This window comes from Rhabdothermincola sediminis, assembly GCF_014805525.1.
Lineage (GTDB): Bacteria > Actinomycetota > Acidimicrobiia > Acidimicrobiales > Acidimicrobilacustridaceae > Rhabdothermincola > Rhabdothermincola sediminis.
Genome location: NZ_JACFSZ010000013.1, coordinates 1 through 57,671 on the forward strand (window position 1 = coordinate 1; position 57,671 = coordinate 57,671).

Annotated in this window: 44 protein-coding genes and 2 pseudogenes (1 of these 46 running past the window's edge); 10 read left to right on the top strand and 36 right to left on the bottom strand. The window is 70.7% G+C overall.

What is annotated here, in order from left to right:
* Window positions 1–261: 261 nt before the first annotated feature.
* The 3 genes and pseudogenes from HZF19_RS11385 to HZF19_RS11400 form a co-directional block, all read right to left on the bottom strand.
* Window positions 262–1,623 (bottom strand): dihydrolipoyl dehydrogenase family protein, encoded by a 1,362-nt coding sequence (locus tag HZF19_RS11385; protein ID WP_208028907.1) that lies wholly within the window; start codon window positions 1,621–1,623, stop codon window positions 262–264.
* Between the two features lie 28 nt (window positions 1,624–1,651).
* Window positions 1,652–1,965 (bottom strand): annotated as a pseudogene (locus HZF19_RS17445) (ABC transporter permease).
* A 13-nt stretch (window positions 1,966–1,978) separates the two neighbouring features.
* Window positions 1,979–2,347 carry an ABC transporter permease gene (locus HZF19_RS11400; protein ID WP_208028910.1) on the bottom strand — a complete coding sequence of 123 codons (369 nt, stop codon included), beginning with the start codon at window positions 2,345–2,347 and terminating at the stop codon, window positions 1,979–1,981.
* 130 nt (window positions 2,348–2,477) lie between these two features.
* Here HZF19_RS11400 and scpA point away from each other — a divergent pair, with 130 nt between their 5' ends.
* Both scpA and meaB read left to right on the top strand, forming a co-directional pair.
* Window positions 2,478–4,646 (top strand): methylmalonyl-CoA mutase, encoded by a 2,169-nt coding sequence (gene scpA, locus HZF19_RS11405; protein WP_208028911.1) that lies wholly within the window; start codon window positions 2,478–2,480, stop codon window positions 4,644–4,646.
* Window positions 4,643–5,629, top strand: a complete 987-nt coding sequence (meaB, locus tag HZF19_RS11410; protein WP_208028912.1) for a methylmalonyl Co-A mutase-associated GTPase MeaB — start codon at window positions 4,643–4,645, stop codon at window positions 5,627–5,629. Before scpA ends, meaB begins: the two co-directional genes overlap by 4 nt.
* A gap of 22 nt (window positions 5,630–5,651) precedes the next feature.
* On the opposite strand, the gene HZF19_RS11415 is transcribed toward meaB, so the two are convergent.
* From HZF19_RS11415 to HZF19_RS11440, 6 genes are all read right to left on the bottom strand, one after another.
* Window positions 5,652–7,325 carry a methyltransferase domain-containing protein gene (locus tag HZF19_RS11415; protein ID WP_208028913.1) on the bottom strand — a complete coding sequence of 558 codons (1,674 nt, stop codon included), beginning with the start codon at window positions 7,323–7,325 and terminating at the stop codon, window positions 5,652–5,654.
* Window positions 7,322–10,312 carry a rhamnosyltransferase WsaF family glycosyltransferase gene (locus HZF19_RS11420; protein ID WP_208028914.1) on the bottom strand — a complete coding sequence of 997 codons (2,991 nt, stop codon included), beginning with the start codon at window positions 10,310–10,312 and terminating at the stop codon, window positions 7,322–7,324. The genes HZF19_RS11415 and HZF19_RS11420 overlap by 4 nt, the downstream gene beginning before the upstream one ends.
* Window positions 10,309–11,571, bottom strand: a complete 1,263-nt coding sequence (locus HZF19_RS11425) for an ABC transporter ATP-binding protein (protein WP_208028915.1) — start codon at window positions 11,569–11,571, stop codon at window positions 10,309–10,311. Before HZF19_RS11425 ends, HZF19_RS11420 begins: the two co-directional genes overlap by 4 nt.
* Complete coding sequence (locus tag HZF19_RS11430; protein ID WP_208028916.1) at window positions 11,568–12,377, bottom strand: ABC transporter permease; 810 nt, start codon at window positions 12,375–12,377, stop codon at window positions 11,568–11,570. Before HZF19_RS11430 ends, HZF19_RS11425 begins: the two co-directional genes overlap by 4 nt.
* 140 nt (window positions 12,378–12,517) lie before the next feature.
* A complete protein-coding gene (locus HZF19_RS11435) occupies window positions 12,518–13,462 on the bottom strand; it encodes a glycosyltransferase family 2 protein (RefSeq protein ID WP_208028917.1) in 945 nt (314 codons plus the stop codon).
* Between the two features lie 9 nt (window positions 13,463–13,471).
* A complete protein-coding gene (locus tag HZF19_RS11440; protein ID WP_208028918.1) occupies window positions 13,472–14,794 on the bottom strand; it encodes a glycosyltransferase in 1,323 nt (440 codons plus the stop codon).
* Window positions 14,795–14,887: 93 nt separating this feature from the next.
* Here HZF19_RS11440 and HZF19_RS11445 point away from each other — a divergent pair, with 93 nt between their 5' ends.
* Window positions 14,888–16,522 carry a DUF2142 domain-containing protein gene (locus HZF19_RS11445; RefSeq protein ID WP_208028919.1) on the top strand — a complete coding sequence of 545 codons (1,635 nt, stop codon included), beginning with the start codon at window positions 14,888–14,890 and terminating at the stop codon, window positions 16,520–16,522.
* Here the strand turns inward: HZF19_RS11445 and HZF19_RS11450 are convergent.
* The 11 genes from HZF19_RS11450 to HZF19_RS11500 all read right to left on the bottom strand — a co-directional run bounded on the left by HZF19_RS11450 (window position 16,429) and on the right by HZF19_RS11500 (window position 29,970).
* On the bottom strand, window positions 16,429–17,817 hold the full coding sequence (locus HZF19_RS11450; RefSeq protein ID WP_208028920.1) for a glycosyltransferase family 2 protein: 1,389 nt from the start codon (window positions 17,815–17,817) through the stop codon (window positions 16,429–16,431). The two genes, HZF19_RS11445 and HZF19_RS11450, sit on opposite strands and share 94 nt — an antisense overlap.
* Window positions 17,818–17,821: 4 nt before the next feature.
* Complete coding sequence (gene rfbD / locus HZF19_RS11455; protein WP_208028921.1) at window positions 17,822–18,670, bottom strand: dTDP-4-dehydrorhamnose reductase; 849 nt, start codon at window positions 18,668–18,670, stop codon at window positions 17,822–17,824.
* Window position 18,671: 1 nt separating this feature from the next.
* Window positions 18,672–19,628: a dTDP-glucose 4,6-dehydratase gene (rfbB, locus tag HZF19_RS11460; RefSeq protein ID WP_208028922.1), complete on the bottom strand. Its 957-nt coding sequence runs from the start codon at window positions 19,626–19,628 to the stop codon at window positions 18,672–18,674.
* An 87-nt stretch (window positions 19,629–19,715) separates the two neighbouring features.
* Complete coding sequence (locus HZF19_RS11465) at window positions 19,716–20,282, bottom strand: dTDP-4-dehydrorhamnose 3,5-epimerase family protein (protein WP_208028923.1); 567 nt, start codon at window positions 20,280–20,282, stop codon at window positions 19,716–19,718.
* A gap of 64 nt (window positions 20,283–20,346) precedes the next feature.
* On the bottom strand, window positions 20,347–22,665 hold the full coding sequence (locus tag HZF19_RS11470; RefSeq protein ID WP_208028924.1) for a glycoside hydrolase family 25 protein: 2,319 nt from the start codon (window positions 22,663–22,665) through the stop codon (window positions 20,347–20,349).
* Window positions 22,666–22,817: 152 nt separating this feature from the next.
* Entirely contained in the window at window positions 22,818–23,924 is a 1,107-nt protein-coding gene (locus HZF19_RS11475; RefSeq protein WP_208028925.1) for a glucose-1-phosphate thymidylyltransferase, read from the bottom strand.
* Window positions 23,925–23,943: 19 nt separating this feature from the next.
* Window positions 23,944–25,842, bottom strand: a complete 1,899-nt coding sequence (locus HZF19_RS11480; protein WP_208028926.1) for a hypothetical protein — start codon at window positions 25,840–25,842, stop codon at window positions 23,944–23,946.
* Window positions 25,839–26,249, bottom strand: coding sequence for a hypothetical protein (locus tag HZF19_RS11485; RefSeq protein WP_208028927.1), 411 nt, complete (start codon window positions 26,247–26,249; stop codon window positions 25,839–25,841). The genes HZF19_RS11480 and HZF19_RS11485 overlap by 4 nt, the downstream gene beginning before the upstream one ends.
* 296 nt (window positions 26,250–26,545) lie before the next feature.
* Complete coding sequence (locus tag HZF19_RS11490) at window positions 26,546–27,799, bottom strand: lipopolysaccharide biosynthesis protein (RefSeq protein ID WP_208028928.1); 1,254 nt, start codon at window positions 27,797–27,799, stop codon at window positions 26,546–26,548.
* A gap of 106 nt (window positions 27,800–27,905) precedes the next feature.
* Window positions 27,906–29,069 carry a molybdopterin-synthase adenylyltransferase MoeB gene (gene moeB, locus HZF19_RS11495; RefSeq protein ID WP_208028929.1) on the bottom strand — a complete coding sequence of 388 codons (1,164 nt, stop codon included), beginning with the start codon at window positions 29,067–29,069 and terminating at the stop codon, window positions 27,906–27,908.
* A 109-nt stretch (window positions 29,070–29,178) separates the two neighbouring features.
* Window positions 29,179–29,970 (bottom strand): SIR2 family NAD-dependent protein deacylase, encoded by a 792-nt coding sequence (locus HZF19_RS11500; protein ID WP_208028930.1) that lies wholly within the window; start codon window positions 29,968–29,970, stop codon window positions 29,179–29,181.
* A gap of 107 nt (window positions 29,971–30,077) precedes the next feature.
* On the opposite strand from HZF19_RS11500, the gene HZF19_RS11505 reads away from it, so the two are divergent.
* A complete protein-coding gene (locus HZF19_RS11505) occupies window positions 30,078–30,740 on the top strand; it encodes a hypothetical protein (RefSeq protein WP_208028931.1) in 663 nt (220 codons plus the stop codon).
* Here the strand turns inward: HZF19_RS11505 and HZF19_RS11510 are convergent.
* Together HZF19_RS11510 and HZF19_RS11515 are read right to left on the bottom strand one after the other, a co-directional pair.
* Window positions 30,737–32,194: a leucyl aminopeptidase gene (locus HZF19_RS11510; protein WP_208028932.1), complete on the bottom strand. Its 1,458-nt coding sequence runs from the start codon at window positions 32,192–32,194 to the stop codon at window positions 30,737–30,739. The two genes, HZF19_RS11505 and HZF19_RS11510, sit on opposite strands and share 4 nt — an antisense overlap.
* Complete coding sequence (locus HZF19_RS11515; RefSeq protein ID WP_208028933.1) at window positions 32,194–32,763, bottom strand: cob(I)yrinic acid a,c-diamide adenosyltransferase; 570 nt, start codon at window positions 32,761–32,763, stop codon at window positions 32,194–32,196. Before HZF19_RS11515 ends, HZF19_RS11510 begins: the two co-directional genes overlap by 1 nt.
* Before the next feature lie 89 nt (window positions 32,764–32,852).
* Here HZF19_RS11515 and metH point away from each other — a divergent pair, with 89 nt between their 5' ends.
* Window positions 32,853–36,338, top strand: a complete 3,486-nt coding sequence (metH, locus tag HZF19_RS11520; protein ID WP_208028934.1) for a methionine synthase — start codon at window positions 32,853–32,855, stop codon at window positions 36,336–36,338.
* A 16-nt stretch (window positions 36,339–36,354) separates the two neighbouring features.
* Here the strand turns inward: metH and ligD are convergent, their stop codons facing one another.
* From ligD to lpdA, 8 genes and pseudogenes are all read right to left on the bottom strand, one after another.
* Window positions 36,355–37,257, bottom strand: a complete 903-nt coding sequence (gene ligD / locus HZF19_RS11525; RefSeq protein WP_208029005.1) for a non-homologous end-joining DNA ligase — start codon at window positions 37,255–37,257, stop codon at window positions 36,355–36,357.
* Between the two features lie 14 nt (window positions 37,258–37,271).
* Window positions 37,272–38,150: a non-homologous end joining protein Ku gene (ku, locus tag HZF19_RS11530; RefSeq protein ID WP_208028935.1), complete on the bottom strand. Its 879-nt coding sequence runs from the start codon at window positions 38,148–38,150 to the stop codon at window positions 37,272–37,274.
* Window positions 38,151–38,180: 30 nt separating this feature from the next.
* A complete protein-coding gene (locus HZF19_RS11535; RefSeq protein ID WP_208028936.1) occupies window positions 38,181–39,038 on the bottom strand; it encodes a hypothetical protein in 858 nt (285 codons plus the stop codon).
* Window positions 39,039–39,057: 19 nt separating this feature from the next.
* Entirely contained in the window at window positions 39,058–40,179 is a 1,122-nt protein-coding gene (locus tag HZF19_RS11540; RefSeq protein WP_208028937.1) for a M24 family metallopeptidase, read from the bottom strand.
* A 231-nt stretch (window positions 40,180–40,410) separates the two neighbouring features.
* Window positions 40,411–41,421 carry a lipoyl synthase gene (gene lipA, locus HZF19_RS17450; RefSeq protein WP_372443458.1) on the bottom strand — a complete coding sequence of 337 codons (1,011 nt, stop codon included), beginning with the start codon at window positions 41,419–41,421 and terminating at the stop codon, window positions 40,411–40,413.
* A gap of 81 nt (window positions 41,422–41,502) precedes the next feature.
* Window positions 41,503–42,210, bottom strand: a pseudogene (gene lipB, locus HZF19_RS17455) (lipoyl(octanoyl) transferase LipB); the annotation flags it as partial.
* Window positions 42,114–43,529, bottom strand: coding sequence for a dihydrolipoamide acetyltransferase family protein (locus HZF19_RS11550; RefSeq protein WP_208028938.1), 1,416 nt, complete (start codon window positions 43,527–43,529; stop codon window positions 42,114–42,116). The pseudogene lipB and the gene HZF19_RS11550, both read right to left, overlap by 97 nt.
* A gap of 29 nt (window positions 43,530–43,558) precedes the next feature.
* The gene (gene lpdA / locus HZF19_RS11555; RefSeq protein ID WP_208028939.1) at window positions 43,559–44,965 is read right to left on the bottom strand and encodes a dihydrolipoyl dehydrogenase; all 1,407 of its coding nucleotides are present in this window, start codon (window positions 44,963–44,965) and stop codon (window positions 43,559–43,561) included.
* A gap of 181 nt (window positions 44,966–45,146) precedes the next feature.
* On the opposite strand from lpdA, the gene HZF19_RS11560 reads away from it, so the two are divergent.
* Window positions 45,147–46,418 (top strand): nucleotide sugar dehydrogenase, encoded by a 1,272-nt coding sequence (locus HZF19_RS11560; RefSeq protein ID WP_208028940.1) that lies wholly within the window; start codon window positions 45,147–45,149, stop codon window positions 46,416–46,418.
* A gap of 72 nt (window positions 46,419–46,490) precedes the next feature.
* Here the strand turns inward: HZF19_RS11560 and HZF19_RS11565 are convergent, their stop codons facing one another.
* Window positions 46,491–46,730 carry a lipopolysaccharide assembly protein LapA domain-containing protein gene (locus tag HZF19_RS11565; RefSeq protein WP_208028941.1) on the bottom strand — a complete coding sequence of 80 codons (240 nt, stop codon included), beginning with the start codon at window positions 46,728–46,730 and terminating at the stop codon, window positions 46,491–46,493.
* 98 nt (window positions 46,731–46,828) lie between these two features.
* Here HZF19_RS11565 and HZF19_RS11570 point away from each other — a divergent pair, with 98 nt between their 5' ends.
* Window positions 46,829–47,749, top strand: coding sequence for a TIGR01777 family oxidoreductase (locus tag HZF19_RS11570; protein WP_208028942.1), 921 nt, complete (start codon window positions 46,829–46,831; stop codon window positions 47,747–47,749).
* On the top strand, window positions 47,746–48,204 hold the full coding sequence (locus HZF19_RS11575; RefSeq protein ID WP_208028943.1) for an SRPBCC family protein: 459 nt from the start codon (window positions 47,746–47,748) through the stop codon (window positions 48,202–48,204). The genes HZF19_RS11570 and HZF19_RS11575 overlap by 4 nt, the downstream gene beginning before the upstream one ends.
* Before the next feature lie 21 nt (window positions 48,205–48,225).
* Here HZF19_RS11575 and HZF19_RS11580 read toward each other — a convergent pair whose 3' ends face one another.
* From HZF19_RS11580 to HZF19_RS11595, 4 genes are all read right to left on the bottom strand, one after another.
* On the bottom strand, window positions 48,226–49,002 hold the full coding sequence (locus HZF19_RS11580) for an SDR family NAD(P)-dependent oxidoreductase (RefSeq protein WP_208028944.1): 777 nt from the start codon (window positions 49,000–49,002) through the stop codon (window positions 48,226–48,228).
* 160 nt (window positions 49,003–49,162) lie between these two features.
* Window positions 49,163–50,698, bottom strand: coding sequence for a hydantoinase B/oxoprolinase family protein (locus tag HZF19_RS11585; protein ID WP_208028945.1), 1,536 nt, complete (start codon window positions 50,696–50,698; stop codon window positions 49,163–49,165).
* Window positions 50,695–52,515, bottom strand: coding sequence for a hydantoinase/oxoprolinase family protein (locus HZF19_RS11590; RefSeq protein WP_208028946.1), 1,821 nt, complete (start codon window positions 52,513–52,515; stop codon window positions 50,695–50,697). Before HZF19_RS11590 ends, HZF19_RS11585 begins: the two co-directional genes overlap by 4 nt.
* Window positions 52,515–53,540, bottom strand: coding sequence for an SLOG family protein (locus HZF19_RS11595; protein ID WP_208028947.1), 1,026 nt, complete (start codon window positions 53,538–53,540; stop codon window positions 52,515–52,517). Before HZF19_RS11595 ends, HZF19_RS11590 begins: the two co-directional genes overlap by 1 nt.
* 105 nt (window positions 53,541–53,645) lie before the next feature.
* Between HZF19_RS11595 and aceE the strand changes: the two genes are divergently transcribed.
* Window positions 53,646–56,363: a pyruvate dehydrogenase (acetyl-transferring), homodimeric type gene (aceE, locus tag HZF19_RS11600; protein WP_208029007.1), complete on the top strand. Its 2,718-nt coding sequence runs from the start codon at window positions 53,646–53,648 to the stop codon at window positions 56,361–56,363.
* Window positions 56,364–56,421: 58 nt separating this feature from the next.
* On the top strand, window positions 56,422–57,003 hold the full coding sequence (locus HZF19_RS11605) for an HhH-GPD-type base excision DNA repair protein (protein WP_208028948.1): 582 nt from the start codon (window positions 56,422–56,424) through the stop codon (window positions 57,001–57,003).
* Between the two features lie 15 nt (window positions 57,004–57,018).
* Here the strand turns inward: HZF19_RS11605 and HZF19_RS11610 are convergent, their stop codons facing one another.
* On the bottom strand, window positions 57,019–57,671 hold the 3' portion of the coding sequence (locus HZF19_RS11610; protein ID WP_208028949.1) for an alpha/beta hydrolase. 115 nt of this gene lie beyond the right edge of the window; only the last 653 of its 768 coding nucleotides appear in the window; its start codon lies off the right edge, out of view; it ends in the stop codon at window positions 57,019–57,021.

Here is a 57,671-nt window from a genome sequence, read left to right on the forward strand (position 1 = left end):
ACCCACCATCCGGCACGCCTCGGACACGTTACCGAGCTCCTCAGCCAGCTCGAGCACACGCCGGCGCCGCTGATAGATGATCTCTGTCGGGGTCATGGTGATGGACTCCTCTGGGTCAGTGGAACGAACCACGGGTCCATCACCACCCCCACACCAACGAGGGCGGTGTCAACTCAACCCCCGGACAGGACGGACTAGACCGGGTCCGACCCCCGGCCGCCCGCTCGACCGCTCACCAGCGAGCGGTCGGGGTGCGATCGATCATTCAGCCGCGTCGGAGAGCGCCTCGGCGAGCGCCGGGTGCACCAGCAGGCTCTCGACGATGTCGGTGACCCGGAGCCCGGCGTTGACCGCCAGCGCGATCACCGAGATGAGCTCCGCGGCGTGCCGCCCCACGATCGAGCCGCCGAGGACCACCCCCGTCGCCGGGTCGGACACGATCTTCACGAAGCCCCGGGGGTCGTTGTCGATGAGCGCTTTGGCGTTCGCCGAGAAGGGCACCTTGGTGACCCGGATCTTGCGACCCTCGGCGAAGGCGTCGGCTTCGGCCAAGCCGACGTCCGCGATCTCCGGCTCGGTGAAGATGGCCGACGCCGCCTTCTCGTAGTCGAGGTGGCGGTGAGGGCCGACGTGCAGGCCCATGGCGTGCTCGGCGATCTTGCGACCCTGCATCGCCGCCACCGACGACAGGGGCAACTTCCCCGACAGGTCCCCCGCAACGTAGATGTGGGGAACGGTCGACTGGCAGTTGTGGTTCACCACCACGTAGCCGGACCGGTCGACCTTCACCCCCGCGGCGTCGAGGCCCAGTCCCTCCGAGTTGGGGATCGACCCGATGGCCAGGATCGCGTGCGATCCGCTCGCGGACCGCCCGTCGTCGCAGCGCACGGTCACCGACTCACCCGCGACCTCGACCCCGACCGCCCGAGCACCCTTGAGCAACCGCACCCCCCTTGCCAGGAAGTCCGCTTCGAGCGCAGCCGCCACCTCCGGGTCCTTCTGGGGGAGCACCTGCTGGCGGCTCACGATGAAGGTCACCTCGCTGCCCAGCGACGCGAACATGTGGACGAACTCCACCCCGGTGACCCCCGCGCCGATCACCACCAGGTGATCGGGCAGCTCCGGTGGCGGGTACGCGTCACGGGTGGTGAGGACCCGGTGGTGGTCGACGGCGGCCCAGTCGGGGATCCGCGGCCGGCTGCCGGTGGACAGCACGATCACGTCGGCCTCGAGGTGCTGGGCGCCCTCGTCCGTGTCCACGAGCACCTCGTGCGGGCTGGCGAGACGGCCCCGACCCCGCAGCAGCCGCACCCCCTGGCTCTCGAGCAGTTCCGTCACCGAAGCCTGCAACCGGGCCTCGATGGAGCCGATGCGCTCCTTCAGCGCATCGAAATCCAGTGCTGCGCTCACCTGGGTCAGGCCCATCCCCGGCGCCTCGTTGATGAGCCGCAAGGCGCCGCCGGTGGCGATCATCGCCTTGGAAGGGATGCAGTCCCACAGGTGCGCCGCGCCTCCCACGATGTCCTTCTCGACCAAGGTGACCTCGGCCCCGAGTCGAGCGGCGTGCGTGGCCGCCTGGTTCCCCGCGGGACCGCCACCGATGATCACGAAGCGCTTGGCCATGACACCCGAGGCTACCCACCGGCCCCGGTCACGACGGTGGCCGCGGAAGCTGGACCAAGCGGTGATCCGGGCTGGGGAGGCGGCGCGTGAGGCCCACGCCGGTCACCGTCACGCTGGTGGCGACGGATCCGAGGATCTGGTACATGATCGCCAGCTCCACCAGCACCGCGTCGAACGCATCGACCCCGGCGAGGATCAGCCCGGTCATCGCCCCAGGGAGGATCACCAGCCCGACCGCCTGGTGGACTCGATCTGTGGCACGAGGGCCGTCCGCAGCGCCTCCCGGACGTGCGGATGGGCGGCCCGGCGGGAGGAGTACCCCAGCGCCAGCCTCGCCTCCACCTCGGGGCGCTTGTCATGGCCGCCACGGGAACACGGCGGGGACCTCGGAGGCCCGCTGGCGCACGGTGAACGCGGCGAAGACGATCATCGCCGCCACCCAGGCGAACGCCCAGGCCAACGGTCGAGAGGGGTCCAGCACCAGGTGCAGCGCCCAGCCGACGAGCACCAGCTGGACCGACGACGGGACCTCCAAGCGGTTGCAGAGCCGCAGCAGGGTCGTCTTACCCGCGCCCGACGCACCGAGGACCACACTGATGCCCGCAGGGGCAGGCGGCACGTCACCCGATCGAGGATCCGGTGGCCTCCCTCGCCATCCATCGACGGTCACCGACTCGAAGGCGAGATCCTCGGGGTTCGGTACGCCGACGCGGCTCTCGCTCACGGGCGAAGCTTGCCATCGCTCGGTGGCGCCGATCAGCGCGCCGGACCCTCCCGGCGACGACCGTGGTGTGGAAGAGGGTGGCTCCGGCCGTTTTCCGGCGCGATTCGCCCAGCCCATAGCCTGAACGGCCGTGAGCGAGCGTGCAGAGCCACCCACCGACCGGACCCGCCCGTCACTCGACGACTGGGAGGCGTTGGCGGCCAAGGAGTTGAAGGCCGCCGACACCCGGTCGTTGCGCTGGCACACCCCCGAAGGCCTGGAGGTCAAGCCGCTCTACACCGCCGCGGACCTCGAGGGGATCGACTTCGTGGATTCCCTACCCGGCTTCGCTCCCTTCGTCCGGGGCGTGCGGGCCACCATGTACGCCAACCGGCCCTGGACCATCCGTCAGTACGCCGGGTTCTCCACCGCGGAGGAGTCCAACGCCTTCTACCGCCGGAACCTTGCCGCCGGCCAGATGGGCCTGTCCGTGGCATTCGACCTCGCCACCCACCGGGGCTACGACAGCGACCACCCTCGGGTGGTGGGCGACGTCGGCAAGGCGGGGGTGGCGATCGACTCCGTCGAGGACATGAAGATCCTCTTCGACGGCATCCCGCTCGACCGCATGTCGGTCTCGATGACCATGAACGGCGCGGTGATCCCGGTGCTGGCGATGTTCATCGTGGCCGGGGAGGAGCAGGGCGTCGATCAGGCGCAGCTCAGCGGCACCATCCAGAACGACATCCTCAAAGAGTTCATGGTGCGCAACACCTACATCTACCCCCCCGAGCCGAGCATGCGCATCGTCGCCGACATCATCGAGTACACGGCGCGCAACATGCCGCGGTTCAACTCCATCTCCATCTCCGGCTACCACATGCAGGAAGCCGGAGCCACCGCGGACCAGGAGCTGGCGTTCACCATCGCCGATGGCCTGGAGTACGTCCGCGCCGCGCTGGGCAAAGGGCTCGACGTCGACGAGTTCGCACCTCGCCTGAGCTTCTTCTTCGCCATCGGCATGAACTTCTTCATGGAGATCGCGAAGCTGCGTGCCGCTCGGCTGCTGTGGTACCGGGTGATGTCGCGCTTCGATCCGAAGAACCCCCAGTCGCTGATGCTGCGCACCCATTGCCAGACGTCGGGGGTCTCGCTCACGGAGCAGGACCCGTACAACAACGTGGTCCGCACCGCCTTCGAGGCCCTCGCCGCGGTCATCGGGGGCACACAGAGCCTGCACACCAACAGCTTCGACGAGGCGCTCGGCCTGCCCACGGACTTCAGCGCCCGCATCGCCCGCAACACCCAGTTGATCCTGGCGGAGGAGACCGGCATCACCCACGTGGTCGACCCGCTCGGCGGCAGCTACTACGTGGAGGCGCTCACCAGCGCACTTGCGGAGCGGGCCTGGTCGCTCATCGAAGAGGTCGAGGAGCTCGGAGGCATGACCAAGGCGGTGGCGTCGGGCATGCCGAAGCTGCGCATCGAGGAGAGCGCGGCGCGCCGCCAGGCCCGAGTCGACCGGGGCGAGGACGTCATCGTCGGGGTCAACAAGTACGTGCCCGACGACGTCGAGCTGGTCGATGTCCTCGACATCGACAACACGAAGGTCCGCGAGCAGCAGATCGCGAAGCTCCAGCGGGTCCGAGCCGAGCGGGACCAGGCCGCCTGCGAGGAGGCACTCCGGCGCCTGACCGAGGGCGCTGCCGGCAGCGCGAACCTGCTCGAGCTGGCGGTCGAGGCGGCCCGCGCCCGGGCCACCGTCGGGGAGATCTCCGACGCCATGGAAGCGGTGTTCGGCCGCCATCGGGCCGAGATCCGTAGCATCTCCGGGGTGTACGGCTCCGCCTACCAGGGCGACGAGGAGTTCGCCACGTTGACCCAGGAGGTCGAGGCCTTCGCCGAGCGTGAGGGGCGCCGGCCCCGGTTGCTGGTGGTGAAGATGGGCCAGGACGGCCACGACCGCGGCGCCAAGGTCATCGCCACGGCCTTCGCGGACCTCGGCTTCGACGTCGACGTCGGTCCCCTGTTCCAGACGCCCGAGGAAGCTGCCCGGGACGCGGTAGAGCACGACGTGCACGTCGTGGGCGTGTCCAGCCAGGCAGCGGGACACAAGACACTGGTGCCGAAGCTCATCGAGGAGCTGCGCAAGGCCGGGGCCGACGACGTCGTGGTGGTGTGCGGCGGGGTCATCCCTCCGCAGGACTACGACACCCTGCGCGACGCGGGGGTGGCCGCGGTGTTCGGCCCCGGCACCAACATCCCGGCTGCGGCCCGCACGGTGCTGAGGCTGCTCGGGGAGCGACGATCGGCCGCGTGACCGAGTCGGTCGACGAACTGGTCCGGGGCATCCGGGCGCGGGACCGCCGGTCCCTGGCGCGCGCCATCACCCTCGCCGAGTCCTCCCGAGCCGACCATCGCGCCGTCGCCGCCGGGGTGCTCGAGCAGGTGCTCCCCGAGACCGGACGCTCCGTGCGGCTGGGCATCAGCGGGCCTCCGGGTGTGGGCAAGTCGACGTTCATCGAGGCCCTCGGGCTCCGGATCGTCGAGGACCACGCCCTCGCCGTGCTGGCCATCGACCCATCGAGCAGGCGCTCGGGCGGGTCGATCCTCGGTGACAAGACCCGCATGGGCGAGCTCGCCCGCCAACCTCGGGCGTTCATCCGCCCCACACCGGGGGGTGGCCAGCTCGGTGGGGTGGCCCGGCGTACCCGGGAGGCGATCCTGCTCTGCGAGGCGTCCGGGTTCGACGTCGTCATCGTGGAGACCATCGGCGTCGGCCAGTCCGAGGTGGCCGTCGGTGAGATGGTGGACCTGTTCCTCCTGCTGGTCGCACCGGGGGGCGGTGACGAGCTGCAGGGGATCAAGCGGGGGATCATGGAGCTGGCCGACCTGGTGGTGGTGAACAAGGCCGACGGCGACCTGGCCGCGGCTGCCGGCCGGACGGCCGCTGACTACACCAACGCCGTGCACCTGCTCCGGCCGAAGTGGCGGGCCTGGCAGACGAGGGTCCTCACCTGCTCGGCGCTCACCGGCGCGGGGCTGGCGGAGGTGTGGGAGGCGATCCTGGCCTTCCGGGACGCGCTCACGGCCTCGGGTGAGCTGGCGGAGCTGCGCGCCGCACAGGCCAAGGCCTGGATGTGGGCCGAGGTGCGCGACTCGTTGCTCGAGCGCTTCGAGAGCGCGGCGAGCGTCCGGTCGATGCTCCCGTCACTCGAGGATCAGGTGGCGCGGGGGGAGATCACCCCCTCCGCGGCGGCCGCCGAGCTGCTGCAGGCATTCGAGCGCGACCGCTCGACCTGAGGCGTACCACCACCGAAGCTCCTCACCTCGACTGGAAGCGCTCGAGCACGCGTCGAGCCACGGCTCGGAGCCGGACCCCGAGGCGGCGTTCGGCTTCCCTCCGCCAGAGGTCACGCTCCGCTTCCACGGTCCGCATCCGCGTGCCGAGGTCACGGACGTGCTCCGAGAGCAGCTCCATCCGCTGGTCCCGCGAGGCCAGTTGGGCTTCGAGCGCCGAGAGGCGGGCCTCGTCCGCGAGGATCCGTCGCCGAAGGTCGGCCAGCCGGTTGGCGTCACCTGCGCGGAGCAGCATCGGCTGCTCCGACAGCGCGTCGTCGATGCGCTCGCCATCGACGACCGGATCGGGGAGGTGACTCCTGGGAACCAGGACTTCTGCTCCGTCCGCGGGCTCGACGCCACACAGGGCGGCGGCCCGGGCGAGGAACACGGCCAACGAGGAGCTGCCGTGGCGCTCCTCGGGCACGACTCCAGCGGTCTGAGCCACCTGGGCAGGAACGGCGAACGCAGCCGGGATGACCGGGGCCGGGACGTCGACGTGCACCGGATCGAGCGGGGCCTGCGCGACCTCGCCGGCATCCGCCGCGAGGACGGCGAAGCTCCCCTCCGCGCTCGCCGCGCCCACCTCGTCGTCGTAGGTTCGGACCGTGGCCCGCAGGACGGCCCCCACGGCCCGCTGCTCGGCGGCCACGAGCGCTGCCAGCCAACCCGGCCCCACCCGCTGCCCGGGTCGGAGCACGCTGACGTAGCGACCCCTGGCCTGACGCAGCGCCTCGTTGAGAGCCTCGATCACCTGCCCGTCCTCAGCCTCCACGACCCGGACCTCGTGCTCGACCCCGCGTTGCCCGTCGAGATCGCGGTGCAGGTCAGCCAAGTCGCGTGGGTCCTGTCCCCGACCGGTGAGCACGATCACCGTGGCGAACGGCCTGACCTCGTCGACGCCGGCTACCGCTTCGCGCCGCTGCGGGGGGTGGAGCCGGAAGAGCCGGACGAACTGGAAGGTCGACCCGTACGGATCCGCGGCGTCCCGCCAGGCTCGGAGGAGCCCGTGAGCAGGGGTACCCGGTCGGAGGACCGGCGTGTAGGACGGGAAGCACTGGTCGCTGACGGGGCGGATGACGTCATCGGCTCCGGCCTGACGCCATCCAGCTTCGAGGAAGACGCGCAGCAGGTCCGGGCCCGAGAGGAACTGGGTGTGGGTACGGTCCAGCAGGCCTTCGTCGGTCGTGTCCCACCGGCCCATGAGCAGCTTCGCCCCCACGTCGAAGTGGGTGATGTTCGGGAAGCTGACGACGAGCGGAGCGTCGCTCGGTTCCGCCACCGACGCCAGGGCTCGGAGGGTCGCGGGGATGTCGAGCAGGTGCTCGAGCACGTCGAGCGCCAGGATGGCGGCCAAGCGGCGGCCATCGACGATCCGGGACAGTCGTTCCACCAGCTCGTCGCCCGGAGCCAGCAGATCGCACCGATGGGCCTCGTGGCCACGCTCCTGCAGCTCGGCCACCGCCTGCTCATCGAGGTCCACACCGACGTAGCGGTGCCCGAGCCCGATGAGTGGATCCGCGACCGCGCCGTACCCACAGCCGAGATCGAGCACGAGACCAGGCTGCAACCCGGCCGACCCGATCAGCCGGACCGCGCTGCCGTAGGAGGTGTCCTGGTCGAACCCGTGCCGGTAACGCGTGCCGCCCTCGCCCGTCATGCGTGCTGCTCGGGATCGCCGAGGTACTCGTAGATGCCCTTGAAGGCGGCCTCCCAGTCGCCATGACGGGCAGCGATGTCCTCGAGCCCCGTCGCACCCAGCCGGACCCGCAGCGACGGGTCGGCAACGAGCCGGCCGATCGCCTCGGTCAGACCGTCGACGGTCCGGCGGCACCGCAACGAGTTCTCGCCATGATGGAGGATCCAGTCGCCGGCGGGGTTGTCGAACGCCACGACCGGCACCCCGCAGGCCATCAGCTCGAGTGGCAGGTACGACGGGTGGGCGGAAACCGTCAGGGCCACGCCCACGTCGCAGGTCCGGTAGAGCTGACCCGTCTCCCGGTAGTCGAGCAGCCCCAGGTGCTGGATGCCCCGCCCGAGATCGTCGGGGGTGGCCCACGAGCCGGCGGTGACGATGTGGACATCATCACCGAAGCGCTCCTTCACCTGGACGAGCGCCGGGGACGCTAGTTCCCAGCAGTTGCGCCAGTGACCCGGCCGGGCATAGACGAAGACCCGAACCGGCCCATCGTGATCGAGTGGTCTCCTGCCCTCAGCGTGGAACACGGACCGATCCACCGCGGGCGTGAAGGCGAATCCCCTGCCCTGGTACTGGTCACGGTAGATCCGGAGCAGGTTGTCGGTGTTGCACAACCCGTAGAGGCCGAGCCGGTAGCTCTCCTCGGCGAGGGCGTACTGGGTGCCTGCCGGGTAGAACATCGGCTCGAAGTCCTGGATGAGGTAGAACTTGCGGCGGGTCCGCCGGAACCGGGCCACCGAATAGGCGGTGACCCAGAGCGTGGCGATCGACACGTCCGCCGCCGGGACCGACTCGAGGGCCGGGTCCGTGGGACCGTCGACGAAGGCGATCATGCTCTCGGCCAGGGCCGGGAATGCCGCCGCCAGCGCGGAACGGAAGAACGGCTCGTTGGGCGCGGCCATCACCACGAACTGGTTCCGCACCCCGTGCACCCGAGCCAGGTGATCGGCCAAGCGCAACGCGGTGTTGATGCCCCCGTAGAAGGGGCTGTCGATGTCGGGCACGAACCAGTTGATCGTCTCCGGGGGGAAGCCCGCCGTGTTGGCGGCGTGCAGCGCGTGCACCCTGGCCGCGACCTGATCGTCGGCTCGGCACACGTCGGCCAACCACGCGGCCTCGGAGCCCTCCGAGGTCTGGCGGAAGACGGTGAACGACCGGTTGAGCACCTGGCCGACCTTGTCGAGGGGTGCCTGCTCGCTGGGCTCCGCCAGGCGTGGCACCCGGCTGTGCAGGGAGAGGTTGGGGGTGAAGTACGGATCACCCGCCCGCAACCACTTCTGGTACCGCCAGTAGCTGGCAAAGAAGTCCTCCGTCGGCACGTCGGTGCCACGGGTGGCGGACTCGAGGTGACGGACCGTCGCGTAAGGCGTGCACACGTTGCGCCACCCGTGGAACCGAACGTCCAGGCCCAGCACCACGTCGCTGCCGCAGAGCACGAACCGTTCGTCGAAGCCGCCGACCTGCTCGAACACCTCTCGGCGCACCGCGACGCACGCCGCGGTGACCGAGAGGAGGTCGCGGTACCAACCCGTCGGACCGAACGGCGTCTCCGAGCCCGGTGCCAACCCCTCGAAGAGGTGGTCCGCGAACCCGTTGAGACCGAGGATCACCCCGCCGTGCTGGATCAGGCCGTCCGGGCCGATGAGCTGCGCGCCCACCAGCCCGATGCCCGGCTGCACCACCCAACCCACCATCTCGGACAACCACCCGGGATCGAGCGGCTCGGTGTCGTCGTTGAGGAACACCAGCACGTCGCCGGGGGCGTCGGAAGCCACCGCGTTGTTGACCGCCGAGTAGTTGAACGGCTCCTCCCACCAGCTCACGCGCAGGTCGAGGGAACCGGCGAACTGCCCGTACCACGCCTCGTTCTCGGGGGTCCGGGGCCCGTTGTCGACGATGCGGACGTCGAAGGAGGGGTATTCCGTCCTGGCGAGCGCCGGCAGGCACACCGAGAGCATCGTGCGGTTGTGCCTGGTCGGGATGACGATGGTGACGTGAGGGGGATCGTCCAGTGTCCATCGCACCCGCACGCCGGCCGGCGTCGGGGACACCGACGCCCGCTGCCCGAGACGGTCGAGGTGCTCCTGGACCACCGCGACGGCGAGCTCACCGTGGGCCTGCGGCCGCCGACCGAGGTGAGCCAGCACTTTCGGCAACCGAGCCACACGGGATTCGTCGAGGCCGAGGCGCAGGAGCAGGTCCCACCAGGCCGCGTCACCGAGATCCGAGCGGAAGCCTCCTGCGGTCACCACCCGCTCCCGGCGCACGGCGAACGAGCGACCGAGGTAGTTGGCCCCCAGCAACATGTCGGGTGACCACGAAGGCCGGAACAGCGGATCGGCCACGGTGCCGTCCGGGGCCAGCACGTCGTCGTCCCAATGGACCAGATCGACGGCAGGGTCGTCGGCCGCCGTGGCGGCGATGCGGAAGAACAGGTCAGGTTCGAGCCGATCACCGGCCTCGAGCACGAGCACGAACGCCCGGGGGTCGCCGTCGGCCATGAACCTCGAGACCGCGAGGGAGCGGTCATCATCGCGATCCCCCACCCGCACCCGCGGATCGCCCGGATGGTCGAGACCGCCACCGACGACCAGTGCCGACCAGCCGCCGAAGGTCTGCAGGCGCAGCGAGCGGACGGTGTGCTCGAGCGCGGCGCGGGCGCCGGGTCCCGGCGGGGCGATCACCACGCACTCGATCGAGCACCGCAACCGCTGCTCGGCAGTCCGGCCGGTCTGGTAGAGGATCTCCTCCGCGCCGAGCCGGTTGCGCTCGAGGAACGCCGCATAGCGCGGCTCGCTGGCCGGTGGCTGGGTGGCCACCCACCAGAGCGCACGAGCGCGCCGCGCGTAGCGGAGTCCGTCGAGCGCGAGCTGCCGGCCCATGCGCGCCACGGCGCGCCGCGTCGAGCCGGGTGGGACGAGGCGCTCGAGCGCCTCCCGGGCCTTCATCGCAGCGCCTCTGCCCGAGGCCCGACGGGTGCCTCCCATCGCCCGAGCAGGTCCACGAGACCTGGCACCGATCTCGAGGACCGCTGGACGTGGAGCTTGGCGCAACGCTGCTGGTGATCGAACCGGATCATGCCGTGCCGATCGTGCACCGCCGTGCTGAGCAGGTACTCGCCCGGCGCCAGGGCCAACTGGTCGATGCGGTAGTCGACGTACCCCTCGTCGACGAGGACCTCGGACCGTCGATCGTCCGGACGCATCCCGGGGGTGGCCACGTGCACACCGTTCGCGCTCTCGACCGCGAAGGAGAACAGCGGTGATTCCACCGGCTCCGATGCCCGGTAACGGATCCGGACCGTGAGCGGCTCCAGGCTCAGGGCCACCTGGGTGGGTTGGCCGTCCGAGCCCAGGAACTCCACGGCTTCGATGGAGAGCGGGCGCAACGACGCCTCGACGTCGAGACCACCCTCGGGGACACCGAGCTCGCTGGCCGCCTCGGCTTCGTGCTCGAAGCGCTCCGCTTCGCGCTCGTTGACCTTGCTGACGTAGTGGTGCACGACGTCGCCTGCGGGACCCTCGGCCAGCAACTTGCCATGGTCCAGCCACGCGGCCCTGCTGCACATGCTCTGCACCAACCCGAGGCTGTGGGTCACCATCACGATCGTGACCCCTCGGTTGCGAAGCCTGTAGAGGTGCTCGAAGCAGCGGCGCTGGAACTCCTCGTCGCCGACCGCGATGACCTCGTCGATCAGGAGGATCTGGGGGTCGACGTGGACCGCCACCGAGAACCCGAGCCGGACGTACATCCCACTCGAGTAGTGCTTCACCGGCGTGTCGATGAAGGGCTCGATGCCCGAGAACTCGACGATCTCATCGAGGATCTTGTCGGTGTCCCGTCGGCGGAAACCGAGGATGGCGGCGTTCAGGTAGATGTTCTCGCGTCCTGTCAGATCCGGGTGGAAGCCTGCGCCCAGCTCGAGCAGCGCCGAGATCCGACCGTTGGCGACGATCCGCCCCTTGGTCGGGCGGTGGATGTTGGCCATCAGTCGCAGGAGACTCGATTTGCCTGATCCGTTGTGGCCCACGAGCCCGTACACCGACGCCTCGGGCACCTCGAGGCTGACGTCGTCGAGGGCCCAGAACTCCTCGTAACGATCGCGAGCGAAGCGGGTGACCCGCTCCTTCAAACTGGTGGGCCGGCTCTTGTAGACCTTGAACCGCTTCGAGACCCCCTCGACGACGATCGCGGTGCTTCCCGTCACAGCTCCTCCGCCACGTTGCGGGCCTTCACGTTGAACGCCGCGGTCCCGGCGAGGAACACCACGACGGAGGCGACCATGGCGTAGAGCATGCCGGCCGTGGAGGGCCAGCGGAGGCTGTAGAAGGCGTCACGCGACCACTCGACGAACTGCGTCAACGGGTTGAGCTCGATGAGCCGCCGGACCGGGATGCCCCCGACCCTCGCCGGGATGATGTCGATGCTGTAGATGATCGGCGTGGCGTAGAAGAGGAGCTGCATGAAGATGCCGACCAGGTAGCTGACGTCGCGGTAGAGGACGTTGTACACGCTCAGGAAGAGGCCCAGGCCGAGGGCGAACAGACCGAGGAAGACCAGGATCACCGGGAACAGCAGGAAGGTGACCGACGCGTTCCCCAGCAGCACCATGATGGCCGCGAGGATGCCTCCTTCGATCACCGCTTGGAGCAGTACGGTCAGCATGTTCGCGATCGCCGGGGCGGCAGGCGGGAAGTACACCTTGTTGAGCAGGCCCCCGGAGCCCTGCAGGGCTGAGATCGACCCGGTGACGGTGCCGTTGAAGAAGTTCCACACGACGAGCGCGCAGAACAGGTACATGCCGAACAGCCCGATCCGCCCGTTGCCCATCGGCGGCGGCTGCTGGGCGAGGAAGACACCGAACACAAGGGTGTAGATGCCGAGGGTGGCCGCCGGGTTGATCAGGGACCACAGCCATCCGAGCAGGCTCTTCTTGTAGCGAGCTCGCAGCTCCCGCTGAGCGAGGTTGTAGATGAGGTTCCGGTAGGTCCAGATCTCGGTTGCGGCGGTCACGTGTGCAGTCGTCCTCGGATCAGACCGAACTCGGCCGATGGCTCGTGCGACGAGGCATCCGGGCGTTCCCGCTCCCAGATCCGGGGCGGCTCCAACGCCGCGTTCCGGCGAGCGTGAAGGGATCCGAGCATACCAGCCGGTCAGGATCCTCCCGAAGACCGGCCGGCGAGCCAGCGGGTTGCCCGTGACCTCCAACTCCTGCGGCGTGGGGTGGTGATGAACGGGCGGACCGCATCGGCCAAGCGGGTGTCGACCACCAGCGGGCGGGGACCGCTCGGAAGATCGAGCACGCCGGGTCCCTCGTCTCGCCAGGAGTTCGCCGCCCACTCGGCCTCGAGCTCTCCCGCCGCGGCGAGCCGCGCCCATCGCCGCACGTGCCAGCTGATGTCGGGGGGGAGACCCAACTCGTCCACCCGCCGACCGTGCTCGGCCTTCTTCTCGAGCACCTCGCGAGCCCGCAAGCCTGCGTGCAGGCACACGATCTCCGGGGTGTCGATCACTGGGCCATCGACGCCATCGATGTGGTGTGCGCCCCCGTGGACGATGATGCCCGGCCCGGGTCGGGCGAGGCAGTTGACCGGATGGTTCATCTCCACGTAGGCGATCTCGCCGGCCTCGACCAGGCGCCGGGCGTCCTCCAGCGTTCCCCGGGTTCCCGGCACGCGGCGGGTGATCGTCAAGAGAGCCTGGGGTGATCGGGCTCGCACGTCACGCCGCTGGACGAGGTTCACCACGTCGCAGCGCAGGACGCTGGCCTCGGTCCGGGCCAGCACCGCTCGGAGATCACCACCGGGGGTCCACCAGAACTCATCGCCGTCGATATTGACGACCCAGTCGACACCCATGGCACCCGCCGCCCGGGCGAGCCGCGTCCGGACCACGTCCTGCTGGTACGGGCCCGGATCGATCTCCACGTGGACGGACGGGTCGGACCGAGCCATCTCGGCCAGGATCTCCGCCGTGCCGTCGGTCGAGCCGTTGTCCACCACCAGGAACTCGTCGATGCCGATCGATCGGTGGTAGCGGAGGTTGACCTCGACGAAGTCGGCCTCGTTGCGCAGCAACATGATGCCGGCGATGCGCATCGGCGGATCCTATTCGCCGCTGCGCAAGGCTGAGCGCGCCCTGGCAGCGACCCGCTGGAGCAGGCCCGTGAGCCCGGGCGCCGGCAGGGCGTCCGGTGCGACGGGCTGAGCCCGCCCGCCGGCGAGGCGATCCGCTGCCCGGCGGGGCTCGGCGCAGAGCTCGACGAGCGGCCTGCTCACGACCGACCACTCGTAGGCCGGAGCGAGGTCCCGCACTCGATGCGAGCAGGCGGCCCGCACCTCGCGGTCGCGCAGCCGGCCGATCGCCTCGGCCATCGCCGCGGCGTCCTCGGCGGGGACGACCGCTCCGAGCTCGCGCGCACGAACCAGCTCGGCGAAGCCGTCGCCCTCGGAGGTGAGAATGGGCAGACCCGCCCACAGGTAGTCGAGCAGCCGCGTCCGGAACGAGAAGGTGGTTTCGACGTGCCGCCGGTGCACCGAGACCCCGATGTCGGCATCGGTGAGGTAGGCGGCCCGCTCGCCGTAGGAGATCCAACGGTCCGAGAAGACGACCCTGGTCCCGATCAGCCCCCGGTCGGTGGCCGCATCACGTGCCGCCTGCGCCATGGGCATCACCGGGACCTCAGGCGTGGGGTGCGCGATGCCGGCGAAGAAGAGCTTCACGTTCGGGTCGTCCACCAACGCCATCGCGTCGATCAGGGTCAACGGATCGAGCCACTGGTAGATGCCGCCACCCCAGTAGAGCACCACGTCGTCGGCGGCGAACGGGCCACCGGGCCCCCGCAACGGCCGGTGCTCGGTGAGGGGCGGATCGGCGGGCAGGCCGAACGGCACCACCGGGACGAACCTGCCGAGCGTCGGATCCTCGCCGTAGGTCTTCGGGTTGACCCGACCGATCGCGGTGAGCAGCCCGATGAGCAGGTGGCGCTGGCGTTCCGACGCGCAGAGCACGGCATCGGCGAACCGGAGCGGCTCGATCATCTGGGCCAGCGCATCGAGGAACCGAGCGTCCTGCTCCTGCGGGGCCGCCGGCGAGAACCACTCCAACACCTCGAAGAGGACCGGATCGTAGGCGTCGGCCAGCACGACCAGGTCGTGGTCCGCGATCCAGTCGAAGCGGTGGAGCACCGACGGCATGGCCAGCACGACGTCGGCCCAGTCGACGTGGGGCTCCAGGTCGAGCCGCTCCCGGACGGTCGTGGACCGGAACGGGAGGCCGGCGAGGGAGACCTCATGGGTCGACCCCAGCACGACCTCGAACGAGCGATCCAGCACCCGGGCCAGCTCGATGGCCCGGATGGCCGGCCCCGCCATCGCTCCCCCGACCTTGTCAGCGGTGAGAACGAGCACACGCGTCGGGCGGCCGGCCATGGGCCAGCGACCTTACCAGTGGGGCCCTGCCGGCCCTCACCGGCACGGGCACGCTCATCGCGAGGGGTAGCGTGGCGGAAGGTCCCCACGACGATGCCGCTCTCCACTCCGACCAGTGCCCCGCACCCGGCACGTGCCGGCTTCGCCTCCCACCTCGACGACCGTCGGATCTGGTGGATCTCCTTCCTCATCCTGGGTGCGCTGGCGGCGATCTGGGCCCTCTCGATGCCGCCGCTGGTCGGTCCGGACGAGCCCGCACACGCCGGCAAGGCGGCAGCCGTGGTGCGCGGTGAGCTCACCTGGGTGGCACGAGAGGACATCGCCGGCACCAGCGACGACGACGTGACCCGGTCGGAGATCTGGCTCCGCATGCCTCGCGCCTACGCGGAGCCGGACTATGCGTGCATCGCGCTGCCCCCCCTGAGGCCAGCGAACTGCATGACCGCCGTACCACGGGTCACCGATGAGGTCGAGGCCATCAACTCCGCCGGCGCGTACCCGCCCGTGTTCTACGCGCTCGTCGGCTGGCCCTCCCTCCTGCTCCCGCCATCGAAGGCGATGTACATGATGCGGCTCGTCAACGTGGCGCTGTGCTCGGCCCTGGTGGCCTCGGCGCTGGTGGCCGCCCGCCGTGCCGATGTGAGTGGCACGACGGTCATAGGGGTGGCGGCTGCGCTGACACCCATGGTCGTGTTCCTCGCCGCGGTCATCAACCCCAACGCCCTGGAGATCGTGGCAGCCATGTGCACCGTCGTGGCCGGCCTGGAGCTCCTGCAGACCGAGGGAAGACCGTCGACCCGCTCGATCACCCGGTTCTTCGTTGCGTCGTCGATGCTGGTCCTCGCCCGACCGCTGTCGATGTTGATGCTCCTCGCGATCGTCGGCCTGCTCGCCCTCGCGGCCTTGGGTCGCGCCAACCTCAGGACGCTGGCCGGTGACCGTCGCGTGCGGATCGGCGCGGTCGTCTTGTCCGTGGCCACCGGTTTCGCGGTGTTCTGGCTCGCCTACGCGACCCCGCAGCGCGCGCTCTGGGGAGGGCCTCGCCCGGGGATCACGCTGCCCGAGGCCTTGCGTGAATCAGCGAGCATGTTCCCGTGGCGGGTGCGCCAGATGATCGGCGTGTTCGGGTGGATCGACGCGCACGACGCACTGCCGGTGTGGATGATCGTGTCGTGGCTCGGGGTTGTGGGAGCGCTCGTGGTCCGAGCGCTGGTGGTCGGCTCGGCCCGCCAGAGGCTGGCAGTCGTCGCATCGGTGCTCGGTGTCATCGCGCTCACGCTCTCCGAGGTCACCCAGGCCGAGCGCATCGGCTTCGTGTGGCAGGGCCGATACTCGCTGCCCGTCGCGATCGCGGTGCCCATCTTGGCGGCTTGGGTGGTCGGGACGTCGGGGAGGGTTGGGTGGCGCCCGCTGCGCGGCATGGGCGCCCTGGCGATCGGGGCCCTCACCGTGATCATGCTCTTCTCCTACGTCGTGGTGATGCGCCGGTACGTGATCGGCGCGCCGTCGCCGTACCTCGACTACCTCTTCGAGGGCGACTGGGAGCCGAAGTTGCCGAAGCACCTGCTACTCGCGCTCGCCACACTGGCCACCACGGCACTCGGCCTGTGGCTGGGGACGCTGGCGCTGGCGCGTCAACACTCACCAGCCGGCGCGGGCCTCGGCGAGGGTGACACGCCAGCGGTCGGCACCAGTGCCATGAGGAGCTCGGCGTCGCTCACGGTCTGACGGCGACGGAGGCGCCGGCGGGCCCGGAGCGCGTGCGGTGCCGAGCGGAGGAAGCCGAGCCCTGCACGCAGCCTCCGGTACGTCGGCACCGGGTTGGGGCGGCGACCCTGCGCCAGCGCTGCGACGATGTCGCGGCGTGCCGCGTCGTAGGTCTGGCCGAGGAACCCTCCGAGCGCCCGCCTGAGTAGCGGCGCGGGCGCGTTCTTCGCCAGGACGAGCAGTCGGTTCCGCTCGGTGAAGTACTGGAACCGGGCTGATCCGTCGATGCTGGTGGCCGCGTGCAGGTGGCGGACACGGGCTTCCGGCACGAACCGGTACCGCCATCCCCGGGCCTGGCCTCGCCACGAGAGATCGGTGTCCTCGTAGTAGAGGAACAGGTGCTCGTCGAACAGCCCCACGTCAGCCAGGTAGTCGGGGCGCAGCAACACCGCGCCCCCGCACCACGCGAACACCTCGGCCGGCTCGTCGAATTGACCGCTGTCCACCTCCCCGAACCCCCGGTCGGCCCCGTAGCCGTCGTCGAAGACGACCGAACCGGCGTTGTTGACCACGTCGAAGGGTTCGCCGTCCACCGCCACCTCGATCCACGAAGGTCGCTCGTGGACCTCGACCTCCGTGCGCACCCGGCCCGAGGTGAACGTCGCTACCCGGGGCGAGAGCGCGGCCGCCTGCAACTCGATCCGGTCCGGTCGCGGCTCCCCCCGCCGCACCGGCACCCGCACGACGGCCCGCCGCCCGGTCCACTGCCAGCTGCTCCGCCCCGAGACCTCCAGGCCATGACCGCCCCGGGGGACGTGCACCCGGCGCCACACGTCCTCGCCGGCCACCCTGGCCCCGGTCAGCTTCACCCCCAGCTCGCGGGGATCACCTGGGCCCGGGCGCTCAGCAGGTACCTCGACCGCCAGCTCGAGGTACTGGTGATCGAACAGGATCAACGGGCACGCCGCGCCGAGTGACCGATCGGCTTCGAGCGCCTCCACCAGCGGTGCCAGGAAGCCCGGCTCGACGAACGCGTCGTTGTTCACGAGGCCCACGTAGCGCACGCCGGCCAGGTCACGCAGGGCAACGTTGTTGGCCGGAAACCCTCGATTGCGATCGAGCTGCACCACTTCGACGCTCGGGTGTCGGGTGGCGACGGCGTGAGCGCTGCCGTCGCTGGAGCCGTTGTCGATCAGCACCAACTCCAGCTCGTCGGGTGGCCACCGCAGTGCCATCAAGTGGTCGAAGCAGCGCACCACCTCGTGACCACCGTCGTAGTTGAGCACGACGAGGCGAACCCGTCCCCGCTCGGCCATCGGATCAGCGGTCGAGCAGCCGGGCAACGAGGCGATCGAGGCTGTGGCGGTAGTGCGGGAGCAGCGGCACGCCCGACAGCCGGAGCGCAGCGTTGTCGAGAACCGAGTTGGCCGGCCTGGGCGCCGGGCGCGGTGGGTCGAGCTCGGAGGTGGCGATCGGCCGCACCCGATCCGGGTCCTGGCCTGCACACTCGAGCACAGCCCGCGCGAACTCGTACCAGGAGACGGCTCCCTGGTTCGTGACGTGGAACAAGCCGGTGCGGCGCTCGACCACCAGCCGCTTGATCATCGCCGCCAGATCGTCGGCGAAGGTCGGGTGGCCACGCTGGTCGTCGACGAAGGACAACACATCGTGCTCGGCCGCGAGCCGCAGGATGGTCTTGACCATGTTGTTGCCGTGGAAGCCACACACCCACGAGGTGCGGATGATGGTTGCGGCGGGACCGGCCTCCTGCTCACCGCCCAGCTTGGAGCGCCCGTAGACCGAGACCGGGTTGGGCTGGTCCCACTCCAGATAGGGCTCCGTCTTCGAACCGTCGAACACGTAGTCGGTCGAGAGGTGGACCAGGTGGGCGCCCACCACCCGAGCGGCCTCGGCCAGGTAGCGGGTTCCCAGCGCGTTGACGAGGAACGCTCGATCGGGGTCGAGCTCGCAGGCGTCCACCGCGGTCCAGGCTGCCGCGTTGACGACGACATCCGGCTCGGAGGCGCAGATCGCCGACATCGCGGCGTCGCGATCGGCGATGTCGAGGCTGGCGCGGTCGAACCCCACGACCTCGTGACCGTCTGCGGTGAAGACCTCGACCAACTCCCGACCGACCTGCCCCCCGGCTCCGGTGATCAGCACCCGCATGTCAGGAACCCTTGAGCGGTTCCCACCACCAACGGTTGGCCCGGTACCACTCCACCGTGTCGGCGAGCGCTTCGTCGAGATCGCGCTGCGGTTTCCAACCGAGTGCTCCGATCTTCGAGCAGTCGATCGAGTAGCGCCGGTCGTGCCCGGGCCGGTCGGTCACGTACTCGATCATCTCCTCACCTGCTCCGCAGAGCCGCAGGACCCGCTCGGTCAGATCCCGATTCGTGATCTCGTTGCCACCGCCGATGTTGTAGATCTCCCCCACCTCGCCCGATCGCAGCACCAGGTCGACGCCAGCGCAGTTGTCCTCGACATAGAGCCAGTCCCGCACGTTCAGCCCGTCGCCGTACAACGGCACCTTCCTTCCCTCGAGCAGGTTCGTGACGAACAGCGGGATGACCTTCTCCGGATACTGGTACGGCCCGAAGTTGTTCGACGAGCGGGTCACGATCACCGGCAGGCCGTAGGTGCTGACGTAGGACAGCGCGATGAGATCGCTGCCCGCCTTCGACGCGCTGTACGGCGAGCGGGGGCCGAGCGGGTCACTCTCCTTGAACGAGCCGTGCTCGATGGAGCCGTAGACCTCGTCGGTGGAGATGTGGATGAACCTCCCCACCTCGAGACGCCGAGCGACGTCGCACATCACGTTGGTGCCGTCGCAGTTGGTGCGGACGAACGCGTCGGGGCTGACAATCGATCGGTCGACATGGCTCTCAGCGGCGAAGTGCACCACCGCATCGTGCCCCCGCATCGCCTCGGTGACCGCCTCCCGGTCGCAGATGTCGCCCTTCACGAACCGGTAGCGGGGGTCATCGGTCAGGTCACGGAGCGTCTCGAGGTTGCCGGCATAGGTGAGCGCGTCGAAGACCGTCACCTCGTCGTCGCTGTGGGACAGCACGTACCGCACGTAGTTCGAGCCGATGAAGCCCGCGGCGCCGGTGACGAACAGCTTCATTGATCGATCATCCTCCCAGACTGGTCCGCACCGGTGACCGGCCAGGCGACGCGCCGGACGACCTGGCGTCTCGGGCCACGGGCATCATCAGGTTCGCAGACCGTTGTGCGGTCGCCAGCGGGGCTCGATCTCCGAGCGCCGCGGGTTCTTCCGATCACGATCGGACAGGATGGGGTCGGCCACGCCCCAGTCCGCGCCGATCTCGGGGTCGTCCCAGGCCACACCGAGCTCGTCGGCAGGGTTGTAGTAGCCGTCGACCAGGTAGGTGATGGTCATGTCGGTGAGCGCGGCGAACCCGTGGGCCACGCCCGGTGGGATGAACACCCCGCGGTGGGAATGGGTGCCGTCGGGCTGGCGCCCCAGGTCGAGGGTCATGGTCGCGCCGTCGGTCGGTGAACCGACCCGGAGGTCGTGGAGCACCACCCGTGCCGTGCCGTAGGGGACGTACCAGTAGTCCGCCTGGTGGAGGTGGTAGTGGAGACCGACAACGGCTCCCGCTTGCCGGTCACCGCGGTTGCCCTGCACCATCTCCCGCCCCTGCGGGAACCATGCTCTGCGGTAGGTCTCGACGAAGAACCCACGATCGTCGCCGTGGACGACGGGATCGACGAGGTACACGCCGGCGATCGTGTCCGATTCCGTGATGGTGGCCATGGGACGGCCACGCTACCGCCTGGGCAGCCCTGGGGGTGTCCGCTCCATCCCGATCGGGACGACCTCACAGGATCCGGCAGCCGAGCAAGGGGTTGGTGCTGCCCGGTCCCACGTTGATCGCGTACAGGCATACCTGCTGGGGTCCGGGTGCGACGGCGATCGTGATGTCGAACCCGTGGTTCGGCCCGGAGTCCGGATAGACGAGCGCCACGTCGGGCCGCGCCACACCGGCGGTGAAGGACCCACCCCAGCCCCCGTTCACGTACGCGTGGACGGTCACGGGTGCGGCCGTATCGGGATCGATCACCCAACCTTGGAACCTCACCTGGTTCGATGACCGGCTGGCGGAATCGACGGTCCCGAACGGGCTCCGGTTGGCGGTGAACGCCCGGCAGCCGATCAACGCGTTCGAACCGGCGGCCACGTTGATGCCGTAGACGCACAGCTGATGGGTCCCGTCGGAGGTGGGTGGCACCGTCACGGTGAAGCCGTGCGACGAACCGAAGGAGGGGAAGGCGGCTCCGACATCGGGACGGTCCCCGTTGGCCAGCCCTTGCCCCGCCCACCGGCCGTCGACGTAGACGTGCACCGCGATCGGCGCTGTCGTGTCAGGGTCGAGCGCCCACCCGCTGACCCGGAGGACCTCAGCGGCTTGCACGCCGTCGACGCTGCCCAGCGGATCGCCGGACACGGGGACCTTCCGACAGCCGATCGTCTGGTCACCGGCGCCACCGAACACGTTCACGGCCCGCACGCACACCTCGTGCGGACCGCCACCCACGCCGTCCACCGCGATCCGATACCCGTGGTTCGCCCCGTACGAGGGGAACACGAGCCCGACATCGGGGCGGCTCTGGTCGGCGGTCACGGTGGCCCGGAGCTGTGAGTCCACCAGAACCTGGACGACGATCGGGTCCGCGGTGTCGGGGTCGAGTGCCCACCCCGACACCGTCACCGAGCCGACCCCGGCCTGGACCGCGTCCACACTGCCCACCGGGACGCCGTCCAGCACGAGCACCGATCGGCACCCGAGCAAGGGGTTCGTGTCGCCAGTGCCCACGTTGATCGCGTACACACAGGCCCGGTGCGGGCCGCCGCTGACGGCGCCGACCTCGAACAGCCACCCGTGCCTCGGCCCCGCACCCGGGAACGTGCTCTGGACATCGGGCCGCTCGAGATCGGCCGTGGTGGAACTGATCCAGCGGCCGTCGAGGTAGAGGTGGACATCGATCGGCGCGGTGGTGTCCGGATCTGCGGCCCAGCCTGCGATCCGCAGCGTCCCGCTGGCGGGCGACGACGCGCCGTCGACCGAGCCCACCGGGTTCGGCACGACGGTCCGGCACCCGAGCAGCGGGTTCGTGGTGCCCGGGCCGGTGTTGATGGCGAAGGCACACACCTCGCGGGCCCCGGGACCGACCGGGATGGTGGCCTGGAAGCCGTGGTTCGAACCGAAGCCGGGGTACGCGGCGCCGACGTCGGGGCGGGAGCCGTTCGCGGTCACGGATCCACCCCAGCGGTCGTCCACGTAGAGGTGGACGTTGACCGACCCGACGGTGTCGGGGTCGATCGCCCACCCGGTGACCGTCAGGGCCCCCGGCGCGAGCGACGCGCCGTCGAGCGAGCCGAAGGGGTTCCCCACGGCCACACCGCTCGTCGGTCCCGCCATCGCGACCAGGTTCGACGCCGCGCAGCAGAAGCGGTTCATGTCCACGTTGCCGATGATCCCCGGGACCTGGCCGGTACTGGAGTACTGCCAGAACGTCCAGGTGCCCCAGGCGCTGGGCACGTAGGTCGGCACCGGCTTCGTGGTGTAGGAGGGCAACCAGAGCCGGTACCCGGACAGCGCGGTGGTCGAGGCGAGTTGGTCCTTCCAGAAGAAGTACCCGGTGTAGACCACGGGACGGCGACCCGTGAGCGCCTCCACCTCCTGCAACCAGGTCAGGCTCCACACGACCAGATCGTTGGGTGACAGCCCACCGGTCTCCTCGAGATCGAACATCGGTGGGAGGTCGAGGGGACCACCCATCGAGCCCGTCCGGGAGACGAAGTAGCGCGCCTGGGCCTGGGCGGTCGACATCGGGAGCGCGGGGCGGGCGTAGTGGTACGCCCCCCGGTAGAGCCCGGCGCTGGCGATGCCCGACCAGTCACTGGCGAAGTACGGGTTGGTGTAGGTGGTGGCTTCGGTCGCCTTGACGTACGCGAACGAGTGCCCTGCCGCCTTGACCTGGGCCCAGTCGATGGGGGCCCCGTTGGGATGCTGGTAGGAGGCCACGTCCACCCCGGTGATGGCGGCCGCGGGCAGCACCGGGACGAGCACCGCCGTGGCGATGGCCACCGCGAGGGCTGCTCGGCTGGCCAACCACACGGCTGGGACATGAGGCATGGGGAGAGGACCTCCGGGTGGGTCGGAGCGCGCCGTCGCCGCGCGACCGTCGCCCTTCCCTATCGGAACGGCCCGACCCGACCGTTAGCGATCGGGCACGATCGGGCCCCCACTCTCACCCTGTGCGCGAGCGGCTCCCTCCCGAGTCGCTCTCAGTCCAACTCGACCACGGAATGGTCACCGAGCATCAGCCGGGTGGCCCGCGGTAGCAACCCCGAGCGGCGGACCTCGACCTCCCGACCGATGAGGGAATCGAACAGGCGCGGCACCCCGATGATCCGGCTCTTGTCCAGAACCACGGAGTGCTCGACCTCGGAGTCCACGATCTCGCATTCCCGGGCCACGGCGGTGAAGGGCCCGATGTAGGAGTTGATGATCCTCGTGCGAGCCCCGATGACCGCCGGCCCGCGCACCCGGGACCCGATCAACTCGGCGCCGGCTTCGAGGACCACTCGGCCGTCCACCTCCGACGCCTCGTCGACGAAGCCCTCGATCTTCGGGTCGATTGTCTCGAGCACCCGCCGGTTGCTCTCGAGCAGCGGGTCCTTCTTGCCGGTGTCCAGCCACCATCCCTCGAGGACCTCGTGGCGGACCCGATGGCCGTGGTCGATCAACCACTGGATGGCGTCGGTGATCTCGAGCTCGCCGCGCGCCGAGGGCTTGATCGCGGCCACGGCTTCGTGGATCGCGGAGGTGAACAGGTAGACGCCGACGAGGGCCAGATCCGACGGAGGGTCGGGCGGCTTCTCGATCAGGCGCACGACGTGGCCGGCGTCGTCGACCTCCGCCACCCCGAACCGATGAGGATCGGGGACGTGGCAGAGCAGGATCTGCGCCGACGGCGGGCGGTGATCGTCCTCGAGCGTGGGCTCTGCTGCCCGCCGCCGATCGGCCTCGAAACGCTCGATGAACTCCACCAGCCCCTGCTGGAGCATGTTGTCGCCGAGGTACATCACGAAGTCGTCGTCGCCGAGGAACTCACGGGCGATCAACACGCAGTGCGCCAGGCCCAGCGGAGCGTCCTGGGGGATGTAGGTCACCTTCACCCCGAACTCCGAGCCGTCGCCGACCGCTTCGCGGATCTCCTCCGCCGTGTCACCGACGATGATGCCGATCTCGTCGATCCCCGCCTCGGCCATGTCCTCGATCCCGTAGAAGAGGATGGGCTTGTTGGCGACCGGCACGAGCTGCTTGGCCGAGGTGTGGGTGATGGGCCGCAGCCGCGTACCGGCCCCGCCCGAGAGGATGAGCCCCTTCACGGCGTGGTGTCTACCACGCTCAGATGGTCCGGCAACCCAGCAGCGGGTTGGTCGTGCCCGGCCCCACGTTGATGGCGTACACGCACAGGGTCGCCGGTGCTGCGCCGACGGGAACGGTGACGTCATAGCCGTGGAGGTCGCCGAAACCCGGGAACGCGGCGCCGACGTCCGGGCGAGCCGTACCGGCCGTGTAGGCGCCTCCCCAGGCGCTGTCGACGTAGACGTGGACCGCCACCGCGCCGGCGGTGCTGGGGTCGAGCGCCCACCCCGTGAGCCGGACGACCCCTCCCGGCACCCGTGCCGCCCCGTCGAGGCTGCCCAGCGGCGTCCCGTCGGGCACGTCGACGACCCGGCAGTTGAGCAGCGGGTTCGTGGCACCCCAGCCGACGTTGATGCCGTAGGCGCAGAACGTCCGCCTCCCCGGTGCGGCGGCGGCGAGCACCCGGTACCCCCGGTTCGGCCCCCACCACGGGTACACCTTCTCGACGTCGGGGCGTGATCGGTCGGTCACCCCCATCCCGCCCCAGCGCCCGTCGACGTACACGTGCACCCCGATCGGGCCGGTGGTGTCCGGGTCGAGGGCCCAACCTTCGACCCACATCCCACCCGGCGCCATCGCCGTCGAGTCCACGTTGCCGAACGGCTCGCCGCTGATGACCACCCGGCGGCAGGCGAGGAGCGGGTTGTGATCACCGTAAGGGCCGACGTTGATGGCGTACACGCACACGTCGTGCGGCCCGCCGCTCACACCCGGCACCACCGTCTGGAAGCCGTGCCGGTCCCCGTAGCCGGGGATCGCGGCCGCGACGTCGGGTCGTGGCTGGTCGGCACGCACCGCACGGACCCAGGTCCCGTCCAGGTAGACGTGCACGTCGACCGGATCACTGGTGTCCGGGTCGATGACCCAACCGGCGACGGCGATCCACGCTGCCCCGGGGCTGGCGCTGTCCACGCTCCCGAGCGGCAGGGCCACCCGGTCACCCCACGGCGTGCTCGCCACCCGGGGTGGGGCGCCGCAGTCGCCGCGCCCCAGGCTGAGGTCGCAGAGCCCCCCGGCCGTGGACCACACGAGACTGGTCCGGGCGTTGGCCCGGATCGGTTTGTCGGCGGAGATGGTCACCGGGTAGCCCGTGTCCTGCTTGAGCCAGAACCGGTACTCGCGGCCGTTGTAGCTGATCACGTAGAACGGTGCGGTCACCGGCGTCGGCCCCGCACCCGGGACGGCCCAGCCGGCGAACCCCTGCGCCTTGGCCGGGTCGACGTAGTGGCACGGCAACGACGTGGCGAACAGGCGGCAGGACCGGGTCTCCATCCCGCCGTCGCGGGTGACGGTCGAGTAGATGGTCAGGTTCCGCAGCCGTGCGCCGTCGAAGATGAAGTTGTAGATGTCCTCGCAGATGGAGGTGGTGGCGCAGCCGTACCACGGTCCCCAGGCATAGGCACGTGACGGGCTGGTGCACCATCGCTGCGCCATCACCGTGGCCGCCTGCTCGGCTGAGGTCGCGGTCGAGATCGCGGTCGCGGCCGTCAGGTTCCACGCCCCCGCGGAGTCGAACTGCCACATGCCCACCCCGGGATGCCAGAACGCCCGCTGGTACGGCGTCGCCTTGTCGCCGAAGGCCCACAGGGCCGCCTGGGTGTCCCACCGGCTGAGGGTCATGGGCGACGGCGCCTGCATCCCGCTGGCCCCGGTCTCGGGGTAGGTCGGGGCCATCATCATCGCCGCCAGCTGGTCGCGGCTGAGTCCGCAGGCCTTCTTCTGGTCGGCCCAGTAGAGGATGTCGTCGAGCGGGGTCTGCCCCATGCCCCGGGCGGACGCGGGACTGGCCGAGCCGGCGAGGGGGATGGGCACCGGCACCGCGCCGCACACCGACACGATGACCAGCACCAGGATCACGAGGCGCCACACCGCCTTCACCGGCCCACCCCCTGCAGTTCGGGCTCGCGATCCTCGAGGGGGGTCGCCAGGACCGGGTCGTCCACGACGATGACGAAGTCGGCCGCCCTGCCAGGGGCGAGCTCGGCGAGGGGTCGGCCTTCTGGGTCCACGACGGCTCCGCGAACGCTGGCGATGACGTCGCCGGCCGCGTCCCGCCAGGTCGCGATCACCGCGGGAGCCTCGATCGCCCGGTCGGAGGTGTTCGCGGCCGAGCCGTAGAGGACGTAGGGGAAGGATCCTCCCACGGTGTCGCGGTACGCGGGGATGTCGAGGCGATCGGGGCGACCGAAGGGCCTCACCCAGTAGACGGAGAGCTCGAGCGGGGCGGGCTTTGGCTGCGGATCGAGTGCCGTCCCAAGAGCGGTCGAGGTGGTCGGCGCGACCACCGCCGCCGTGGTCGGTGCGGTCCCCGAGCCAGCGGATGTGGGCGGCGGCGGGGGTGTGGTGGGCGGCGGTGCCGCCTCGCCGCCGGACCGTGAGCAGCCGAGTGCCATCACCAGGCAGGCCGTCACGAGCAGCTGGTGGCGCCGGGGGCGGCGGTCGGAGGGACGAGCTGGGCAGGAAGTCATGACCGGTTGTCGCACGTCGGCCGCGCCAGGTGCGCGGACCTCCGCCCGGCCAGAGCGTAGCAAGCAGACCACACTCCGCTGGTCGATGGTGTCGCCGGCCAGCGCTCGCAGCCCTACTGCTGCACCGGAAGCTCGGCCATCGCCTCGCTGAGATCGAGCACCCGTCCCCGGGCGTGACGGCGGAGCAGGACGGCCACGTGGCCCCCCATCCACAGCATCGCCACCAGGCTCCCCGCCAGCAGCCCCAGCTCGACCCGGAGGTAGAGATCGTCGCCGAGTGCCGTCACGGCGACGAACACCCCCAGCGCGACGAACCAACCGAGGGCCATGCGGCTGTGCGACGCCAGGGCGACCAGCGCCTGGTCGAGGCAGATCGCGGCCATGACCACCACGAAAGCGATGGCCAGCAGGGCCAGGTCGCGGCTGGTGAGCGCTGCCTGCGCGCCGAACGCCAGGTCGATGAAGCGCGGTCCGACCACGGCGGCAGCGATGGTGGTGACCGAGCCCACCGCGAGGATGGCGACCACCAGCCGCACCAAGGCCCGCTCGAAGTCGGCATAGGCACCGGTGCTCGCCAGCCGGGACAGCTTGGGCAGCAGCGACGCCAGGATCGCCTGGAACAGGAACAGCGGGATGCGCGCCGTCTGCAGGCCGTTGAGGAACACGCCCGCCGCCTGGCGCTGGTCGGCGGTGGCCAACCAGTCGACGGCGATGGTCCCGCCCTGGATGAGCAGCGAGAGCGACACGGTCCCCAGCAGGAGCCATCCCAGTGCCGTCGTCAACTCCTTCCACGAGGCTTCGGGACCGTCCTGGAGCAACCCTCGGGGCCGGGCGAGGGCCACGGCGATCCCGAGGAACGGCGTGACCGCGAACAGCAAGCCGTAGGCCCCGACCGCGGTGATGCCTGCGGCGGCGAGCGCGGCGGCGAGGACGACCCGGCTCACGCCGTCGGTGGCGAAGAAGCTCGCGTAGGCACCGAAGCGATGGTGGGACGAAAGCACGCCGCGGGTGAGGTGCCCGGCGCAGAAGGCCAGCAAGCCCACCACGAAGGCCACCAGCAACCACCCGTTGACGGTGTCGCGCCGGACGAACGCCTGCCCGACCAGCACCAGCGTGCAGACCCCGGCTGCGAACACGGCCCCCAGTGCCACCGCTCGGCGGATCACCGGGCCGGCACCGATCCCCCGGGCACGGCGGGCGGACACCGCCCGGGCCACCTCCTGCTCGAGCGGCTGCATGATGCCGTTGCCCACACCGAACACCAGCGCCCACAGCACCCCGAGCGCGCTGTAGTCCTCGGGCGTCAGCCGGCGCGAGGCGATGGCGAGGAAGGCGATCAGGGCCGCGCCGTTCACGGCCAAGCCCACCGCGACCGGGATGGCCCCCTCGGGCAGCGGGTTCTCCCGCCGGATGCGTTCGATCAGCGTGATCGACGCAATCTAGGCGAGGCGCCCGGACGGCCCGCGCTCCTGCCTACCGGGGATGCGGCATGCAGTGCTCGTCGTACTCGGCGATCACGATCTCCTCAGCCGGGATCGAGCATGCCGGGCACTTCGGGTCACGGTTGATCTTGTAGGTGCGGAACGACTCCTCCAGCGCGTCGTAGACGAGCAGGCGTCCCGACAGCGAGTCCCCGAGCCCCAGGATGAGCTTGATGGCCTCCATGGCCTGGATCGACCCGATGATGCCGGGCAGCACCCCGAGCACCCCGGCCTCGGCGCAGGAGGGCGCCAGCTCGGCGGGTGGCGGCTCGGGGATGAAGCACCGGTAGCACGGCCCGTCGTGGGGCTTGAAGACGGTGGCTTGACCCTCGAAGCGGAAGATCGAGCCGTGCACCACCGGGGTCCCGGTCTTCAGTGAGGCGTCGTTGAGCAGGTAACGGCTGGGGAAGTTGTCAGCCCCGTCGACCACGATGTCGTACTGCGAGAGCAGCTCGACCACGTTATCGGCGCCCAGACGCGTGTCGTGGCCCACGACGTTCACGTCCGGGTTGAGCGCGCTCAGGGTCTTCTTGGCCGAGTCGACCTTGCGCTCGCCGACCCGGTCGACGTTGTGGAGGATCTGGCGCTGCAGGTTGGACTCGTCCACGACGTCCATGTCGATGATGCCGAGGGTGCCCACGCCAGCCGCCGCGAGGTAGAGGGCGGCGGGTGAGCCGAGGCCGCCCGCGCCGAGCAACAGGACCTTGGCGTCGAGGAGGGCGAGCTGCCCCTCCTCGCCGACCTCGGGGAGCAGGAGGTGGCGGTGGTAGCGGTTGCGCTGGGCTGGTTCCAGCACCCGGGGGGTGGCCCACTCTCGACCCTCGTCCTTCCAGCGGTTGAACCCCCCTGCCATCGAGACCACGTCGGTGTAGCCCAGCTCGGTGAGGGTCTTGGCCGCGAACGCCGAGCGGTTCCCGCCCGCGCAATAGATCACCAGCGGGGTGTCACGCCCGGGAACCAGGTTCTCGATCTTGGACTCCAGGTGCCCACGAGGGACGAAGACCGAACCGGGAATCGTCCCCTGCTCGTGCTCGTCCGGCTCCCGCACGTCGAGCAGCACGACTCCCGGGCGGGTCCGTAGCTCGTCGGCCTCGGCGGTGGTCACCTCGCGGATCTCGGCCTTGGTCTTGGAGAGCAGGTCTCGATAGGTGGGCATCGGCGGTCCCGTCTGCGATCTGGCCGGCACAGGCCCGGCTCGGACCTGAAATCCTACCAACCTGGTCAACTATTCGGCCACGGCGGACATTCCCCGGGGGGGTCCAGCGTCAGGCCTGGTCCGAATCCTGGCCCACGAGATCGGGCAGGATGCGGCTGAGCGAGCCGTGCACGACGAGATCCGCCAGCGGGTCCATCTCCGTCGGATCCGCGTTGACGATGAGGATCGTGGCTCCTGCCCGCTTGGCGTGGGGCACCATGCCCGCCACGGGGTAGACGGACAGCGTCGATCCGGCGGCGAGCAGGAGATCGCACGCCTCGGCGGCGTCGAAGGCCCGGATCAGGTCCTCGGGGCGGAGGCCCTGACCGAACGAGATGGTGGCCGACTTGAGCAGGCCACCGCAGTCGAGGCAACGGGGGTCCGCCTCGCCGGCCCGCACCCGGTCCAGGGTCGGCCCCGCCGGCTCCCGGCGCTCGCAGGCCAAACACACCACCTCGTGGATGGTGCCGTGGACCTCCACCACCCGAGCGGGGTCGTGCCCTGCGGCCTGGTGCAGCCCATCGATGTTCTGGGTAACGAGCGAGTGCAACACTCCACGGCGCTCGAGCTCCACCAGGGCCCGGTGGCCGGCATTGGGCTGCGGGGCGAGCTCGATCCAGCGCAGGCGCCCCTGCCAGGCCAGAGCACGCACCTCCGGGTCCCGGAGGTAGTGGTCGATGTGCGCGGTCCGTTCAGCCTTCGGGTTCTTGGTCCACAGCCCGTTCGGGCCCCGGAAGTCGGGGATCCCGCTGTCGGTGGAGATCCCCGCACCGGTGAGCACAGTGACCGATCGGGCCGCCTCGAGCAGGGTTCGGGCGGCGGCGATGGCGGCCGGGTCGGGCTCGGGCATCCAGTCGGCCATGGACCCAGCCTGCCACCGTCCGACCTTGACAGCCGGCCGACGAGCTGCCAGGTTGCACGAAACATATCTAAACAACACGACACATCATCTGAAAGGCGGAGATCGCGATGCCCCTCACCGAACCCTCCTTCCCACAGCAGCGCTTGGCCGTGGAACCGTGGCCCGATCCGGTGATCGACCAGCTCGGGCACGACCCCCGCTCCACCTACGTCGAGAAGTTCTGGTTGGGCGTGCTCGGCCCGTCGACCGTGTGGCTGCTCCGGCGCGTCGCGGACCAGCTCGACGCGCACCCCGAAGGCTTCACCCTCGACCTGGCCGAGACCGCCCGGGCCATCGGGGTCGGCATGCGGGGTGGCCGCAACTCCCCGTTCATGCGATCGATCGATCGCAGCTGCCGCTTCGGGGCCGCTCGCTACCTCGGCGCCGACACCCTCGCCGTCCGCCGCAAGCTCCCCCCACTGACCCGCCAGCAGGCACTCCGGCTCCCCGAGTCCCTCCAGCGCGAGCACCAGAGCTGGCTCGAGCGGGGTGCCACCCCCAACACCCCCGGGGTCACCGTCACCGAGATGCGCGAGCGGGCACGGGGGCTGGCCCTGTCGATGCTGGACCTCGGAGAGGACGTCGAGGCCGCCGAGCGGCAGTCGCACCGCTGGCACTTCCACCCGGCCCTGGCCCACGACGCAGTGCGATGGGCGGTAGCCCACCGCAGCCAGCCGACTGCCCCACCGCTCACCCCGGCTCGCACCGAACCCTCGGCAGTGAGCAGCTAGGACTCGCTGCGGAAGGTCCTCGCCAGCTCCAGCAGCGTCCGAACCCCCCAACCGGTGCCGCCGGGGCTGACGTCGGCCTCGGCGGCATCACCCCACCAGGCCACGCCCGCGATGTCGAGATGCGCCCAGGGGATCCCCGCTCCCACGAACTCCCGGAGGAACATCGCGGCCGTGATCGTGCCGGCGTCCTTGGTCTTGGAGATGTTCCGCAGGTCGGCCACCTCCGAGTCGAGCCGGGGCCGGTACTCGTCGGGCATCGGCAAGGGCCACACCCGCTCCCCCACCCGTTCCGCGGCAGCGCGCACCTCGTCGATCCAGTGCAGGTCGTTCCCCATCAGGCCGGCGATGCGGTTGCCGAGCGCGACCTCCACCGCCCCAGTGAGGGTGGCGAGGTCGACGATGGCGTCCGGCCGAGCCTCGGAGGCGAGTGACAGGGCGTCCGCGAGGATGAGTCGGCCCTCGGCGTCGGTGTTGAGCACCTCCACCGTCTTGCCGTTGCGGATCTTCAACACGTCACCCGGCCGGGTCGCGTCACCCCCGCTCATGTTGTCGGTCAGCGGCAGGTAGCCGCTGACCCGGCAGCGCGGGGCCACCGCCGCCAGGGCCGAGAACGCGCCGAGCACCGCGGCGGCGCCGCCCATGTCGTCCTTCATGGTCATCATGCCCTCGGCGGTCTTGATCGACAGCCCACCGGAGTCGAAGGTGATGCCCTTGCCCACCAGGGCCAGCGAGCCCTGCGGGTCGTCCGGCTCGTAGGTCAGCTCCACGAACCGGGGCGGGTTCGTCGAACCTCGGTTCACCCCGAGCAGCCCCCCGAGCCCCGCCTCGGCGATCTCGTCGGGGCCGAGCACCGTGACCTGCAGGTTCTCCCGCTCGGCCACCTCGACCGCGGCCTCTGCGAAGAGCGCCGGGGTCAGCTCCCCGCCAGGGGTGTTCACCAGGTCGCGTGCCAGCGCGACCGCCTCTGCCACCCGCCTGCCCCGCTGCACGGCGGCCTCGCGGTCGTCGCCGTCCACCGACGTGCCGTCCACCAAAACCAGTCGCTCCAGCCCCACCGGCGAGGGATCGGACTTGTAGCGGACGAACCGGTAGCCCGCGAGCAGGCTGCCTTCGACGATCGCCTCGATCGCCGCCACCCGGTCCTCGGTGGGCAGCAGCTCCGGCAGGGTCAGCGCTACGGAGCGCCGCCGGGCACACGCCCGGGCGGCGATCGCGGCAGCACGGCGCACCCCGAGCACGTCGACCTCGGCGGAGGGGCCCACGCCGACGAACACCTGCGTGGTGCCGTCGTCGCGCACGATCGTCGCCACCTGGTCGACCTTGCCCTCGAAGCCCTGCCCCGTGAGGGCCTCCACCGGCACACCGGCCGACTCGAGCCGATCGCTCGGCACGCCGACCACGACGACGTCGACGCCGGCGGGGACCGTCCTGCGATGCTCGAACGAGACAGCCATCACGCTCCCTTCTCGGCCTCACCGGCGAGAGGCGCCACAGCTCGGGCGGTGAGCGAGTCGCCCTCCTGCCAGCGGGCCATGGTCCACAGCAGGTCGCTCAGCCGGTTGAGGTAGGCGACCACCCGCGAGCCGGGCGCGGCGGCGGCCAGGCTGTCGCGCTCCGCCCGCCGTACGACGGTGCGAGCCACATCCAGCGCAGCCGCCACCCTATTCCCGCCCGGCACCACGAACTCGGACGGCATCGTGAACCGCGCGCTCAGGTCGTCGATCCGGCGCTCCAAGCTCGCCACCATGGCGTCGGTCACGAGGGTCTCCCCGGCGACGAGCTTCGCCCGGTTGGTCTCGTCCGTGGCGAGATCCGCCATCAGCACCCACAGGTCGCGCTCGATGGCCACGAGGAGCTGATCGAGCTCGGATCCCGGCTCTGCCTCGGCCCTCGCCAGGCCGATGAACGCCTGGGCTTCGTCCACGGTTCCATAAGCCGTGGGGAGGGCGGAGTCCTTCGCCACCCGGCCACCGAAGTACAGGCCGGTCGTCCCGTCGTCGCCCTTGCGGGTGTAGATCCTCATCGAGCCCGAGCCTACGCGGCTGTTCTCCAGGGGGAGGAGGCCCTCGTACAGATTCCGAGAGCCGTCCACCCACCGGTAGCCTCGGGCCGGTGACGAGCAGCTACGTGGAAGCCGTACGGAACCGGGTCGTCATCTACGACGGGGCGTTCGGCACGGGGGTCCAGTCCAGGGAGCTCACCGCGGAAGACTTCGGGGGCTCCGAGCTGGAGGGCTGCAACGAGATCCTCGCCATCACCCGGCCCGACGTCATCGCCGAGCTGCACGCCGGGTTCCTGGAGGTGGGCGTCGACGTCCTCGAGACCTGCACGTTCGGCGCGTTCGGGGTGCCGCTGGCCGAGTACGGCATCGCTGACCGGGCCTACGAGCTCAACCTGGCTGCGGCCCGCATCGCCAGGGAGGTGGCCAGCGACTACAGCACCCCTGACCACCCTCGTTGGGTGGCCGGCTCGATGGGACCGGGCACCAAGTCGCCCACGCTGGGACAGATCGGCTTTGCGGAGCTGCGCGACCTCTACGAGATACAGGCCCGGGCGCTCATCGAGGGCGGCGTCGACCTGCTCTTGATGGAGACCCACTTCGACCTGCTGTGCGTCAAGGCATCGTTGCTCGGTGCTCGGCGGGCGATGGCGGCGCTGGGCCGCGAGGTGCCCGTCCAGCTCCAGGTCACCATGGAGGTCACCGGGCGCATGCTGCTCGGCACGGAGATCGCCGCCGCGCTCGGCACCCTCGAACCGCTCCGGCCCGACGTCATCGGCATCAACTGCGCCACGGGTCCGGCGGAGATGAGCGAGCACCTGCGGCACCTGTCGCAGCACGCCCGCACCCCCATCGCCTGCATCCCCAATGCGGGACTGCCGTCGGTGGTCGACGGCAAGATGCACTACGACCTCTCCCCCGCCGATCTGGCCGAGCACCATGCGCGGTTCATCACCGAGCTCGGCGTCACCGTGGTCGGGGGCTGTTGCGGGACGACCCCGGAGCACCTGCGCGCGGTCGTCGAGCGCTGCCGGGACCTCGAACCGGCTCGGCGCGAGCCCACCCACGAGCCGGGGGCGACCTCGATCTACTCGTTGGTCCCCTTCGAGCAGGACACGTCCTTCCTCATCATCGGCGAGCGCACCAACGCCAACGGTTCGAAGAAGTTCCGGGAGGCGATGCTGGCCGGCGACTGGGACGTGTGCGTCCAGATGGCCAGGGACCAGATCAAGGAAGGTGCGCATGTGCTCGACGTGTGCGTCGACTACGTGGGACGTGACGGCCGGGTCGACATGGACGAGCTGGTGTCGCGCCTGGCGACGCAGGCCAGCGCGCCACTCGTGCTGGACTCCACCGAGCCGCCAGTGATGGAGGCTGGGCTCCAGCGCTTCGGTGGTCGGGCCATCCTGAACTCCGCCAACCTCGAGGAGGGAGACGGACCTGGTTCGCGATTCGACCGGGTCATGACGCTGGCCCGCCAGTACGGCGCGGCGGTGATCTGCCTGCTGATCGACGAGGAAGGCCAGGCGCGCGACGTCGAGTGGAAGATGCGCGTCGCCCACCGCATCCACGACCTGGCCATCGAGCGCTACGGCCTGGAGCCCAGCGACCTGATCTTCGACGCGCTGACCTTCCCGCTCTCCACCGGCGACGAGGACCTTCGTGGCGATGCCATGGCCACCATCGAGGCCATCCGGCGGATCAAGGCGGAGCTCCCCGGCGTGTACACCACCCTCGGGGTGTCGAACGTCTCCTTCGGCCTCAAGCCCGCGGCCCGCCACGTGCTCAACTCGGTGTTCCTCCACGAGTGCGTGCAGGCGGGCCTGGACTCTGCGATCGTCCACGCGGCGAAGATCATGCCGCTGAACCGCATCCCCGATGACCAGCGGGAGGTCAGCCTCGACCTGATCTATGACCGTCGCCGACCGGACTACGACCCGCTCCAGCAGCTGCTCGCGATCTTCGAGGGCGTCGAGGAGGTGACGACCGAGCGCGAGGACCGCTCGGGCTGGCCGGTCGAGCAACGGCTCTCGCAACGCATCATCGACGGGGACCGCGACGGGCTCCCCGACGACCTCGACGAGGCGCTCGCCAAGGGGATCCCCGCGCTCGAGATCATCAACGACATCCTCCTGGCCGGCATGAAGGTCGTCGGGGACCTGTTCGCCTCCGGCGAGATGCAGCTGCCGTTCGTCCTGCAGTCCGCCGAGACCATGAAAGCCGCCGTCGCCCACCTCGAACCGCACATGGAGCGCGCCGCCGGCAGCAGCGGCAAGGGCCGCATCGTCCTCGCCACCGTCAAGGGTGACGTGCACGACATCGGCAAGAACCTCGTCGACATCATCCTCACGAACAACGGGTACGAGGTGCACAACCTCGGCATCAAGGTCGGCATCGCCGAGATGATCGAGAAGGCCCTGGAGGTGGGCGCGGACGCCATCGGGATGAGCGGGCTGCTGGTGAAGAGCACGCTCATCATGCGCGAGAACCTCGAGGAGCTGAACGCCCGCGGGCTGACCGACATCCCTGTCCTGCTGGGCGGAGCGGCCCTGACCCGCAGCTACGTCGAGCGCGACCTGCGCGAGGTCTACGAGGGTCGAGTCTTCTACGGCAAGGACGCGTTCGAAGGGCTCTGGGTGATGGATCGGCTGGGTGAGATCAAGCGCACCGGCGTCGACGATGACCCGGACTGGGGTCGGGTGCCCTCCGCGTCGAAGGTGCCGGCCCGATCCGCCACCGCGGTGCTCGAGGTCGATCCCGCGACTCTGCCGGCCCGCTCACCCGAGGTGACCACCGACAACCCGGTGTTCGTGCCGCCGTTCCTCGGCTCGAAGGTGGTGAAGGGAATCCCGCTGGACGACATCGCGGCGTACCTCAACGAGACCGCGCTGTTCCGCAACCAGTGGCAATTCCGGCCGCAGAAGGGTGAGAGCGACGGGGACTTCAAGGCCCGCATACGGCCGACGCTGCGCGAGCAACTGGCGAAGGCCAAAGCCGGTGACGTGCTGGTCCCACAGGTGGTCTACGGCTACTTCCCCGCAAACGCCGAGGGGCAGGACCTGATCATCTGGAAGGACGAGAGCCGCTCGGCGGAGTGGATGCGGTTCCGGTTCCCCCGCCAGAGCACCGAGCCGTGGCTGTGTATCGCCGACTTCTTCCGGCCTGTGGACTCGGGGGAGGCCGACTTCGCCGCGTTCCACATCGTGACGATGGGTCCCCGGGTCAGCGAGCTGACCGCCGAGCTGTTCGCCACCGACCGCTACCAGGAGTACCTGCTGCTGCACGGTCTCGGGGTGGAGATGGCCGAGGCGCTCGCCGAGTACTGGCATCGCCGGATCCGGGAGGAGTGGGGCTTCGCCGCCGAGGACGGCCCCACACTGGCGGGCCTGTTCCGCCAGCAGTACCGGGGTGGTCGTTACTCGTGGGGGTACCCCGCCTGCCCGGACCTGGAGGACAACGTGAAGGTGGCCGAATTGCTCGACGCGGGGCGGATCGGCATCGCGGTCAGCGAGGAGACCGGCTTCCAGTACCAGCCCGAACAGACCACCTCGGCGATCATCTGCCACCACCCGCAGGCCAAGTACTTCGTGGCCCGCTGAGCGAGCCCCGCCGCTCCTACCGCATGGGTGCCGGGATGCGCTGCTCGAGGCTGGCCGCGTCCGCGAACAGGTCCCCGAGCCGTTCGACCCGATCGAGCACCTCGGCGGCCTCGAACGAGAGCGGCTGGCCGCCGGCGGCCGCTTCGACCTCGTCCCAGGTCACCGGGGTGGACACCGTCGGCCGGGGCCTGGCCCGCAGCGAGTAGGCGCAGATCGTGGTCTTGAAGTAAGCGTTCTGGCTCCAGTCGATGAGTACCTTGCCTCGCCGGAGCTCCTTCTTCTGGTCCGTCACCACCAGGGAGGGGTGGTGCTTCTCGATGAGCTGCGCGACTGCGAGGGAGAAGGACTTCGCGTGGTCGGTGTGGTGGTAGCAGTTGAGCGGCACGTACAGCTGCAGGCCTTTCGAACCTGAGGTCTTCGCGACCGAGCGCAGCCCGAGGCCGGCCAGCGTGTCGCGGATGAGCAAGGCCACCTCGGCGCAGGCCGCCATGCCCGCGGGCGGTCCGGGATCGAGGTCGAAGACCACCATGGTCGGGGCGTGCATGTCCCCGGCGCGCGACATCGGGGTGTGCAGCTCCAGCGCCGCCAGGTTCGCCGCCCACACCAGCGCGGCGACCGAATCCAGCACGCAGTAGCGGATCGGCCCACCCCGGTCGCCGGGGCCTTCGGCCACGGGCACCCACTCGGGGCGATGGCCCGGACATCGCTTCTCGAAGAACGACTCCCCGTCGACCCCGTCGGGGAACCGGCGGAACGTCACGATGCGATCGCGGAGATGGGGCAGCATCACCGGCGCGATGCGCGCGTAGTAGTCGACCACCTCGGCCTTGGTGAAGCCCGCCTCGGGGTAGAGCACCTTGTCGAGGTTGGTGAGCTTGAGCTGGTGCCCCTCGATCTCCACGAGGGTGGGAGGCGACATGAAGCTCCGGGCGCTCAACCCGTCGCGGTGCGGGCTTCGGTGGCGGGACCCTCCCCGGTGACAGCGCCCTCGGCCTCGGCCTGCGGCTCGTGCGCGGTCGGGTGCCGCTTGCGAGCCTCTTTCGCCGCCGCGACCGAAGCCTCCAACGCCGCCATCAGGTCGACCACCCTGGCGGGCTCCGCGGCCGCCGGCGCAGCCAGCACTCCGGCTCCCCGGGCCTTCTGCTCGATGAGATCGATCACCGCTTCACGGTAGGTGTCGTGGAACTTCTCCGGCTCGAAGTCCGCCGAGAGGGTGGCGATGAGCTGGCGGGCCATCACCAGCTCCTTGTCGGGGAGCTCCATCTCGCCCAGATCGGCCAGCTCGGGGATCTGCGCCGGGTCGTTGATCTCGTCGGCGTAGACCATCGTCGACAGCAGCAGCACACCGTCCCTGGGCCGGATCGCCGCCAGGTACTGCTTGGTGCGCATCACGAAGTGCGCGATGCCGACCTTGCCTTCTTCCTCCATCGCCTTGGCGAGCAACGCATAGGGCTTGGCCGCGGCGTCGGGCGCCAGGTAGTACGCGGAGTCGTAGAAGATCGGATCGATGTCCGCGAGATCGACGAACTCCTCGATGTCGATCGTGCGCACCGCTTTGGGATCGAGTGCAGCCAGCTCCTCGTCGGTGATGACCACGTAGCTGCCCGAGCCCAGCTCGTAGCCCTTGACGACCTGCTCCCAGGGGACTTCTTCACCCGTCTCGGCCGAGACGCGCTTCTGCTTGACCCGCGCATGGGTACGGGCGTCGAGTTGGTTGAACTGCACGGTCTTGCGAGTCACCGCGCTGTACAGCTTCACGGGGATGTTGACCAGGCCGAAGCTGATCGACCCGCTCCAGATGGCTCGCGGCATGGGCTCTTCCCTTCCCCCGGGACCGCCCGCTCAGCTCGAGAGTAGCGCCCGAGCCACCAGATCGGTACCGAACGCCGTCAGGATGGCCAGGTAGAGCAGCCCCGTGGCAGCCATGACCGCCGAGTAGTAGCGCTCCTTGAGCGCCAGCCGGGTGACCACGATCAAGGCGCCGGTCGTCAGCGCGCAGGCCACCCAGAACCACGACAGCAGGCCGTTGTAACCATCGTCGATGGTGCCGTCGACTGCGGAGAGCATCCCCGTCGGGACGAGCAATAGCAGCACCTCGGGCACCCACAGCCAGCCGACCCAGCGCACCAGCTCGAGCAGCGGGGCGCGGGCCAGCCCCGGCTGCACCAGGTACCAGTGGCCGAGCAGCATCGCATCGGTGACCGCGCCGAGGAACGCCGCGCCGACCACGAAGCGCGCCACGGCCAGCCAGTGCGGCCCTCCTGCTCCGAGCGCTGCGGCGACCACACCGGCGAACCCGATGCAGGGCGCGACCAGGTCGAGCCAGGGCGGGAACTCGGGGATGGATCGATCCCGAGCCGCCAGGGCGCGGTCGATCCCGGTCATGGCCGCCACCCGGGCCGATCGCTGGTCGGCGAGCGCAAGCTGGCCTGACACCCCGGCCTTGCGACGGGCTATCGAGACCGCGAGCGCGACCCCGGCGGCAATGGCGGTACCGACCGAGGCCAGGTCCCTGACCGGCTCGGTGTCGATCACGACGAAGCCGACGTACGCCGCGCCGAGCGCCATCAACCCGAAGACCCCGCGCATCAACCAGCCGTATCCCAGGCCCACCTCTCGGCGGCGGGTGGTGACCCACAGGAACAGCAGCCCGCCCGCAGCCCATTGCAGGAGGAAGGACGCGCCATCGAACCCGATCATCGCCGTCCCTGCCCACCCATCACGCGTCGATCGGGACGAGGTCGTGGTCGGCGGCGTTGAGTGGCTCGGGTCCCCCCTCGGCGACCACCACGATGTCCTCGAGCCGGACACCGAAGCGGCCGGCCAGGTAGATGCCAGGCTCGATCGAGAACGCGTTGCCCTCCACCAGGGGGGTGTGGTTGCCGGCGACGATGTAAGGGTGCTCGTGCTCCTCCACGCCGATGCCGTGACCCGTACGGTGGATGAAGCACTCGCCGAAGCCTGCCTCGGTGATGCGTCCCCGGGCGATGGCGTCGACCTCCTCGCACGCCACTCCGGCCTTCGCCCCGGCGACCGCCGCCTGCTGTGCGTCGCGCAGCACCCGGTACAGGTCGCGAACCTCCGGTGGCGGCTCGCCGGTGTACACGCAGCGGGTGATGTCCGAGCAGTACCCGGCACCGTCGGCACCGAGCATGGTGCCACCGAAGTCGCACAGGACGATCTCGTTCGGCTCGATGACCCGGTTGCCGGGCTCGTGGTGCGGGCTGGCGGCGTGCTCCCCTGCGGCGACGATGGCGAAGTTCACCCGCTGGTGGCCCTCCGCCAGGATCCGCCGGCCCAGCTCGGCGGCGACCTCGGCCTCGGTGCGACCAACGAGCGGGATCTCACCCTGCTGGAGCTGGCCCGCCACCCGATCGACCGCCGCGGCCGCTCGCCGGAGGGCGGCGATCTCGCTGGCATCCTTCACCGCCCGCAGCGGACCGGTGATGTCGCTGGCGTTCCGGAAGGTCGTGCCCGGCATGCGCCGCTGCAGCTCGATGAGGAACTGCGCCCAGGTGCGGTTCCCGACGGCGGCCACCGAGGCCAGCCCGGCCAGGTCCGCCACCAGCTCCACGGGGTCGTCGGTCTCGGCCCAGGTCCGCACCCCGAAGACCTCCGGTTCCTCGCGGACCCGCGGCGCTTCGAGCAAGGGGACCACCAGCGTCGGCTGCGCGTCACGGGGCACCACCAGCATGGTGAGCCGCTCGAGCGGCATGGCTTCGTAGCCGATCAGCCACGGCAGGTCCGCGCCCACCGACAGCAGCAGCACGTCGACGCCGGCGTCCTCCATGGCTCGCCGCACGCGAGCCACGCGCGCCGCGTGGGGGGACCAGGAAGACATCGCGGCCAAGGCTACGGGAGCGCGGCGCGCCCAGGCACGCCGCTGATCCGCTTCCTACGTTGTCGACCAAGCCGACGGCCGGACAGCGCCGTCGGGAACGAGGAGTCCTGCGGCGTGAGTCCGAGGAGCCGGCCGAGACCGCATCGCGACCGGGTGATCGCCGACCGCACCGCTCTCCGGTGCTCGGCGGACCGGCCACGAACGAACGGTCGCGCCCCTCCAGCCACCTGGTCAGTGGCGCAGGGGACTGGAAGCCGGAACAGCGCCTGCGACCTTGTCTCCCGCGGTACCGGCCGCATGGCGAGCGTGGTAACTGGAGCGGGCGAGCGGGCCGGCCTCCACGTGGGGGATCCCCATGCCCTCGCCGATGCGGGCCAGCTCGGCGAACTCACCGGGCTCCCACCACCGGGCCACCGGCAGGTGCTGCGAACTGGGCCGCAGGTACTGGCCGAGGGTGACGATGTCGGTGCCCACACCGGCGAGGTCCGCCAGCGCGGCCACCACCTCGTCGAAGCTCTCGCCGAACCCGAGGACCAAACCGGACTTGGTGGTCAGGCCGGCTCGCTTGGCGGCCGCGAGCACCGCGAGGCTACGGGCGTACCCCGCCGAGGGTCGCACGGCTCGCTGGAGGCGGGCGACGGTCTCCAGGTTGTGGTTCAGCACGTCGGGGCGGGCGTCGAAGATGGTCGCCAGCGCGACTGCGTCACCCTTGCAGTCGGGGATGAGGACTTCGATCGCCACCTGCGGCGTGCGGGCCCGGATGGCGTCGATGGTGGCGGCGAAGGCGCTGGCCCCACCGTCGGGTAGGTCGTCGCGAGCCACCGCGGTCACCACGGCGTACTGCAGACCCATCCGATGCACCGCCTCGGCCACCCGGGCCGGCTCGCCGGGGTCGAATGGGCCGGGCCGCCGGGTGTCCACCAGGCAGAAGCCACAGGCCCGGGTGCAACGCTCACCGTTGATCATGAACGTGGCCGTGCCGTCGGCCCAGCACTCGAAGATGTTCGGACAGCCCGCCTCCTCGCACACCGTGACCAGCCCCAGCTCGCGCATCGTGCGCTTCAGCCGCAGGTAGCCGTCGCCGATGCGCACCTCGGCGCGCATCCAGTGCGGTTTGCGTTCGTGGAGGTCGTGGCCCCCGGCCACCCCTGCCTCGGCCAGGCGTCCCCGGAGGCGCAGAGAGCCCTCACCGCTCGGCGCGGGGAGTTCACCTGGCCCTTCCCCCCTGCTGAACGGCGCCAGGTCGACCGGCGATCGGCGCCACACGACGTCCGCCCGGTCCCAGCCGGCCGGGCCTGCCCAGCGGGTGACCGCTCGGTCGACGACCGCGTCGACCACCCGGTGCAGATCAGCATCGATGCCCTCGGCTCGCAGCGAGGTGACCGCCTTGTCGGCGATGCCGCAGGGCACGATGTGGCCGAACATGGCCAGATCGGGATCGACGTTCAGCGCGAACCCGTGCATCGAGCGGCCCCTCGCCAGCCGCACCCCGATGGCCGCGATCTTGCGTGGACGCTGCCCTGCGGGCTCGACCCAGACCCCCGGGTAGCCGGGCAGCCGACCCACGTCGCGCAGCCCGAGGTCGCCCAGCACGTCGATGAGCAGCTGCTCGACAGCGCGTACGTAGGCCACCGTGTCCGCCATACCCCCGCCGCGCCTGCCCGGCACGGTGAGGATCGGGTAGCCGACGAGCTGGCCGGGCCCGTGATAGGTGACGTCCCCACCCCGATCGGCGCGCACCAGCTCAGCGCCCACCTCCGCCGGGGGGACGAGCACGTGGGCGAGGTCGCCGCGGGCTCCCAGCGTGTACACGTGAGGGTGCTCGAGCAGCAGCAGCCAGTCGTCGCGGCCGTGCTCGAACAGGCCTTGCTGGAGGGTGTGCGCCTCCCGGTACGGGACCTGCCCCAGCCAGCGGACGTGCAGCGCCCGGCCGCTCAGAGCTCCGCCTCCCAGTTGCGGGTCTCGATGCTCGCCTTCACCGCGGACAGGAACGCGGCCGCGTACCCACCGTCGAAGGCGCGATGGTCCCAGCTCATGCCCAGCAGCCCGACCGAGTGGATGGCCACGGCCTCCGTGCCGTCCTCCGCGGTGACCACCACCGGCTTGCGGGACACCCCGTCGGTGCTGAGGATCGCCACCTGCGGCTGGTTGATGATCGGCAGCACCAGATAGCTGCCGAACGATCCGGAATTCGAGATCGTGAAGGTGCCCCCGGTGATGTCGTCGACGGAGAGCTTCTTGGTGCGAGCCCGGGTGGCGAGGTCGTTGATGGCCCGGGCGATCGCCCGCAGCCGCAGGTCGTCGGCCTCGTGGATGACGGGGGCCAGCAGACCCTCGAAGTCGAGGTCGACGGCGATGGCCAGGTTGACGTAGTTGTGGACCACCAGCTCGCCGTCACCGACGGTGGCGTTGAGGTGCGGGAAGTCGGCCAGCGCGTCGATCACCGCTCGGGCGATGAAGGGCAGGTAGGTGAGGCTGAAGCCCTCGGTGGCCTTCCACTCGTCGCGGTGCGCCCGCCGCACCCGCTCGACGTTCTCGTAGTCGACCTCCACCACGGTGTAGGCGTGGGGTGAGGTGGCCTTGGAGGCCACCATGTGCTCGGCCGTGCGGCGGCGGATGTTGTTGAGCGGCTCCACCGTGTCGCCGGTGCCCGACCGCGGGGTGGGTGAGGCTCGCCGGGCTGGTGCCGGCTCGACGGGCGGAGCAACAGAGGGCGCGGCAGGCGGGGACACGACAGGCGAGGGCGCGGCGGCAGCCGACGCAGGCCGGTCCACCGCCCGGGTGGCCCCCCGAGCGCGGATCTCGCGCTCGACGTCCGCCCGGGTGATCCGCCCGCCCGGCCCGGTGGGGGTGATCCGGCTGGCGTCGAGCCCGTAGTCGTGCACGAGCTGGCGCACCACCGGCGACATGAGCCGCCCTTTCGTCTGGCCGTCGGTAGCCGCCGCAGGGGCCGCCGCGGACGCCGTCGGGGGCTGGGGCGACGGCGCTGGCGGCGGGGGCACGGGTTCCGCCTCGGGCCGGTGCGCCTCGGCGGCCTTCGCGGGCGGCTGCTCGGTGGGCGGCGCGGCCGGCTCGTCACGGGGTGGCGGCGGTGCCGCCGCGGCACCCTCGACGGGAGCCTCGGTCACCACCGCGAGCACCGCGCCCACCTCGACCGTCTCGCCTTCGGGGACCCGGATCTCGGCCAGGTACCCGGACACGGGCGAGGGGACCTCGGAGTCGACCTTGTCGGTGGAGACCTCGAAGAGCACCTCGTCCTCGGCCACGTGGTCGCCCACCGCCTTGAACCACTTGGTGATGGTGCCCTCGGTGACCGACTCACCGAGCTGGGGCATCTGGATCTCGGCCATGGTCCGTCGTTCCTCGAGTTTCGATCGGGTCAGTGCAACGAGCGTCCGGTGAGGGCCATCGCCGCCTCGCCGAACACCTCGCTCATCGTGGGATGAGGCTGGATGAACTGGGCCACCTCCGCCGCGGTGGCTTCCCAGTTCACCGCCAGGTAGGCCTGCCCGAGCTGCTCGGTGACCCACGGGCCCACCATGTGCACCCCGAGGATCTGCCCGGCGCCGCCGTCCGCGTTGCGCTCGGCGATGATCTTCACCATCCCCTCGTTGTCACCGACGATCATCGCCCGGCCGTTGCCTCCGTAGCGCTGCTTGGCGGTCACCACGTCGTAGCCGGCCTCCTTGGCCGCCTCTTCGGAGAGCCCGGCGAAGGCCACCTCGGGGTGGCAGTAGATGCACCACGGCACCCGGTCGTAGGCGATGGGGAGCGGGTCCTCACCGAGCACGTCCTTCACCACCAACATGCCCTCCGCGAAGCCCACGTGGGCCAGGGCGGGGGTGGCGATGAGGTCACCGGCGGCGTACACCCCGGGCTCGGCGGTGCGGCAGCGCTCGTCGACCACCACGTGGCCCCGCTCGGTGACCTCGACCGCGGTGCCCTCCAACCCGAGGGTCTCCGAGAGCGGGCGCCGGCCCACCGACACCACCACCAGCTCGGTCTCGATCGACTGACCATCACCCAAGGCGACGACGGTGGTCTTCTCGCCCGGCGTGTGGCCGGTCACGGTGACCCCGGTGCGCACCTCGATGCCCCGCTTGGAGAACGCCCTGGTGACCAGCTTGGTGATGTCGTCGTCACAGCCCGGCAGGATCTTGGGCAGCGCTTCGAGCACGGTGACCTCGGTCCCGAGGTCGGCCATCATGGAGGCGAACTCGCAGCCGATGGCGCCACCCCCGATCACCACAGCGGTGGCGGGCAGGGTCTGCAGGGAGAGCAGCTCGTCGGAGGTGACGACGAAGCGGCCGTCGACCTCGAAGCCGGGGATGGTCCGGGGCACCGACCCGGACGCCAGCAGCACGTGGTCACCGGTGAGCTCGACCTCCCCGGACGCGCCGCCACTGACGCGCACCACCCGGCCCGGGTGCAGGGTGCCGGTGCCGTCGAAGAGGGTGACGGTGCGCCGCTTGAGCAGACCGGTCAGGCCGGTGGTGAGCTGGTCGACGATCTGCTGCTTGCGGGCCTGGGTGACCCCGAAGTCGACCGACGGGGACCCGGCATTGATGCCGAACTCCCCCGCCCGGCTCACCGTGCGGTACACGGCTGCGGTCTCGAGGAGCTCCTTGGCGGGGATGCAGCCCACGTGCAGGCAAGTGCCGCCGAGCTTCGCCCGCTCGATGAGCGCGATGTGCAGCCCCGCCGAGGCGCCGTAGAGGGCAGCTGCGTAACCGGCGGGCCCACCTCCGATGATCACGAGGTCGAAGTTCTCGGCCGTGGGGACCACCTCCGTTGCGTGCTGGGTTGTGTGCGCCCGGGCGAGCCGGCGGTCAGCGAGCGATGGCGAGCTGCACGGTGAACGCGGTCAGGATGGCGATGCCGCACAGCAGGGACAGGAAGATCAGCTTCCGGGTGCTCATCGTGAGGGCAGCCTAGCGGCGCGCACCCCCTCGCCTACCATGCGAGCCATGTCGAGCGAGTCGCAGCGGCTGGTGGTCGTGGGGCAGGGCTACGTCGGTCTCCCGCTCGCCGTGCGCGCCGTCGAGCAGGGCTTCGACGTGGTGGGCCTCGACGTCGACGAGGCCAAGATCAAACGCCTCGCGGCCGGTGAGTCGCCAGTGGAGGACATCACCGACGAGCGGCTGCGCGCCGCGCTGGCCACGGGCCGGTACCGGCCCACCACCGCCGCCGAGGACTGCGAGGGGTTCGACGTGGCGGTGATCTCCGTACCCACCCCACTGCGCGAGGGCAACCCCGACCTCAGCTACATCGAGCAGGCCGCCGCCGCCATCGCGCCCCATCTGCGCCGAGGGGCCACGGTCGTGCTGGAATCCACGACCTACCCAGGCACCACCGAGGAGCTTGTGGGGCCGATCCTCGAGGACGGCTCGGGGCTGGTGGCGGGCAGCGACTTCCACCTGGGCTACAGCCCGGAGCGCATCGATCCCGGCAACCGCACCTGGACCCTCGAGAACACCCCCAAGGTGGTCTCCGGGGTGGACGCCGCGTCGCTCGCCGCGGTGCAGGCCTTCTACGACGCCATCGTCGACACCACCGTGCCGGTCTCGTCGCCGAAGGAGGCCGAGCTCACCAAGCTGCTCGAGAACACGTTCCGGCACGTGAACATCGCGCTGGTCAATGAGCTGGCCATGTTCGCCAACGAGCTGGGCATCGACGTGTGGGAGGCCATAGACGCCGCCTCCACCAAGCCGTTCGGATTCATGCGGTTCACGCCTGGCCCCGGAGTGGGCGGTCACTGCCTACCCATCGACCCCTCGTACCTCTCGTGGCGGGTTCGCCGCTCGCTGGGCGAGACGTTCCGCTTCGTCGAGCTGGCCAACGACGTCAACGACCACATGCCCGACTACGTCGTGCGCCGGCTGATGATGGCGTTGAACCGCCGGGGCCTGGCGATGAAGGGGCGACGGGTGCTGCTGCTCGGCATGTCCTACAAGCGCAACACGGGTGACGCCCGCGAGTCGCCCTCGCAGCCCATCGCCCGCCAGCTCGTGCAGCTCGAAGCCGAGGTGCTCGTCGTGGACCCCTTCGTCGACGACCGCCACCTGCCGCCCGGGGTCACCCGGGTCGAGCTCACCCCCGAGGTGCTGCGCAGCGCCGCCGCGGTGCTCCTGCTCGTCGGGCACGACGCCTTCGACCGGGAGCTGATCGTCGAGCACGCCAGCTACGTGTTCGATTCGCAGCGGTGCCTGCCGCCGGCGGCCAACGTCGAGTACCTCTGAGGCGCGCCGGGCGGCGCGCCTGATCAGATCGCGCACCGTCGGGCCGCGCGCCGCAGCGGCCGCGTGCCCCGCTCAGCGCTTGGGGCGGCGCGACCGGCGACCGGCCAGGAAACCGACGAGCAACGCCAGCACCACCGTGCCGGCCAGCATCAGCCACAGCGGGGCGGTGAACTGGAGGAAGAGGAACGTGAACGGGACCTCTTCCCGGTTCTGTCCGACGAAGGCCAGCAGGGCCAGCAGGATCACCGCGCCGCCCACCAGCCGGGCATCGACCTGCATCTTGGCGCCGCGATGTTCAGCCTCACGAGCCATGGAGCACCTCCCTGCGGTACCGGTCGTATCGGTCACCGTAGCGGGCATAGATCAGCCGACCGCGGACGTTGGAGCCCATGACTGATGGGAGAGTTGGCATGGACATCGCGATCACGGGTGCGAGCGGCCTGATCGGTCGAGCGTTGGCCACGGATCTCCAGCGTGACGGCCATCGGGTGGTCGCGGTCTCCCGCAATCCGGCGGCGCTGCGGGGTCTGGACGCCCTGGGCTGGGATCCGGCCGCGACGCGCATCGACCGGGTGGGCTTCGAGGGGATCGACGCGGTGGTGCACCTCGCCGGCGCGGGCATCGGCGACCACCGCTGGACCGACGCCTACAAGCGCGAGATCCGCGAGAGCCGCGAGCTCGGCACCCGGCTCTTGGCCGAGACCCTCGCCAGCCTGCAACGGCCCCCTCCGGTGCTCGTGTCCGGCTCCGCGATCGGCTACTACGGCGACCGGGGCGACGAGGTGCTCACCGAGCAGAGCCCACCGGGCGGCGGGTTCCTCGCCGAGGTGTGCATCGGGTGGGAGGCCGCCGCGGCGCCCGCGACGGAAGCCGGGATCCGCACCGCGTTCATCCGCACCGGCATCGTGCTGTCCGCAGAGGGCGGCGCGCTCGCGAAGCTGCTGCCGCTGTTCCGGTTGGGGCTCGGCGGCCGCATGGGGAGCGGCCGCCAGTGGTGGAGCTGGATCTCCATCGCCGACGAGGTGCGGGCGATCCGCTGGCTGATCGACCACGACCTGTCGGGACCGGTGAACCTCACCGCGCCGACCCCTGTGACCAACGCGGCATTCACCAAGGTCCTGGCGTCGGTACTGCGCCGGCCGGCCGTCTTCCCGGTCCCCGCGTTCGCCCCGAGGCTGCTGCGCGGGGCAGAGTTGGCCGACGAGCTGCTCTTCGCCAGCCAGCGGGTCGAGCCTGCGGTCCTGGCCGGGAGCGGCTTCACGTTCTCGGCGCCGGACCTCGAAGGCGCGCTGCGGGACATCCTCGACAGCAGGAAGGAGGCAGGCAGGTGAGCAGGTCGAAGCGGCAGGTGTCGGTGAGCCGGGTGATCGCGGCTCCGCCGGAGAAGATCTTCGACGTGCTGGCGGACCCGTCCAAACACCCGATCATCGACGGGTCCGGCACCGTCAAGCACGCCCGGGCCAGCGCGCCCCGCCGACTCGAGCTGGGCTCGACGTTCGGCATGGATATGCGGATGGGCGTGCCCTACGTCATCAAGAACACGGTGGTGGAGTACGAGCCGAACCGGTTGATCGCCTGGCGCCACTTCGGGCGGCATCGCTGGCGCTTCGAGCTGGAGCCGGTGGAGGGTGGTACTCGGGTCACGGAGACCTTCGACTGGTCCACGGCGCTCGCGCCCTGGCTGATCGAGCTGGTCGGGTACCCGAAGCGGCACCCGACCAACATGCTCGCGACCCTGGAGCGCCTCGACGCCTACGTCACCACCGGCGAGGTACCGGCGAGCTGATCGACCGGTGACCCCGCCGGCTCACTTGGGCTGCATGCGGATGCCGCCGTCGACGCGGATGGTCTCGGCGTTCATGTAGCTGTTGCCGATGAGCTCGAGCACCATGCTGGCCAGCTCGTCGGGGGTGCCGAGCCGCTTGGGGAACAGCACGCCCTTCTCGAGGTTGGCCTTGAACGCTTCGGACGCCTCGCCCTGGCCGTAGATCGGGGTGTCGATGAGGCCAGGCGCCACCGTGTTCACCCGGATGCCCACGGCGGAGAGGTCGCGGGCCACGGGGAGGGTCATACCGACGACGCCGCCCTTGGAGGCCGAGTAGGAGGCCTGGCCGATCTGGCCGTCGAAGGCCGCCACCGAGGAGATGTTCACGATGGCGCCCCGCTCGCCGCTGTCGAGCGGTTCGGTCTGGCTCATGGCGGTGGCCGCCAGGCGGATGCAGTTGAAGGTGCCGATCAGGTTGACCTCCACGACCTTGCGGAACACCTCGAGGTCGTGGGCGGATTCGTAGCGGCCGTCCTTGCCGATGGTGCGGGTGGCCCACCCGATGCCGGCGGAGTTCACCAGCGCCCGCAGCGGGCCCATCTCCTTGGCCAGCTCGACCGCGGCGATCACTTCGTCGGTGTTGGTGACGTCGACGTGTGCGAAGGCGCCGCCCAGCTCCGAAGCCAGCGCGTTGCCCTTGTCGTCCTGAAGGTCGGCGATGACGACCTTCGCCCCCCGGGCCGTGAGCTGGCGGGCGCAGGCCTCGCCGATGCCCGAGGCCCCGCCGGTCACGATTGCGGAGATCCCGTTGATGTCCATGGCCGGCGAGCCTACGCAAGCCCTCGCGACCGGAGCCAAACCGCCCTGACCGGACCCCGCCGCTCACTGCTCCACCGTTCTGTTCACCGATCCGCGGCCATGGGCCGCGCCACCATGAACAGAGCGGGGTTGGAACGGGGTCGGAGCGGGGTGCTCGGCATCATGGAGAGACGGGTGCTCCCCACCCGCCGCCACCGGGAGTGAGCATCCGCAGCACGTCGCCGGCCTCGAGATGGATCGTGCACTTGTCGGGCAGACGCTCGGCCCGGCTCTCGTCGCCGCCGGGGAGCAGCCAGTTCTCCCCCACCGCCCCGGGCTCGCCGCCGGCCAAGCCCCACGGCTGGGACACCCGCCGCTCGGTGATCAGCGACAGGGTCGCGTCCTCGAGCACCTGCAGGTCCCGCTCGATCCCCTCTCCACCGGGCGCGGACCCCGCGCCACCACTCCCCCGCCGCAGCCGTTGCCGAAGAACCCGCAGCGGAAACGCCCGCTCCAGCGCCTCGATCGGAGTGTTTCGGGTGTTGGTCATCGCCGTGTGCACCCCGCTCATGCCCCGCCCCACCGAGCGGCCACCCTGCCCGCCGCCGACCGTCTCGTAGTACACCCAGCCCGCGCCGCCGATGAGCACGTTGTTCATCGTCCCCTGCGACGCCGCCCCCACCCGGCCGGGCAGAGCGAGGGCCAGCGCACCGAGGCACACGTCGGCCACCCGCTGGCTGACCTCCACGTTGCCTGCGCCCACCGCCGCCGGCGGGCGGGCGTTCACGATGGTGCCGGCGGGGGCGTGCACCCGCACCGGTCGCAGCAGGCCGCCGTTGCTCGGCAGGGTGGGGTCCAGCGCGCAACGCAGCGCGAACGTCACGGAGCTCACCGTGACCGCCTCCACCGCGTTCACGTTGCCCGGCCGCTGGGGATCGGTCCCGGTGAAATCGAAGGTCACCTCGTCCCCCTCGACGGTCATCGCCACCGCTATGCGGGTCTCGACCTGCTGGTAGGGCGCGGGGCCGAACGAGTCGACCACGTCCTCGAAGCGCCACGTCCCGTCGGGCAGCGACGCCAGCTCGGCCCGCATCCGCCGCTCGCCGTAGTCCAGCACCTCGGCCAACGGCTCACCTGCGAACGACCGCAGCCGCTCCACGCCCACCACGTTGGCCCCGATCTGGGCGTGGAGATCCCCGTCGCGCTCAGCCGGGGTGCGCGAATTCGCCACCAGCACCGCGCGCACCTCCTCGGTGAGCTTCACCGGGGGGATCCGCAGCCCCTCCTCGAACACCTCGACCGCGTCCGCCGGCAGCGAGCCCGGCGCGGCGCCACCGACGTCGGCGTGATGCGCCCGGTTCGCCGCCCAGCCGACCAGCCGGCCGTCGGCGAAGCAGGGGGCGACCAGCGTGATGTCGTTGAGGTGGGTGCCCCCGGCGAAGGGGTCGTTGAGGATCACCTGGTCGCCCGGCGCCAGCGACGACCCGAAGCGCTCGATGGCCACCCGCACCGACGCGGGCATCGACCCCAGGTGCACGGGGATGTGCTCGGCCTGCACCAGCAGCTCGCCATCCGCGGTGAACAGCGCCGCCGAGCAGTCCGCCCGTTCCTTGATGTTCGGGCTGAACGCGGCGCGCTGCAGCACCGCCCCCATCTCCTCGGCCACCCCCGTGAGGCGCGACACCAGGATCTGCAAGCCTGCCGGGTCGAGGCTCACCGGTCCCGCTCCCGGCGCAGCACCAACGCCCCCGCCACCCCCGGCTCGGCTCGCCAACCGGCCGGCACCCAGATCGTGCAGTCCGGCTCCGCGACCACCGCCGGGCCGGCGACCTCGGCCCGCTCGACCAGCGGCAGGTCCCCGAGGGCCACTGGCGCCCGCCGCCGGGCGGCGGCCCGCACGGCCACGACCTCCACCGGGTGGCCCGGCCGGGCGTAGCCGTTGTGGCGCCGGTGCGCGTCGTGGAAGCCCTCCACCGAGGCCACCCGCAGCTCATGGCTCTGCCCCTCGTAGCGGCAGTCCAGCCAGGTCTCCACCTCCACCCCCACCTCGCCGTCACCCGCGCCCAGCGCGGCCAGCGCCGCCGCCGCCAGCTCCGCCCGGGCCTCCCCCAGCCCACGGTGGTCACCCGGCATCGCCCACGAGCGCACCAGGTCCCGCTGCTCGGGCGCACACAGGATCCCCGCCGCCGAGAGCACACCCGCCCGGGCCGGCACGATCACGCACGGCATGCCCAGCGCGTCGGCGAGGTCGCAGGCGTGCAGCGGCCCCGCGCCGCCGAAGGCCACCAGGGCCAGCCGGCGGGGATCGACCCCCCGCTCCACCGACACCTTCCGCAACGCCTGCACCATGTTGGCGTTCACCACCGCCAGCACCCCCGCCGCGTCGACACCCGCCCGCTCGAGCGCCTCGCGGGCCAGGCGGGCGTCGAGGGTCCCCAAACCCGGGAACGAGGCGTCGAGGGGGATGCGCCCGGCGACCAGGTTGGCGTCGGTCACCGTCGGCTCGGTGCCGCCTTGCCCGTAGCAGGCCGGGCCGGGGACCGCGCCCGCGCTCTCGGGGCCGACCACCAGTGCCCCACCGGGGTCGACGCGGGCGATGGACCCGCCGCCCGCGCCGATGGTGTGGACGTCCAGCGACGGCAGCCGCACCGGCAGCCCGGCCACCTGCCGCTCAGCCGCGGGCTCGGGCCGCCCGCCCAGCACCAGGCACACGTCGGTGCTGGTGCCCCCCATGTCGAAGGTGACGGCGTCGGGGTACCCGTTGGCCACCGCCACCGCCGCCCCAGCCGCCACCCCACCGGCCGGTCCCGACAGCAGCAACGCCGCCGGGCGCTCGGCGGCCTCCGCCGCGGGCACCAGCCCACCGGCCGAAGTCATCACCACCACCCGCTCGGCGGCATCGGCGAGGCCTCGCAGGTACCGCCTGCACACCGGCCGCAGGTAGGCGTTGGCCACAGTGGTCACCGTTCGCTCGTACTCGCGGAACTCGGGGCTGATCTCGTGCGAGCAGGTCACGTCGAAGCCCCGAGCAGCGAGCGCCTCGGCCACGGCCCGCTCGTGGTCGGGTCGCAGGTCCGCGTGCAGGAGGCACACCGCGATCGCCTCCACCCCCGCGAGCTGCCCGCCGGAGGGCAGCGACGACCGGTCGAGGGGCACCAGCACCTCGCCGCGCGCGTCGAGCCGCTCGCGGACCTCGAAGCGCAACGGGCGGGGCACCAGCGGGGCGGGCCGGTCGATCGTGTGGTCGTACAGGGACGGCCGGTCCTGGCGGGCGATCTCGATGACGTCGGCCAGGCCCTCGGTGGTCACCAGCGCCACCACGGCGCCGCGCCGCTCGAGCAGGGCGTTGGTGGCAACGGTGGTGCCGTGCGCCAACACGTGGACCGGGCCGGCGGCCAGCGCGGCGATGCCCTGGCGCACGGCCCGACCCGGGTCGTCAGGGGTGGAGGGCACCTTGAGCACCCGGCCGTCGTCGGTGACCAGGTCGGTGAAGGTGCCACCGGTGTCGCTGGCGAGACGCATCCCGAGACGCATCAGGGCTCCGGGTCGGGCGCGGGTGGTTCGAGGATCCACACGTCGTCGCCGAGGTGGTCGGCGAGCGAGCGGTGGAGGCGACCGAGGCTCTCGTCCCGGCGATCCCACACCAGCACCGCTTCGGCCGCGTGCCGGGCCAGCCACGCGTCCCGGCGGGCCAGCGCGGCGCCGGCCTGCTGCTTGGAACGTGGTTCCTTGCGTTCCAGGGTGATCACGTCGATGGCGTCGTCGAGCAGGTCACGGAACTGGTGCTGGGACTCGTCGGGCCACACCTTCTCGGGATGCGGGTACGGCAGCACCACCAGGTACGGCACACCCGCCTCCCGGGCGGCCTGCGCGCCGAGCATCTCGGCCCCGAGCCGCAACCCCGTCACCACCACCAAGTCAGCGAACAGCTCGTGTTTGGCCCGGAGGATCTCCACCAGCTTGCGGCGAACCTCGGCGGCCACCGGGTTGTCCCCGTAGCCGCCGAGCTCAGGGGGACGGTGACCGAACACCACAAGGGGATGGCCGGGCAGCGGCGCGTCGGCCAGCGCCGCCGGCTGGGGTCGCCCCACCTGGTCGGCCGGCCCCAACTCGGGGGGCGGTCCAATACCGGACCGCCCCCGCTGCTCGAGCGCGGCTTCGACCGCCAGGCGGTCCACCAGCTCGTTCATCGGGTCACCGCCGTGACCCTTGACCCAGCGGAAGGTGACGTCACCGCGGGCGCGCACCAGCTCGACCAACGGCTCCCACAGGTCGCGGTTGGCGACCGGCTTGCGCTGGCTGTTCTTCCAACCCCGCTCGAGCCATCCCTCCCACCAGCGGTCGCGGAAGCAGTTGACGACGTAGGTGGAGTCGCTCACCACCTCCAGCCGGCCGGGGTTGGCCCGCACGGCTTCGAGCGCGGCGGTGATCTCCATGCGTTGGTTCGTGGTCCGCGGCTCCGCGCCGGACGCGTACGGGCCGGCAGGTACGGCCCACGCCCACCCGCCGGGCCCCGGGTTCCCGCTGCACGCGCCGTCGGTGTACACGACGGTGCTCATCGTCGGCACTCCGAGCTCACGCCCGCATCCTCGCACGTGACCGGCCAACCCCTCCGGCGGACCTACCGGCCGGTAACCAGCGCCGAGCGGGCATCATCGGTGGTGATGATCATCGACCAGTTCGTCCATCAGCTCCCCGACACCGACCCCGGCGAGACGCAGGAGTGGCTCGAGTCCCTCGACGCGGTGATCGACGCCAAGGGCAAGACCCGGGCCCGCTACCTGGTCTCCAAGCTCACCGAACGAGCCCGCGAGCGCCAGATCGGCACCCCGGCGGAGGTCAACACCCCGTACGTCAACACCATCCCCACCGCCGAGCAGCCCTGGTTCCCTGGCGACGAAGCCCTCGAGAAGCGCATCCGGGCGTTCATCCGCTGGAACGCGGCTGTCATGGTCGTCTACGCGAACAAGCGGGCCGACGGCATCGGTGGCCACCTGTCGACCTTCGCCTCATCGGCGTCGCTGTACGAGGTCGGGTTCAACTGGTTCTTCCGGGGCAAGGAGGACGGCCTGCCCGGCGACCACGTCTACTTCCAGGGCCATGCCGCTCCCGGAGTCTACGCGCGGGCGTACCTCGAGGGGCGACTCGACGAGGCCCACCTCGAGAACTTCCGCCGCGAACTCTCCGGTGAGGGCCCCGGCCTCTCCTCGTACCCCCACCCCTGGTTGATGCCCGACTTCTGGGAGTTCCCGACCGTGTCGATGGGACTCGGGCCGATCAACTCCATCTACCACGCCCGGTTCAACCGCTACCTCCAGCACCGCCAGATCGACGACACCAGCGAGTCGAGGGTGTGGTGCTTCCTCGGTGACGGCGAGTGCGACGAGCCCGAGACGCTGGGCTCGATCTCGCTCGCCGGGCGGGAGCGTCTCGACAACCTGATCTGGGTGGTCAACTGCAACCTGCAGCGCCTCGACGGGCCGGTGCGGGGCAACGGCAAGATCATCCAGGAGCTCGAGGCGGTGTTCCGCGGGTCGGGTTGGAACGTCATCAAGGTCATCTGGGGCACCGCCTGGGACGAGTTGCTCGAGCGCGACACCGACGGCTTGCTGCTGCACAAGATGAACACCACCGTCGACGGCGACTTCCAGCGCTACGCGGTGAGCGACGGCGCGCACATACGCGAGCACTTCTTCGGCCCCGACCCCCGGCTGCGCCAGATGGTGGAGCACCTGAGCGACGACGAGCTGCGTGCCCTGCCCCGGGGCGGGCACGACTACCGCAAGCTCTACGCGGCGTACAAGGCGGCCACCGAGCAGCGGGGCGCGCCGACGGTGATCCTGGCCAAGACGGTGAAGGGATGGGCGCTCGGCTCCGAGGTCGAGGGCCGCAACGCCACCCACCAGATCAAGAAGATGACCACCGAGCAGCTCCGTGAGCTGCGCGACCGGCTCCGGCTCGACGACGTCATCCCCGACGACGCGCTCGACGGCGATCGCCCGCCCTACTACCGCCCACCGGAAGGCTCCATCGAGCACACCTACCTGATGGAGCGGCGTCGGGCGCTCGACGGGCCGCTGCCAGCTCGGATGGTGACGATCCGCCGACCGCTCGAGCTCCCACCGGACAGCGCGTTCACGGAGCTCGCGGCCGGGTCGGGAGGGCAGCAGGTGTCAACCACGATGGCCTTCACCCGTCTGATCCGGAACCTGGCTCGAACCGAGCACTTCGGGCCCCGGGTGGTGCCCATCATCCCCGACGAGGCCCGCACCTTCGGGATGGACGCGCTGTTCCGAGAGCTCAAGATCTACGCCGCGCAGGGCCAGCTCTACGAACCGGTCGACGCCAAGCTGCTGCTGTCGTACTCCGAGGACCAGCGGGGCCAGATCCTGGAGGAGGGGATCACCGAAGCGGGTTCGATGGCGAGCTTCACCGCTGCGGGTACCGCCTATGCGACCCGCGGGGTGCCGATGGTGCCCTTCTTCATCTTCTACTCGATGTTCGGCTTCCAGCGGGTGGGCGACCTGATCTGGGCTGCCGCGGACGCGCAGGCCAAAGGGTTCCTCCTGGGGGCCACCGCAGGGCGCACCACGCTGCTCGGCGAGGGTCTCCAGCACCAGGACGGACACAGCCACGTGCTGGCGTCCACCGTGCCCACCTGCCAGGCCTACGACCCCGCGTTCGCCTACGAGATGGCAGCCATCATCCGGGACGGGCTGCACCGCATGTACGGCGGTCCGGGCGGCACCGGCGAGGCGATCTTCTACTACCTCACCCTCTACAACGAGAACTACGAGATGCCACCCCAGCCGGAGGCGGTGAGCGACGAGGACATCTGCTCGGGGATCTACCGCTTCACGGGCGCACCCGACGGCACCGAACCGGCGGCGACGATCCTGTTCTCGGGCACCGCGCACCTCGCCGCCCGCGAAGCGCAGGCCCAACTCGCCGAGCAGCACGGCATCGGCGCCGAGCTGTGGAGCGTCACGTCGTGGAAGCGGCTGCGGGAGGAGGCGCTCTCGATCGAGCGCTGGAACCGGCTCCATCCCACCGAGCCGCCCAGGACGCCACTGGTGACCGAACGCCTGGCCGCGAGCACCGGCCCCATCGTCGCGGTCACCGACTTCATGAAGGCCGTCCCCGACCAGATCGCCCGCTTCATCCCTGCCGGCCGCACGTTCGTACCGCTCGGTACCGACGGCTTCGGGCGCAGCGACACCCGCCAGGCGCTACGCCGGTTCTTCGAGACCGACGCCGCCCACGTCGAAGTGGCGGTGCTCGGCGCGATGGCTCGCGACGGTGCCGTCGATCCCTCCGTCGCAGCGAAAGCCATCGACCGCCTGGGCGTCGATCCCGACCTCCCCGATCCCCGTACCCGCTGACGCACGCCGGGCCCGCCGCACCCGCCTGGCATCCACCCACGGTCGCTACCCTCTCGGCATGCCCGCCAAGACCCTGCCCGTGACCGGTGACCCCGATGCCGACGCGCTCCTGGCCTCCGAGCCCTTGGCGCTGCTGATCGGCATGCTCCTCGACCAGCAGGTGCCCATGGAGTGGGCGTTCAAGGGACCTTGGACGCTACGCCAGCGGCTCGGCGGCTCCCTTGACGCGGCCACCATCGCGGCGATGGACCCCGCCGCGCTGGAGGGGCGGTTCAAGCAGAAACCCGCGCTGCACCGCTACCCGGCGGCGATGGCCAAGCGCACACAAGCCCTCTGCCAGTTCATCGTCGACCACTACGGGGGCGACGCGGGGGCGGTGTGGCGGGGGGTGCGCACCGGCGACGAGCTGTACCGGCGGCTGCGCGAGCTGCCCGGCTACGGCGACGAGAAGGCCAAGATCTTCATGGCCATCCTGGCGAAGCGCTTCGGCAAGAAGCCGAAGGGTTGGGAGGAAGCCGCGGCGCCCTTCTCCGACGGCACCCCCCGGTCGGTCGCCGACATCGACGGCCCGCAGGCTCTCCGGCGGGTGCGGGAGTACAAGCAGGCGATGAAGGCCCAGGGCAAGGGCAAAGCCGACTGATCGCCGCTGGCCGGTTCAGACCCGGGCGGAGGCCTGCGCCCGCTGCCGGTCGAGCCAACCGAGCAGCACGGCGATCGCTCGCGGATCATGGCGCAAGTGGTGCGGCCCCCCTTCGATGATGCGCAGGTCCGCGTCGCCGTGGGCGTCGGCGACGACCCGGGCGTCGAAGACCGGCACGACGTCGTCATCGGAGCCGTGCAGCACCAGCACCGGCCGGGGTGCCACCTGAGCGGCGCAGGACACGCCTCGGATGTCGCGCAGCTCCCGGGCCCACACGTCGAATGCCGGGGGGAAACTGGCGCGGTGGATGATCCCCACCTCCCGTGCGTGCTGGAGCAGCCGGCGCGGGTTGCCGGCCCAGTCGTCGAAGTCCGCCGGTGCGGCGATCGCGGCCACCCCACGGATGCCCGGATCCCGCGCCGCGGCGCACAGCGCCAGGGCACCGCCGGTACCGAAGCCGCACGCCCACACGTCCCGGACCCCCTCGACCCCACGCAACCAGCGAGCCGCGGCGAGCAGGTCCTCGAGCCACCCACCGAGCGAGAAGTCGCCGTCGGAGTCGCCGCAGCCCCGGAAGGTGAACACCAGCACCACCCAGCCCAGCTCGGTGGCGATCCGATCGGCGAGCTCGGGGAACGACTGAGCGGAGATCCGCCCACCTCCTCTCA

What these genes read in the sequence shown, in the direction of transcription:
- HZF19_RS11385 (WP_208028907.1), bottom strand. Translation starts at nt 1,623, where the DNA reads ATGGCCAAGCGCTTCGTGATCATCGGTGGCGGTCCCGCGGGGAACCAG.
- HZF19_RS11415 (WP_208028913.1), bottom strand. Translation starts at nt 7,325, where the DNA reads ATGACGGGCGAGGGCGGCACGCGTTACCGGCACGGGTTCGACCAGGAC.
- HZF19_RS11420 (WP_208028914.1), bottom strand. Translation starts at nt 10,312, where the DNA reads ATGAAGGCCCGGGAGGCGCTCGAGCGCCTCGTCCCACCCGGCTCGACG.
- HZF19_RS11435 (WP_208028917.1), bottom strand. Translation starts at nt 13,462, where the DNA reads ATGCGCATCGCCGGCATCATGTTGCTGCGCAACGAGGCCGACTTCGTC.
- HZF19_RS11440 (WP_208028918.1), bottom strand. Translation starts at nt 14,794, where the DNA reads ATGGCCGGCCGCCCGACGCGTGTGCTCGTTCTCACCGCTGACAAGGTC.
- HZF19_RS11445 (WP_208028919.1), top strand. Translation starts at nt 14,888, where the DNA reads ATGCCGCTCTCCACTCCGACCAGTGCCCCGCACCCGGCACGTGCCGGC.
- HZF19_RS11450 (WP_208028920.1), bottom strand. Translation starts at nt 17,817, where the DNA reads ATGGCCGAGCGGGGACGGGTTCGCCTCGTCGTGCTCAACTACGACGGT.
- rfbD (WP_208028921.1), bottom strand. Translation starts at nt 18,670, where the DNA reads ATGCGGGTGCTGATCACCGGAGCCGGGGGGCAGGTCGGTCGGGAGTTG.
- rfbB (WP_208028922.1), bottom strand. Translation starts at nt 19,628, where the DNA reads ATGAAGCTGTTCGTCACCGGCGCCGCGGGCTTCATCGGCTCGAACTAC.
- HZF19_RS11465 (WP_208028923.1), bottom strand. Translation starts at nt 20,282, where the DNA reads ATGGCCACCATCACGGAATCGGACACGATCGCCGGCGTGTACCTCGTC.
- HZF19_RS11470 (WP_208028924.1), bottom strand. Translation starts at nt 22,665, where the DNA reads ATGCCTCATGTCCCAGCCGTGTGGTTGGCCAGCCGAGCAGCCCTCGCG.
- moeB (WP_208028929.1), bottom strand. Translation starts at nt 29,069, where the DNA reads ATGCCCACCTATCGAGACCTGCTCTCCAAGACCAAGGCCGAGATCCGC.
- HZF19_RS11500 (WP_208028930.1), bottom strand. Translation starts at nt 29,970, where the DNA reads ATGGCCGACTGGATGCCCGAGCCCGACCCGGCCGCCATCGCCGCCGCC.
- HZF19_RS11505 (WP_208028931.1), top strand. Translation starts at nt 30,078, where the DNA reads ATGCCCCTCACCGAACCCTCCTTCCCACAGCAGCGCTTGGCCGTGGAA.
- HZF19_RS11510 (WP_208028932.1), bottom strand. Translation starts at nt 32,194, where the DNA reads ATGGCTGTCTCGTTCGAGCATCGCAGGACGGTCCCCGCCGGCGTCGAC.
- HZF19_RS11515 (WP_208028933.1), bottom strand. Translation starts at nt 32,763, where the DNA reads ATGAGGATCTACACCCGCAAGGGCGACGACGGGACGACCGGCCTGTAC.
- ligD (WP_208029005.1), bottom strand. Translation starts at nt 37,257, where the DNA reads ATGTCGCCTCCCACCCTCGTGGAGATCGAGGGGCACCAGCTCAAGCTC.
- ku (WP_208028935.1), bottom strand. Translation starts at nt 38,150, where the DNA reads ATGCCGCGAGCCATCTGGAGCGGGTCGATCAGCTTCGGCCTGGTCAAC.
- HZF19_RS11535 (WP_208028936.1), bottom strand. Translation starts at nt 39,038, where the DNA reads ATGATCGGGTTCGATGGCGCGTCCTTCCTCCTGCAATGGGCTGCGGGC.
- HZF19_RS11540 (WP_208028937.1), bottom strand. Translation starts at nt 40,179, where the DNA reads ATGTCTTCCTGGTCCCCCCACGCGGCGCGCGTGGCTCGCGTGCGGCGA.
- HZF19_RS11550 (WP_208028938.1), bottom strand. Translation starts at nt 43,529, where the DNA reads ATGGCCGAGATCCAGATGCCCCAGCTCGGTGAGTCGGTCACCGAGGGC.
- HZF19_RS11560 (WP_208028940.1), top strand. Translation starts at nt 45,147, where the DNA reads ATGTCGAGCGAGTCGCAGCGGCTGGTGGTCGTGGGGCAGGGCTACGTC.
- HZF19_RS11565 (WP_208028941.1), bottom strand. Translation starts at nt 46,730, where the DNA reads ATGGCTCGTGAGGCTGAACATCGCGGCGCCAAGATGCAGGTCGATGCC.
- HZF19_RS11570 (WP_208028942.1), top strand. Translation starts at nt 46,829, where the DNA reads ATGGACATCGCGATCACGGGTGCGAGCGGCCTGATCGGTCGAGCGTTG.
- HZF19_RS11580 (WP_208028944.1), bottom strand. Translation starts at nt 49,002, where the DNA reads ATGGACATCAACGGGATCTCCGCAATCGTGACCGGCGGGGCCTCGGGC.
- HZF19_RS11590 (WP_208028946.1), bottom strand. Translation starts at nt 52,515, where the DNA reads ATGCGTCTCGGGATGCGTCTCGCCAGCGACACCGGTGGCACCTTCACC.
- HZF19_RS11595 (WP_208028947.1), bottom strand. Translation starts at nt 53,540, where the DNA reads ATGAGCACCGTCGTGTACACCGACGGCGCGTGCAGCGGGAACCCGGGG.
- aceE (WP_208029007.1), top strand. Translation starts at nt 53,646, where the DNA reads ATGATCATCGACCAGTTCGTCCATCAGCTCCCCGACACCGACCCCGGC.
- HZF19_RS11605 (WP_208028948.1), top strand. Translation starts at nt 56,422, where the DNA reads ATGCCCGCCAAGACCCTGCCCGTGACCGGTGACCCCGATGCCGACGCG.